Annotated in this window: 32 protein-coding genes, 2 tRNA genes and 1 other RNA gene; 16 read left to right on the top strand and 19 right to left on the bottom strand. The window is 63.1% G+C overall.

Annotated elements, in window-relative coordinates; genetic code table 11:
• Positions 1–99: 99 nt before the first annotated feature.
• From ACMZ6R_RS11730 to ACMZ6R_RS11695, 8 genes are all read right to left on the bottom strand, one after another.
• Positions 100–1,257, bottom strand: a complete 1,158-nt coding sequence (locus tag ACMZ6R_RS11730; protein WP_416111601.1) for a SufB/SufD family protein — start codon at positions 1,255–1,257, stop codon at positions 100–102.
• Between the two features lie 17 nt (positions 1,258–1,274).
• Positions 1,275–2,036, bottom strand: a complete 762-nt coding sequence (locus ACMZ6R_RS11725) for an ABC transporter ATP-binding protein (protein WP_416111599.1) — start codon at positions 2,034–2,036, stop codon at positions 1,275–1,277.
• A 180-nt stretch (positions 2,037–2,216) separates the two neighbouring features.
• Positions 2,217–2,621 (bottom strand): response regulator, encoded by a 405-nt coding sequence (locus ACMZ6R_RS11720; protein WP_416111597.1) that lies wholly within the window; start codon positions 2,619–2,621, stop codon positions 2,217–2,219.
• A 149-nt stretch (positions 2,622–2,770) separates the two neighbouring features.
• Positions 2,771–3,910 (bottom strand): acyltransferase family protein, encoded by a 1,140-nt coding sequence (locus ACMZ6R_RS11715; protein WP_416111595.1) that lies wholly within the window; start codon positions 3,908–3,910, stop codon positions 2,771–2,773.
• Between the two features lie 345 nt (positions 3,911–4,255).
• Positions 4,256–4,459, bottom strand: coding sequence for a hypothetical protein (locus ACMZ6R_RS11710; protein WP_416111593.1), 204 nt, complete (start codon positions 4,457–4,459; stop codon positions 4,256–4,258).
• Between the two features lie 58 nt (positions 4,460–4,517).
• Complete coding sequence (locus ACMZ6R_RS11705) at positions 4,518–4,811, bottom strand: hypothetical protein (protein ID WP_416111591.1); 294 nt, start codon at positions 4,809–4,811, stop codon at positions 4,518–4,520.
• A gap of 232 nt (positions 4,812–5,043) precedes the next feature.
• Positions 5,044–5,952 (bottom strand): ADP-ribosylglycohydrolase family protein, encoded by a 909-nt coding sequence (locus tag ACMZ6R_RS11700; protein ID WP_416111589.1) that lies wholly within the window; start codon positions 5,950–5,952, stop codon positions 5,044–5,046.
• Between the two features lie 150 nt (positions 5,953–6,102).
• Positions 6,103–6,453, bottom strand: a complete 351-nt coding sequence (locus tag ACMZ6R_RS11695; RefSeq protein WP_416111587.1) for a hypothetical protein — start codon at positions 6,451–6,453, stop codon at positions 6,103–6,105.
• A gap of 455 nt (positions 6,454–6,908) precedes the next feature.
• Here ACMZ6R_RS11695 and acs point away from each other — a divergent pair, with 455 nt between their 5' ends.
• The 5 genes from acs to ffs all read left to right on the top strand — a co-directional run bounded on the left by acs (position 6,909) and on the right by ffs (position 11,539).
• Positions 6,909–8,891 (top strand): acetate--CoA ligase, encoded by a 1,983-nt coding sequence (gene acs / locus ACMZ6R_RS11690; RefSeq protein WP_416111585.1) that lies wholly within the window; start codon positions 6,909–6,911, stop codon positions 8,889–8,891.
• 185 nt (positions 8,892–9,076) lie between these two features.
• Positions 9,077–10,387, top strand: a complete 1,311-nt coding sequence (gene hisD / locus ACMZ6R_RS11685; protein WP_416111583.1) for a histidinol dehydrogenase — start codon at positions 9,077–9,079, stop codon at positions 10,385–10,387.
• Between the two features lie 10 nt (positions 10,388–10,397).
• A complete protein-coding gene (locus ACMZ6R_RS11680; protein ID WP_416111581.1) occupies positions 10,398–11,291 on the top strand; it encodes a phosphoribosylaminoimidazolesuccinocarboxamide synthase in 894 nt (297 codons plus the stop codon).
• 56 nt (positions 11,292–11,347) lie between these two features.
• Positions 11,348–11,437 (top strand) — tRNA-Ser (locus ACMZ6R_RS11675).
• A 6-nt stretch (positions 11,438–11,443) separates the two neighbouring features.
• An RNA gene (gene ffs / locus ACMZ6R_RS11670) (signal recognition particle sRNA small type) lies at positions 11,444–11,539 on the top strand.
• 245 nt (positions 11,540–11,784) lie between these two features.
• Here the strand turns inward: ffs and ACMZ6R_RS11665 are convergent.
• From ACMZ6R_RS11665 to ACMZ6R_RS11615, 11 genes are all read right to left on the bottom strand, one after another.
• Positions 11,785–13,074, bottom strand: a complete 1,290-nt coding sequence (locus tag ACMZ6R_RS11665; RefSeq protein WP_416111579.1) for an MFS transporter — start codon at positions 13,072–13,074, stop codon at positions 11,785–11,787.
• A gap of 150 nt (positions 13,075–13,224) precedes the next feature.
• Positions 13,225–13,728, bottom strand: coding sequence for a MarR family winged helix-turn-helix transcriptional regulator (locus ACMZ6R_RS11660; protein ID WP_416111577.1), 504 nt, complete (start codon positions 13,726–13,728; stop codon positions 13,225–13,227).
• A 57-nt stretch (positions 13,729–13,785) separates the two neighbouring features.
• The gene (locus ACMZ6R_RS11655) at positions 13,786–15,639 is read right to left on the bottom strand and encodes an alkaline phosphatase family protein (protein WP_416111575.1); all 1,854 of its coding nucleotides are present in this window, start codon (positions 15,637–15,639) and stop codon (positions 13,786–13,788) included.
• Between the two features lie 355 nt (positions 15,640–15,994).
• Entirely contained in the window at positions 15,995–16,741 is a 747-nt protein-coding gene (locus tag ACMZ6R_RS11650; RefSeq protein ID WP_416111573.1) for an SAM-dependent methyltransferase, read from the bottom strand.
• Between the two features lie 249 nt (positions 16,742–16,990).
• Positions 16,991–18,133, bottom strand: a complete 1,143-nt coding sequence (locus tag ACMZ6R_RS11645) for an ABC transporter permease (RefSeq protein WP_416111571.1) — start codon at positions 18,131–18,133, stop codon at positions 16,991–16,993.
• Positions 18,130–19,335: an ABC transporter permease gene (locus ACMZ6R_RS11640; RefSeq protein WP_416111569.1), complete on the bottom strand. Its 1,206-nt coding sequence runs from the start codon at positions 19,333–19,335 to the stop codon at positions 18,130–18,132. The genes ACMZ6R_RS11645 and ACMZ6R_RS11640 overlap by 4 nt, the downstream gene beginning before the upstream one ends.
• Positions 19,332–20,324, bottom strand: coding sequence for an HlyD family secretion protein (locus tag ACMZ6R_RS11635; protein WP_416111567.1), 993 nt, complete (start codon positions 20,322–20,324; stop codon positions 19,332–19,334). The genes ACMZ6R_RS11640 and ACMZ6R_RS11635 overlap by 4 nt, the downstream gene beginning before the upstream one ends.
• Positions 20,325–20,343: 19 nt before the next feature.
• Entirely contained in the window at positions 20,344–21,015 is a 672-nt protein-coding gene (locus ACMZ6R_RS11630; protein ID WP_416111565.1) for a CerR family C-terminal domain-containing protein, read from the bottom strand.
• 400 nt (positions 21,016–21,415) lie between these two features.
• Positions 21,416–21,509, bottom strand: a tRNA-Sec gene (locus ACMZ6R_RS11625).
• 200 nt (positions 21,510–21,709) lie between these two features.
• On the bottom strand, positions 21,710–23,014 hold the full coding sequence (locus ACMZ6R_RS11620) for a methyl-accepting chemotaxis protein (RefSeq protein ID WP_416111563.1): 1,305 nt from the start codon (positions 23,012–23,014) through the stop codon (positions 21,710–21,712).
• Between the two features lie 235 nt (positions 23,015–23,249).
• Positions 23,250–23,657: a bacteriohemerythrin gene (locus tag ACMZ6R_RS11615; RefSeq protein ID WP_416111561.1), complete on the bottom strand. Its 408-nt coding sequence runs from the start codon at positions 23,655–23,657 to the stop codon at positions 23,250–23,252.
• A gap of 299 nt (positions 23,658–23,956) precedes the next feature.
• On the opposite strand from ACMZ6R_RS11615, the gene ACMZ6R_RS11610 reads away from it, so the two are divergent.
• The 11 genes from ACMZ6R_RS11610 to ACMZ6R_RS11560 all read left to right on the top strand — a co-directional run bounded on the left by ACMZ6R_RS11610 (position 23,957) and on the right by ACMZ6R_RS11560 (position 44,636).
• On the top strand, positions 23,957–27,370 hold the full coding sequence (locus ACMZ6R_RS11610; RefSeq protein WP_416111559.1) for a PAS domain S-box protein: 3,414 nt from the start codon (positions 23,957–23,959) through the stop codon (positions 27,368–27,370).
• The gene (locus ACMZ6R_RS11605; protein ID WP_416111557.1) at positions 27,367–28,782 is read left to right on the top strand and encodes a sigma-54-dependent transcriptional regulator; all 1,416 of its coding nucleotides are present in this window, start codon (positions 27,367–27,369) and stop codon (positions 28,780–28,782) included. The genes ACMZ6R_RS11610 and ACMZ6R_RS11605 overlap by 4 nt, the downstream gene beginning before the upstream one ends.
• 562 nt (positions 28,783–29,344) lie before the next feature.
• Positions 29,345–32,986: a pyruvate:ferredoxin (flavodoxin) oxidoreductase gene (nifJ, locus tag ACMZ6R_RS11600; RefSeq protein ID WP_416111555.1), complete on the top strand. Its 3,642-nt coding sequence runs from the start codon at positions 29,345–29,347 to the stop codon at positions 32,984–32,986.
• Positions 32,987–33,007: 21 nt separating this feature from the next.
• Entirely contained in the window at positions 33,008–34,387 is a 1,380-nt protein-coding gene (locus tag ACMZ6R_RS11595) for an FAD-binding oxidoreductase (RefSeq protein WP_416111553.1), read from the top strand.
• Between the two features lies 1 nt (position 34,388).
• The gene (locus ACMZ6R_RS11590; RefSeq protein ID WP_416111551.1) at positions 34,389–35,693 is read left to right on the top strand and encodes a (Fe-S)-binding protein; all 1,305 of its coding nucleotides are present in this window, start codon (positions 34,389–34,391) and stop codon (positions 35,691–35,693) included.
• A 37-nt stretch (positions 35,694–35,730) separates the two neighbouring features.
• A complete protein-coding gene (locus ACMZ6R_RS11585; RefSeq protein ID WP_416111549.1) occupies positions 35,731–37,842 on the top strand; it encodes an acetate--CoA ligase family protein in 2,112 nt (703 codons plus the stop codon).
• 24 nt (positions 37,843–37,866) lie between these two features.
• Positions 37,867–38,931, top strand: a complete 1,065-nt coding sequence (locus ACMZ6R_RS11580) for a phosphotransacetylase family protein (RefSeq protein ID WP_416111547.1) — start codon at positions 37,867–37,869, stop codon at positions 38,929–38,931.
• A 150-nt stretch (positions 38,932–39,081) separates the two neighbouring features.
• Positions 39,082–40,713, top strand: coding sequence for an L-lactate permease (locus ACMZ6R_RS11575; protein ID WP_416111545.1), 1,632 nt, complete (start codon positions 39,082–39,084; stop codon positions 40,711–40,713).
• 81 nt (positions 40,714–40,794) lie between these two features.
• Positions 40,795–41,421: a LutC/YkgG family protein gene (locus tag ACMZ6R_RS11570; protein ID WP_416111543.1), complete on the top strand. Its 627-nt coding sequence runs from the start codon at positions 40,795–40,797 to the stop codon at positions 41,419–41,421.
• On the top strand, positions 41,422–43,581 hold the full coding sequence (gene ldhH / locus ACMZ6R_RS11565) for an L-lactate dehydrogenase (quinone) large subunit LdhH (protein ID WP_416111541.1): 2,160 nt from the start codon (positions 41,422–41,424) through the stop codon (positions 43,579–43,581). It begins immediately after the preceding gene.
• Between the two features lie 143 nt (positions 43,582–43,724).
• Positions 43,725–44,636, top strand: coding sequence for a hypothetical protein (locus ACMZ6R_RS11560; RefSeq protein ID WP_416111539.1), 912 nt, complete (start codon positions 43,725–43,727; stop codon positions 44,634–44,636).
• Positions 44,637–44,727: the final 91 nt, after the last annotated feature.

The raw sequence follows: 44,727 nt of genomic DNA, 5'->3' as shown, positions 1-44,727 counted from the left end.
GTTCCCCTCTCGCGCTCTCCCCTCCCAAAAACTTTTACCTGTTATGGGGACAATGACGCATTCGTGTCATTGTCCAGTTTTTGGGGAAGAAGGGTGTGACTAGAACATGTCCTTTTGGGACTCCGCGATGGTCTTTTCGATAACGTCGTGGAGTTCCTTGGGCAGGCCCATGATGTCCACGTTGAGGAAGCCGCGCACGATGGTGGAGGTCGCCTCATCCTCGTCCAGGCCCCGGGCCATGAGGTATTCGATCTCTTCCTGGTCGATCTTGCCGACGGCCGCCTCATGGGACAGTTCCACGCCGTCCATGGTGCCGAGCAGCTCGGGCACGGCATGGATGACGCCGCCGCCGAGAATGAGCCCCTTGCATTCGAGATGGCCCTTGGCCGGCACGGAGTTGCCGCCAATAAAGCCCCGCGACACGATGGTGCCGCCCGAGGCGATGGTGCGGGCGATGATTTCGCCCCGGGTGTCCGGAGCATTGAGTTCGATGCGGCTGCCGGAGTCGACATAGGACCCCTTGGGCGCGACGATGACGGAATTGAACCGCGCCACCGCCCCCCGCCCGTTCAAGCGGATGGCCGGATAGGATTGCAGGTCCTTGACGGGCTTGAGCAGCACGTAGTTGTTTATAAACGCCCCGCCCTCCTCCACCACACCGCCGGTGCGCGGGCGCACCACCGTGGAGTCGGCCCAGTTGTGGATCATGGTGAAGGTCAGCTTGGCGTTCTTGCCCACGAAGAATTCCGAGATGCCAAAGTGGGCCGCGCCTTTGGAGCCGTGGGCCACCGAGCAGCCGGTGATGATGTGCAGCTCGGAATCGTCCGCCACGATGACCACGTTGTGGACGTTCTGGCCGACCATGTCGGACTTGAGGAACAGGCAGGACTGCACCGGTTCGGTGATCTTGGCGCCCTTCTCGGTGCGCACGAAATAGCCGCCGTGCAGATTCTCGGCCGCGGCCCGGGTGAACTCGTCCTTGTCCTTGTCCACCTGGGTCCAGAAATGGCCGGGCAGGCCATCGTATTTTTTCAGGGCGTCCTTGATGTCGAGGATTTCCACGCCTTTTTGCAGGCTCTTGCAGTGGACACTGCCGTGGTCCACCTGCAAATAGGTGCCGGCGCGCTGGTGTTCCTCAACATCCACGCCGGACATGAGCATCTCGGCCTTGTCCGCCGGGTCGAGATTGCGCAGATCGGGGATCTGGCCCAATGTGGAACCGCTGAAACGAAAGTCGTGCAGATCGATCTTTTCCATGACGCAGGCTCCTTGGGCTAATTGAGGCAGCGCACGCATTCCTGGTAGCCGTACTGGCTGATGTGGTCCAGGATGTCGCGCGGATTGGCCTCGCAGCACAGGTGGCCGTTATAGAGCACCTGCCCCCGGTCGGCGTTGACGTATTCGAGAATGTAGCCGGTGTGGGTGATGATGAGCCCGGATACGGGGCGCTTGGTCACCCGCTGCTGCTTCATGCTCCTCCCGGGCCGGGGCTCGATGCCCCCGGTGAGGACTTCACGCACGGTCGAGCCGATCAGCTTCATATTTTCCAGGTCCACGCCCGATTCCGGCTCGTCGAAAAGCAGCAGGTAAGGTTTTTGGGCCATGAGCTGAAGCAATTCCGACCGCTTGATCTCGCCGCCGGAGAAGCCGGCATTGATGTCGCGGTCGAGAAAATCGTCCATGTTGACCTTTTTGGCCAGCCCTTCCACGTCGATTTCCTCGCCCCGGGCGCACATGGTGACCAGATGGCGCGTCTTCAGGCCGTGGATGGTGGGCGGCCGCTGGAAGGACATGCCGATGCCCAGGCGCGCCCGCTCGTAGATGGTTGCGTTGGTGATATCGTGACCGCGAAAAAGGATGCGGCCCTTGGTGATTTCGTAGTTGCCGAAGCCCATGAGCGTCATGAGCAATGTGGTCTTGCCCGAGCCATTGGGGCCGAACAAGATGAATGTCTCGTTCTCGGCGATGTGCAGATTGATGCCCGAGAGGACTTTCCGGTCGCCGATTTTCACATGCAGGTCTTCGATGCGAAGCATGGTTTCCTCGCTTGTTGCCGCCAGATGGCGTGAGTGTCGCCCAAGCGGTCTACGGAAAAAGCCGGGGAAAGTCCACTGGCCCGGTAGGGAAGCCGGGAGCGCGCGGCGCGGGTGGCGAAGAGCCGCCCGTGTCGTGTCCTCGAGATTCGTACAGGCGAATTTCAAAGACGGCGTTTTTTTTCAGAGCACCGACGGCGTGTGGGGAGCGCCGCCTGGCGCGGGGTGGTCGTAGGCGCGGATGATGGTGGTGAGTTCGTCGCAGTCGTACGGCTTGGCCAGGTAGTCGCGCACGCCGAACCGGTTGAAAAAGTCCAGGTGCTGGCGCAGGCCGTAGCCGGTCAGGACCACGATGGGAATATCGGCCAGACGGGTTTTATCGGCCCGCACTTGGCCGATAAATTCGCGGCCGTCCACCTGCGGCAGGCGCATGTCGAGCAAAATGAGGTCGAAAGGCTCCTTGGCGATGGTTTCCAAGGCAACGCGGCCATCGGGGACGGTCGTGACGACATGTCCCTCTTCCTCCAGCGCCTGGCGGGCCAGGGTGGCATGGTTGGCATCATCCTCGGCAAGCAGGATACGCAACATAGAGCGTTGTTCCTCCCTTGGCGAGGCCAAGCATGTTCCGTGCCGTGCAAATTGGTTACATTCTATATTTTTTCTTCAATGATTCCAAGGTGAATACTGGCAATGCACCTGTCCGAATATCCTCTTTTCCCGTAAAACAGGAAAATCGATCAATGTCCTTGCGGCGCAAGGGCGGCTGGCAGCGATTTGCGCCTGGGCAGACGCGCCCCCGTGGCCACAGCGTACACGCGCGGCAGAAGCCGGGAAAAGACTTCGCCCATGCCCCATAAAAAGAAGGTCACGGTCACCCCCGTGATAAAGTAAAACATGGTTTGCTGCACATCGCTAGCAGGCATCCATACGGAAAGGAGCCTCGTCTGAAAAATGGAAACCGTGGGTTCATGGGCCAGATAAATGAAAAAGCTGAACCGGGCCATGCGGTGCAGCAGGGCGCTGTCCCGGATGCGGGAAAACGACGAGACATACCAGAAAAAGGCCACTCCGATTACGAGGTAGCACTTGAAAAGAAAGCGCTGCACCACTGGGTCGGTGATGCCAAAGGAAGTTTGGGCGATCAGTACGACGGTCAGCACGATGAAAACGAGTCCCCCCCAGCGCTGCCACCAGGATCGTCCGGACAAGGTCAGACGGGAGCGGGCCACAAAGCCGCCGAGATAGAACATGAAGAAGTAGCTGTGGTATGAGTAGGGATCGTGGTCAAGCCCTGTCCAAAGGACAAAGAGGGTGACGAGTCCCACACCCGGGGCTTCCTTGAGAAACAGGAGCAGGACGGGCGAGAGGACGAACACCAGCATCAGGTCGCGCAAAAACCACAAGGGATAGTTGACGGGCGTGGCATAGCCGCCGACGCCGAATATCTTGGCCCAAAGGCCGTGCTGCACAAAGTAGTTCCAGGAGCCCATCGTCTCGATGCTGCCGACGAAATAGAACCAGGCGACGATCCAGATATTGAACAGCACATAGGGAATGAACAGTGAGAAAAATTTCTTGCGCAGCATCTCGCCGTAGGCGGCCAGGGACAACTCGAACTTGCGCAGGAACAAGAATCCGGAAATGGCGAAAAAAAGCGGTACGGTCACCAGGATGATATGGTCGTTGAAAAGCGTCACCATCAGGGTCGTGAGCGGCCCGGGATCGCCAATACGCACGATCACACCCTTGGCGCCATGGTTGAGGACGATCAGAAACATGAGCAAAATGCGCAGGACATCCATGCGCTTGGAGACTTCCGGGGTGATGGGTTCCCGGACAGGCCCGAGCATCCAGGCGGGTTTGACGGCTGTACTCACGAAAAACTCCCGGTCGGTGGCGGATGCAAAGCGGCCTGTCGCCGCTGTGGCGGGCGGGCATGGTTCGGGACCGCCAGCCGGCGGCCGCTCGCTTATTTTACGGAAGATTCCCCAGGTGGATTGGACTTGGCATGGTGTTTCGCCGGGGCGTCCCCTGGGCAGACCACAAGCGACCGCGCCCACCTTCGTGTGGCGTCCAGGCAGGACCTCCGTGCTGTTGTAAAAAAAGGCCTATTAGCCGGCGTGCTTCATGTTGTCCAGCCTGCCCTTGGTGCAGGCCGCAATCAAGGGCAGGCTGTGCCGACCGGCGCATGGCAGCCTCTGGAATACACCCGACGCGAACAATCAATGCGCGTAGGCGAGCATCTTTTTAAGGCGGTTTTCCGTGAGGCTATAGCCCTCCTCGCGGAGAATGCGCACAAAGCTTTCGATAATGCACTGGGTGGCGAAAGCCTTGTTGGTGATATGCGGTGAATTCATGATTTCCCGCAATACCAGATCGATCATGTAGACGCAGTGGGCGATGTCCTGGATATCCTTGTGCGGCATAGAGGTGGTAGCATTTCGAGGTATTGACGGCGGGTGGGCCGGCAAAACGCTTTTGCAATCAGGCCTCCGGGGCATCGACGATCTGCTTGAAGCGCGCCCCATCGACGAATCCCTGGTGGTAGGCCATGGCCACGTAGTCCCGGCGGATGCGGTCGCACAGGCGCTGGATGTCCTCGCCGAGCTGGCGCACCTGATCATCCTCGCTGCCGCCGGCCAGGGCTTCCAGCTCGCGGATGCGGCAGGTAAGCTCCTTCATGTGGGCCGTCATTTCCTCGTCCGTGGTCTGGACGTTGACCAGGTCTTCGATCCGGTTTTGAAACATGTCGGGCAAACACGCCTTGGTGCTTTCCATGTTCCCCCCCTGGCCGCCCGTCGGGGCAGACGGCCTTTTGCTCCGGCCTGGGCCGGCGGACTTGGCGCAATCTTTTACTGCATACCCCAGAAGGGAACGGGTGTAAAATCCGACGAAGCGCCGGCGTCCTCTGGCGTCACTTCCAAAACACAACCGTATTTCGTAACAAATGCTTTGCTCTTTGCGTGCGTTGGCGTCGAAAGGAACACGCCCTCTTTTCCCGGTTGCGCCCCTACTCTCCGAGGGCCGCCAGATCCCGCTCGATGCTTTCGCGGACGGCGAGCCCCCCAACCCACTCCTCGGGCAGCGCGTCGCGTCCCAGGGATGCGCCAAGCAGCATGCCGACCAGCATGCCCCGGGCGGCGCTGTCCCCGCCGGCCATGACGTTTTGCGTGAGCCCCGTGCGCAGGTCGTCGCCGTAACGGGCAAGGAGATGGATCACGCCGGGCATGGCCTCGTCGATGTGGCAGGACCGGCCGAAACGGCCGATGGCCGCCACGGTCTCCTCACCGGCCGACTCGCGGCCAAGCGCCAGCCAACGTTCGACGGGGGCGCTGGCGTAGCCGGCTTCGGCGGCGCTGTCCAGAGCGGCGTCGAGGGATTTTCCGGACAAAAGCGCCCAGGCGGCGCGGGCGAAAAATTCGGCCGCCTCGATGACCTGGGCATGGTTGTGGGTCATCTTGGTCTGCGCGCGCGCCGCCTCGACCAGGGCGGGCAGGTCGTGGCGCAGGGCGAAGACAAGGGGGGCCACCCGGCTCGCGCCGGCCAGATCGTTGGAATTGGAGCCCGAATTTTCGGGGGATTCGCCGAAATCGAAAATCTTGAGCGTCATGCGGGTGGCGCCGTCGATGTACCCGTCATAGGAGGCCATCCGCTGCCGCCATTTGGCGGCGAAATCGTCGATGTCGAACCCCTTCCGGTCGGCCAGGGAACGCAGCAAGACAAGGGTCTGATCGCCGTAATGGGTCAGCTCACCGGCCTTCCTGCCGCCATGGTAGCCGTCGGGGTCCGGGGTCGTGTAGCCCGTCACCTGGCCGAATCGTCTGGCCAGCGCCTCGGGATCATACTCCCAGTGCGGGCCAAGGGCCAGGGCATCGCCGATAAAAGAGGCCAAAACCATGGCAGTCGCGTTGTCGGACATGCTTCCTCCTGCTTTATGCGCAACATCATACGAAATACATCGGAAATGTCCAAGATGTTTGCGACACAACGGGCAGATTGCAAGGGAGAAGCCCCAAAGGCTGTTTTTTTCCGACGGGAACGGCTGCGAGGCACTGCCCCCCATCGGCTTTCACCTGACACATACCACCCGGTGAACGAAGCAGAAGGGATCGGCGCGCATGGTGCGGCAAACGAGCCTGCCGCCTTTGGAGCAAAGCCGGTATGCTTCGCAGTCCTCCCGTCTGCGTCCCTGCGGGGAGCGTCGCCATTCCTCGCAGTCGCCGCAGGTGGCCGTTTCGTTTCCGGCGGGTCGGGAGGGGGTCCCGGCAAGGGGCTCAAAGCAGGCCGGATCGGCCAGCATGGTGCGGCAGACGCAGCGCCCCCCCCTGGCGCACACCCGCTCCATGGGCGCGTCGTCTTTGCGCCGTGCCGGCAAGGTGCACATCCACTGCGCGCATTCGCCACAGGTCTTCGGCTGCATGATAGGCCCTCCAGAAGCAAAGGTGGGTCGAAACAATATTTGCATCTACCGTGCCATAATTCCCTTGTCTTGTTGACACGGCGGCCATCTCTTGAGAACGCGGCCTGGCAGGGATTTTGTCTTCGTGGGCTTCACAGGGGTAACCAGCTTGTGTAATAGAGGAATAACTGAAAATGGCTTGTGCCAGGGCGCGATTGCCAGGCCTGCTTTTTTTCGAGTGGGGCCTTTGGCAATCCCGCGCAGCACATCAGGTCGGCCTTCAGGATGCGGCACCGTCCAAAATCCAGCCCTCTTTCGACGAACGGCGCGGAATTCTCGATAAACGGCCTTTGCGCCAGGGGCCGATCGGTTTATTGGTTGCAAGCCGCCTTTCATCGAAAAATTCTGGCCGGGCCGGCTGCTTTTCGGCAAGCTCGCCTTCGATTCGACCACATCACCCAACCCGGGGGGAAAACATGATCGCAGACAACATCGAAAGCCTCATGCACGAACAACGCCGCTACGAGCCGCCGAAAGAAGGCCGCGAGCGCGCCCACATCAAAAGCATCGAAGAATACAACGCCATCTACAAGCGTTCCATCGAAGACCCGGACGGCTATTGGGGCGAACGCGCCACCGAGCTGCTCACCTGGTTCAAGCCCTGGGACACGGTCCTGGAATACGATTTCGACAAGCCGGAGATCAAATGGTTCGCCGGGGGCAAGCTCAACGCCACCTACAACTGCCTGGACAGGCATTTGACCGACGGCCGGCGCAACAAAGCGGCGCTGATCTGGCAGGGTGAGGACGACAGGGATGTGCGCACCTACACCTACCAGATGCTCCACGACGATGTCTGCCGGTTCGCCAACGTGCTGCGAAAAATGGGCGTGAAAAAAGGCGACCGGGTAAGCCTCTATCTGCCCATGATTCCGGAACTGGCTATTGCCATGCTGGCCTGCGCCCGCATCGGCGCGCCGCACAGCATCATCTTTGCCGGATTTTCGTCCCACAGCCTGCGCGACCGCATCAACGACTGCGAGGCCAAGGTGTTGGTGGTCAGCGATGCCGTCATCCGCTCCGGCAAGACCATACCGCTTAAGCCCAACGCCGACGAAGCCGTCAAGGAATGCGCCAGCATCGAGAAGGTCGTGGTGGTGCGCCACGCCGGCAACGAGGTCGAGATGTTCCCCGGCCGCGACCTGTGGTGGCACGACGTCATGAGCGACCACGATGTCCAGGGCTGCTGCGAGCCCGAGCCCATGGACGCCGAGGACGTGTTGTTCATTCTTTACACCTCCGGTTCCACGGGCAAGCCCAAGGGCGTCTACCACACCACCGGCGGCTACCTGACCTATGCCGCCCACACGAGCCAGCTCGTCTTCGATCTGCACGACGACGACATCCACTGGTGCACGGCCGATATCGGCTGGATCACTGGACATTCCTACATCGTCTACGGGCCGCTGGCGCTCGGGGCCACCTCGCTCATGTTCGAGAGCGTGCCCACCTACCCGGCCCCGGACCGCTTCTGGCAGATCTGCGAGAAGTTCAAAGTCAACATTTTTTACACCGCGCCGACAGTCATCCGGTCGCTGATGCGTTCCGGCCCGGCCTGGACCCAGAAGCACGACCTGTCGTCGCTGCGCATCCTCGGTTCGGTGGGCGAGCCCATCAACCCCGAGGCCTGGATGTGGTACCACGAGCACATCGGCCACGGGAAACTGCCCATCGTCGACACCTGGTGGCAGACCGAGACCGGCGGGCTCATGATCTCTCCCCTGCCCTACGCCACGATGCTCAAACCGGGATCTGCCTCCCTGCCCCTGCCCGGCATCGACCCCATCATCGTGGACACCGACAACAAGGAAGTCGGCCCCAACCAGGGTGGGTTCCTGGTCATTCGCAAACCCTGGCCGGGCATGCTGCGCGGCATCTGGAACGCGCCGGAACGCTTCAAGCAGCAGTATTTCGCCGGGTTCAAGGGGAGCTACGAATCCGGAGACGGGGCGCGACGCGACACGGACGGCTATTTCTGGATCATGGGCCGGGTGGACGACGTCATTAACGTCTCCGGCCACCGCATGGGCACGGCCGAGATCGAATCGGCCCTGGTGTCCCATCCGACCGTGGCCGAGGCGGCCGTGGTCGGCATGCCACACGAGGTCAAGGGACAAAGCATCTACGCCTACGTGACGCTCAAAGCCGGCTACGAGGAGAACGAAGAGCTGCTCAAGGCGCTCAAGCTCCATGTGCGCAAGGAGATCGGGCCCATCGCCGCGCCGGAGGTGATCCAGTTCGCGCCGGGACTGCCCAAGACCCGAAGCGGCAAGATCATGCGGCGCATTCTGCGCAAGATCGCCTCCAATGAGGTGGAGAGCCTGGGCGATACCTCGACCCTGGCCGATCCGAGCGTGGTGACGGAGCTGATCGAAGGCAAGAAGAAGCTCTTCGGCTAGTGCGTCGCTAAAACGATGCCAGGGGGAAACTTTTCTAAAAATTCCCCCTGGCCCCCGAAAGACTCCCCTCCTCCATGTCTTCTCGACATTTGCCGGGTATGCGCTTACATGCCAGAGGGTTTGGCGCGACCCCACTATCGGGGTTGGCGCACGTCTCTGCAATGCCTTATCTCTAAGGATATCTTATGCCCTGCCCACGATTTACCATTTCCGGCCCCGACAACTTCGGGGCGCTGCGGCACATGCTCGCCGGACGCACGGCGGCCGCCTCGGACGCGGAGGACAAGGTCCGCCACATCCTGGGCGATGTGGCCATGCGCGGCGACGAAGCCTTGATCGAACTGACCAGCCGCTTTGACTGCAAAACCTTCGACGCCGCCTGCCTGCGCGTCTCCGCAGCCGACATCGCCGCCGGCGTTGCGGCCGTGCCGGCTTCCGACCGCGCCATCATCGAGGAGGCGGCGGACAATATCCGCACCTTCCACGCCGCCCAAAAAGAGCGCTCCTGGTGGATGCCCTCGGCCGACGGCACCATGCTCGGCCAGATCGTCACCCCGGTGGACGCGGCCGGCTGTTACGTGCCCGGCGGACGCGGCGGCGAGACCCCGCTTATTTCCAGCCTGCTTATGAACGCCATCCCGGCCCAGGTCGCCGGCGTGCCGCGCATCGTCATCGTCTCGCCCCCGCGCCAGGACGGATCGCTCAATCCCTATATCCTGACCGCCGCCAAGGTCCTCGGCCTCGACGAAATCTATCGTGTCGGCAGCGCCTGGGCCATTGCCGCCCTGGCCTACGGCACGGCCTCCATCGCCCCGGTGGACGTGGTGGCCGGGCCGGGCAACATCTACGTGACCACGGCCAAACGGATGCTGATCGGCACGATCGGCATCGACATGATCGCCGGCCCGAGCGAAATCGCCATCCTGGCCGATACCTCGGCCAATCCCGACTGGCTGGCCGCGGACATGCTGTCCCAGGCCGAACACGACCCCATGGCCGCGGCCGTATGCGTCTCCCCGGACGAAAAGCTCCTTGACGCCACCTGCGAGGCCCTGGTCAGGCGGCTGGCCGATCTGCCGCGAAACGACATCGCCGCCGCTTCCCTGGCCCACTACGGGGCGCTGGCCGTCGTGCCGGACCTTTCCGTCGGCATGGAGCTCATAAACGCTATTGCCCCGGAGCACTTCGAGCTGTGCGTGGCCGATCCCTGGGCGCTCGTCGGCCAGGTGCGCCATGCCGGCGCGGTTTTCATGGGCAACCACTGCCCCGAGCCGGTGGGCGATTATTTCGCCGGCCCCAACCACGTGCTGCCGACCATGGGCACGGCGCGGTTCTCCTCGGCCCTGTCGGTGGCCACCTTCACCAAAAAAACGAGCCTGATCGCCGCCGCTCCGGGCTATATCGCCGCCCATGGCGCGAAGATCGCCCGGCTGGCCCGGCTGGAAAATCTGGAAGCCCACGCCCGCAGCGTGGAATGCCGCTTCAACGACAAATAAGGAACCTGCCATGGACGCCGTCGCCCAGACCGCTATGCCGGCCCTGACCCTGCGCTCGCGGGGCAAAGTCCGCGATATTTACGACCTCTCCCCGGAGAGCCTTTTAATCGTCACCACGGACCGCATCTCGGCCTATGACGTGATCATGCCCGACCCCATCCCGCAAAAGGGCGTCATCCTCAACCAGATCACACTCTTTTGGATGGACATGTTCAAGGACATGGTCCCCAACCATCTGCTGGCCACGGAAGTGGCGGATTTTCCGGCCGCCTGCGCGCCCTACGCCGAGCAGCTCGCCGGCCGGTCAGTGGTAGCCAAGAAGGCCAAGCCGCTGCCCATCGAGTGCATCGTGCGCGGGTTCATCACCGGCTCGGGGCTCAAGGACTACCAAGCCACGGGCAAGGTCTGCGGCCATGCGCTCCCGGCCGGGCTGGTCGAATCGGACATGCTGCCCGAGCCGCTTTTCACGCCCTCGACCAAGGCCGACCTCGGTGCCCACGACGAGAACATTACGCTCGCCAAGGCCAAGGACATGATCGGCGTCGAGCTGTGCGCCAAGGTGGAGGAACTGAGCCTCGCCATGTACGCCAAGGCCCGGGACTACGCCCGGGGATGCGGCATCATCATCGCGGACACCAAGTTCGAGTTCGGGCAGACCGACGACGGGCTCATCCTCATCGACGAGGTGCTGACCCCGGATTCCTCGCGGTTCTGGCCGGCGGAGGGCTACAAGCCGGGCAACTCCCAGCCGAGCTACGACAAGCAGTATCTGCGCGACTGGCTGACCTCGATCGGCTTTGACAAGAAGCCGCCCGCGCCGCGCCTGCCTGAGGACGTGGTGGCCAGGACCCGGGAGAAATACCTGACGGCTTACGCGGTGCTGACCGGGAAAAAATTGGCCTAACCCGCTTTTTTTGCTTGCCAGAATCAGGAGGGACGGCTATACAACTTTGCTCTTGCGGAGAGGTGTCCGAGCGGCCGAAGGAGTACGATTGGAAATCGTATGTACCTTAACGGGTACCGAGGGTTCAAATCCCTCCCTCTCCGCCACGAATTTTGGGGAAGCCGGGCGGCGGTTACGCCGCCAACCCCGTCAGGTCCGAAAGGAAGCAGCGGTAACGGTTGTTGCCGGGTGTCCGGCTTCCCTTGAAAGCGCGAGGCAACTCGCGCTTTTTTTATGGGTCCGACCGCCAGCCGAAAAAGAGCGGGGCGGCGGCAAGCCCCCGGCGCGACAACGACGCCAGCATCTTATGATCTGAGCCCCATCCCTGTGGGGCTTTCTTGTTGCCTGCCCTTTCCCCGCTTCCGGCCAACGTTCTCCATTTGGGATGCGACCATGGCGTTGCTTCGGGATCGTTCGTCGCGGCAGTTCCGCAATAACCGCTCTCCGCGCACCCTTAGGAAGTCCGGGGGGTGTCGTCCGTGGCGGGATCGGCTCCAGGCTGCCTGAGGGCCAACCAACCGATGCCGACGGCACAGATGACGCCGGAAAGGAGCACCGTGGCCGGTGCACCGATCAGGCTGGCCATGGTCCCGGCGAAAAGCGAGCCAAAGGGGGCCATGCCGACGAGGGTGATGGAATAAAGCGCCATGACCCGGCCCCGCATGGCGTCGGGACTGCGCAGCTGGAGCAGGGTATTGGCGGCGGCGAAAAAGAGAATCAGGCAAAAGCCGAGCACCGAGGCCAGCGCCATGGACAACCCAAACGACCGGGACAGGGCAAAGGCGACCAGGGCCACGCCGAAGCCGAGGCCGGCGAACACCCGCACCCGGTCGAGCCCGGCGCTCTCCTTGCGCACGGCCAGGGTAAGCGCCGCGATCACGCTGCCGAACCCCGTTGCGGCCATGAGAAACCCGAGTCCCGAAGCACCATGGGCCAGGATCGTGTCCACGAAAATCGGCATGAGCACCATGTAGGACGCGCCGAAAAGGCTTGTCAGGCAAAGCCCGGTCAGAATGGCCCGCATGGGCCGGTCATTGACGGCATAGCGGATACCCGCGCGCATATAGTCCGCCATGGAGACCGTTTTCGGGCGCGGCGGGGACGGCGGCAGGCGCATCATGAGCAGCCCGGCAATAACGGCAATGTAGCTTATGCCGTTGATGAAAAAGCACCAGCCCTCCCCCACTGTCGCCACCAGTATTCCGGCCACGGCCGGACCAAGCACCCGGGCGCTGTTGAACATGGAGGAATTGAGCGCAATGGCATTGTGCAGGTCCTCCTTGCCCACCATATCCACCACGAAGGCCTGCCGCGTCGGCATATCCACGGCGTTTATGGTGCCAAGGACCATGGCCAGCGCGCCGACCAGCCACACGGTGGCCGTATTGGTCAGGGTGATCGCCGCCAGGGCCAGTGCCTGGAACATGGCCGCCGTCTGGGTAACGACCAGCAGGGAACGCTTGTTGCCGCGGTCGGCCAGATAGCCGCCCCACAGCCCGAGCACGAACACGGGCAGACAGCCCACGAATCCGACCAGGCCCAGGGCCAGGCTCGACCCAGTGAGCCGGTAGACCAGCCAGGAAACGGCCACGGACTGCATCCAGGTGCCGACAAGGGAGATGAATTGCCCGGCGAAAAAAAGCCGGAAATTGCGATGGCGAAACGACCGGGCCAAACGGTCCAGGGACTGCCGCGAACGCAGGCGCAGCCCCCCACCGTTCTTCCCGTTGACGACGTGTTCCATGAAGAACGATTCCTATTTTTCGAAGGGGCCGACGCCGGCCGCCAGCCTGTACCCGGACGAACAGTCCGGCCCGGTAGGGGCGCAACGCAGCCACTGCCCGGGCGATACCCAGGCGGGCTGGTTGGCGCTTCGCGACCGGGCGGACGCGCGTCAGGCCTGGATGGCTTCGGCGGTTTCGGGCTCGGGCTGCTTGATTCCGCCCGTACCCGGCGCGGCGCTCGCAGTGGTAAAGAGTTCCCGCAAAAACCCCATGCCCGTGGTCACCAGGGCGAGGTCTGCGGCGTTCAAGCGCGCAAGCCGCGTGGCGAACTTGGCCTTGACCGCCTCGCGGGCCTTGGACAGTACGCTTGTCCCCTCCTCGGTCAGGCTCAGGCGTACCCGCCGCCGATCCGAGGGATCGGGCTTGCGCTCGACAAGGCCGCGGTAGGTCAGGGCGTCCACGAGTTTGGACATGGACGGCAGGGAAACGCCGATATATTCGGCCAGATCGGTAAGATTGGCCCCGGGGCTGTGCCGCAAAAAGGCCAGGCTGCGCAGTTCCGGCACGCGCAGATCCGGCGCGCTGTGGCTGCGCATGGTCTGCCGCAGCTCCTGCATCACCAGTGGCATGACTTCCAAAAGCTCGCGGGCGCAGGCATTGAGATCTTCAGCCATTGTTGTGCCTTTCTAATAATTAATTTTGGAAATTAATAAGTCCGGTACGCCCGGCCGTCAAGGGCGCTCTCCCCCACCCACCAAATCGGGCTCCATGCCGTCCGCCGGCGCAAGCCCGAGGACGCGGCAGACCGTGGCCGCAAGACGCGTCTGGGAGACCGCGCCGCCGGCCGCGCCCGGCAGGGGCAGGTTGGAGAAAAGCGCGCCCGGAACGAACGAGGCGTCCACGCAATGGTCCCCGGACCACTTCTGCCTGTTGTCCGCGAAGACTTCCGCCGAGGCGCCGCCGATGGCCGCGGTCCAGGCCATGCGGTACGGCGGTCGCAGTCCGACCACCAGATCCGGGGCCGCAGCGGACTTTGCGCCGCTGTAGATCGCCTCCTTGCGGTGCACGGCGGCCACGGCCGGCCGGCCGGCGTCATCAAGCCGCGTGAGACGCGCCGCAATCTCGTCGGTCAACTCCCGGGCGGGCTTCCCCGGAGCCACGACGCCGCTTCGCTCCCGACCGGCCAGGTTGCAATAGATGGAACCGAAGCCCAGGGCGTAGGCCCGGGTGCCCGACCAGTCCACGTACTTGAAAAGTTCGCCGCTCTCGGCCGGATCATGCGGTTTGAGCTTCAGGTAGCCGGCCTGGGCCAGCCAGGCATTGGCATCGAAGGACCGGGCGTAGGAGCAAAAGCCGTGGTCCGAGCAGACGAAAAGGGCCGTGTCGTCGCCGGCGGCTTCCACCACCCGGCCGACCATGGCGTCCATACGGGCCAGGTGGGTTTCGATGACCGGCCCGAGCCGGGCCGCCGCCGCAGGATCGTAAAGCGGATGGGACGGATCGTGGTAGCGCCAGAAACAGTGCTGGATGCGGTCCGAAGTATCGAAGACGACGGACAGCAGGCCCTCGGTGAAGCGACCGAGCTCGTGCTCCAGCATGGCCTCTCGCTCGGCCGTCACGTCGTCGCAAAAGGCCAGAAAGGCCTCGTCGGTCACCACGCCGTCGGTGAGCCCCTTGGTCTCCTCGGGCATGCCCAGGGTGGAATACGGGCCGCCGAGGGCCGCCGCCAATTCGGCCGCATAGCCCTCGGGCGCGGCCACGGGCAGGTTCGGCGCGCGGGGGTCGACCTGCACCGGCCCGCAGTAGAGCTCCAAGGGTTCAAGGCGACCGCAGAAAAGCCGCGTCACCCCAGTCACGAGCCGGCCGTCGGCCATGGGAAAAGAAAGCGTCAGATAGGGCGACCACTCTCCGGGGGCAAGTTCCCCGTGCTGCCCGCCAACGGCGTAATGGAGTCTGCCGTCGTGCCGGGTAAGCTCCATCTCCGTGCGGACCGGGCTCCGTTTGCCGGCCACGATCGCCACCGGTCCCTCGATGGCGATGCGTGCCCGGCCGTCGGCAAAGCACACCTGTTCCACCCGGCCGCGTCCGGCCCCGCCGCCGGCGGGAAGGACCTCCACGTAGTGGACGTAGTTGCCGAGCCGTCCCTTGACGTCGGGCGCGCCAAGCCCGGAGAGCACCTTCGCCCCGGCAAAAGCCGGCGGATAGGTCACGGGCCAGCGCACGGCCGTGACCGGCAATCCGGCCCCGGCCGCGACGTCGAAAAAGGTCGGGGTGTCGTAGGCCGGAGCCGGCGTTCCGCCCGGTCCCGGCCTGGTCAGGGACAGGCGCGGCAGATAGGTGGCCGGGTCGCGCACGATGAAATCGTAGACGCCATGGGTGCCGGGATTGGTTCCCGTGGCCAGGCAGGTCCAGGCCACCGGGCTTTGGGCCGGGTTGACGGTCGCCAGGTCGGCGAAGGTCCCAGCTGCGGCCAGACGGGCCAGATGGGGCAGCTTCCCCTGCCCGGCCAGGGCGCGGCACAGGTTCGGATCAAGGCCGTCGATGCCGATGACAAGGGCCTTGCGGACGGTTTTGGCAAAGGACATGGTGTACCGTGCTGTTAAGCGTTCAGGCGGAGGGACGTTTTTTTCCCTTATCAGGTAAAAATGGTTTTGCCCAGAAACAGAATCGGCAAAGGCGCACATTCCGCGTTCCCCCCTCTCAGATCGGCATGGCACGCCGGTCGGAACCCGCAGTGCGCGGGCGCGCAAGGCTGTTTCCTTGCGGGGATGGTGGCATCTGGCCAGTGAACGTCGCGCGAAGGGAGAATGCTGAGGGCTGTGCCCATCGGTGGACCCGGGGGAGGGACAAGCAGCGTATCCCCTTGGGAACACGTGAAAGATGAAGAAGAAAAAAGCAGGAATGGCGCAAGCGTAGAGGAGGCGAACCTGCGCCAACGCATCAGCGCTGCATCAGCGCGAACACACCCCAGCCCAGGTATTCCCGTGTGTAAGTGGCGTAGCGCCCGGGTTCCGAGGTCAGCTTGGCGCGTACCTCTTTCACCAACGCGTCGTCGGGATTGGCTTCAAGCCATCGGCGCATGGTGAGCCATTTGGCCGCCTCGTATCTGTCCCAGCCGTCTTGGTCAGCCAGAACCATTTCAACGACGTCGTAGCCAAGATGGCCGAAAGACGCGAGAAGTTCCGGAAGCAGGAGAAAGTCGGAGATTGCGCCCGCAAGACACCCCTTGGCGACATCTTCCGTCGGCGGCAACCGCCGCCAAAAGGGTTCACCAACAAGGATGATCCCTCCGGTGCACAGGCTCCGCGCCAGAAGTTCGATGGTGCCGCCGACTCCCCCGCCGATCCAAGTGGCGCCGACACAGGCGGCCACACCGGCCTTCTCCTCAGAGACATAGCCGGCGGCATCGCCGTGGATGAACGTGACGGCATCGGCGACGCCGAGTTCTCCGGCACGGCGTTTCGCTTGCTCGGTGAACAACCGGCTCATGTCGATGCCGGTGCCGATGATGCCGTAATCGCGTGCCCATGTGCACAGCATCTCCCCCGAACCGCTGCCGAGGTCGAGCACCCGGGCCCCCGATTCCAGACGCAGCGCCGCGCCGAGAGTGGCGAGCTTTTCGGGTGTAATCGGGTTGTGGATGCGGTGGGCACTTTCAGTGATGGTGAATATCCGTGGGATGTCCACTGTGGAATATCTCCTTGTGGGCGTGAATGGATTCGGTCAGGGCCTAACCTTAAAATTAGCCGCAAGCAATATCTCCTATCGCCAACGCCTTTCAAACACGCTGGATTGGTGGCCGTGCGCCTCAAGGCTCCGATGATCTATGCCATCCGGCCCACTATGGCACACCGATACAAAAAAAATCAGCAGGAAGGACGGCCCTCATTTTCCCGAAGGATAAACGAAAACCTGCGTGCCGCCCTCTTCACGGCCCTACCGACGCGCGGTCGCCTCCCTGGTAAAGGAAAGCCAGGCACAACACCCGTAAGCGCCTGTCAGCAGCCACAGAGTGCTCCACTCGCGCATAACGTCCGCCAGCGTCGCCCCCATCTTGCTGATGCGTAAAAAACCGGCGATGGCCGGCGTCGTGGGTACGAACTGGGCCAGCCAGCGGACGGGCAGCGGCATGCATTCCGACGGCCAGGCAAAACCGGACAGAAAAAGAAAGGGGAGTGAAAGCGGCAACAGCAGTTCTACCGGCATTTCGCGGTACTGGTAGACCGGCACCAGGGCCAGACCGAGAAAGATGGTGGCCAGGAAAAACGGCAGGACAAAAAGCAGCATGTCCATGGGGTTCCCCCGCTGGGAGAGGGAATAGATCCGGGGAACAAGGAAAAAATAATAGACGGCATGGACCATGTAGACCGCGAGATAGGCCAGCGTCTTTCCGAGCATGCGTGAAAACAGGCGGCCTGCCGGTTCTCCCGTGGGATGGCGCGGCCGGTTGGCGACGCCCAGAAACCCCACGCCCATGAGCAACGTCTGTTCGAGCACCAACAAAAGAACAGGCGGCACGGTATAGTGGGCGTACCCGACCCAAGGGTTGAAAAGCGGCCGCAGCTCCAGCGTGGCCGGGTTTTGCCGAATGCCGGCCTGCTCCCGGGGGATGCCGGCCGCTCGGAAACGAGTTTCCTTGGCGGCTGCCGATAAGGCGGCCACGGCCTGCTTCACGCTCAGGAATGTCTGGCGGTAGATGAGGAAATAGCTGGCATCGGCATACAGGCCGAGGGTGATCTGGTCACCGCGCCGCAGTTTTTTTTCGAAATCGTAGGGGATGGTAAGAACGGCCCCGACCTTGCCCACGAGCAGGGCGCGTCTGGCTGCGGCCTCGGTCGACATATGCGCAACCACGGCGGCACCCTCGCCGGCGTCCACCAGTCGGACGAGCTTGCGGCTCGTATCGGAACCGTCCTTATCCACCACGACCAGCGGCACCTCGCGCGGCACCTCGTTGAGGTACGGTGTCGGGTAAAACAGCGAATACACCACCGCCGCGCCGACCAAAATGAGCCTGGCCCCGCGGTTGGTGAGGATGCCTTTCAACTCGTCGCGGCACGCTCTGAAAAATACGCTCATAATTCCCCCCATTGCGAAGGAGTGCCCAACCGGTGGGCCAGGATGGGCACGGCAATGGCCGGGCAGACGAGGAGAAACACCAGCATGGCGGCGAGATCCGGCATCGCCATGGCGAGCGACGCCCCGTGGAAACCGTAGCGCACCAAAAATTTCAAATACCAGGTCAGCGGCAACAATCCACCCCAGATTTTTGCGAAAAGCGGCATACCCAGTATCGGGAAGGTAATGCCGGTAAAGGCGAAGGCCGGGGCGGCATACACGGCCGCGAGGCTGATGGCGAGCCGAAAATTGCCCAGTACCGCGATGAAAAGCAGCCCAACCGCCTGATAGGCCAACACGAACAGGACCGTCGCCAGGCAAACCGTACCGAAACCACCACGCAAGGGCATGCCCAGATAGCGGAAAAGGAAGCTCACCATCCCCAGACCGAACAAGGCATAAAAAACCGAAAAAGGCAGCAACTTGCCAGCCACGGCCACGACGACGTTGTCCTTGGCCCCGGCCAAAAAAATGTCAGCGGTGCCGTTTTTGAGCTCCATGCCGAAGGTGTGGATCGTGGCCAACAGGATGCAGATCTGCAGGATGGACGGCAGCAGGGCCGTAGTCAGAAAATAGCGGTAATCCAGATAGGGATTGAAAAGCGCATGCCCGTCGATGGCCACGGGGTGGGCCAGGGCCACGACGGCCGCCCGGGGCTCCCCTGCGTGACGGCGCAGCTTGGCCTCGAAGGCGGTAGAAAGCGCGGACGAAATATTGCTCAGGTCCTTGTTGATCATGTTGCCGGGCAGCACCCATTGCGAGTTGTAATAGGCCACGGCTGCGGCCCTGTGCCCCCGCTTGGCGTCGGATTCGAAGTTTTTGGGGATAAACAGATACGCATAGATTTCCCCTCGGCGCATGAGCCGCATGCCTTCCTGCGGGGAGTCCACCTGCTGCACGATCCGCATGCTCGGCGCGGCCCCCATTTCCCGGATCACCAACCGGGAGGTGGCGGTGCCGTCCATGTCGCACACGGCCACTGGCAGCCCACGCACCAACTCCCGGTGGAAGATCAGCAACATCGCCGCGAAGCCGAGACATGGCAACAGGATCAGAAAGACCATGTGGAAGCGGCGCGACAGGATCCGCTTGAGTTCGCGGCGCACGGTGAAGGCGAATCCCCGCGGATGGACCGGCGGCCGCGGCTCCCTGCGCAGCTTCACGAGGCCCTCCCCACAGAGAAGATCACGCTCATGCCCGGCCGCAGCCCCGCAATCGGATGCTTCGGCACGGCCCGGACCTCGAAGGTTTTGAGATCGAAATCACCACTGTCGCTGGTGGCCCGCCAGGTCGCGAACTCCCCGAGCGGGGAGATGTAATTGACCACAAACAACATCGGCGCGCCGCCCAGGGCCGGCACCTTGCCGAGGATTTCCTGCCCCATGCGTACGGCCGCCAGGCGGTCTTCCCGCAAATTGACCGTGACCCAGACATCGGACAGATCGATGATGGTCATGACCGGATAGCCCGGTGAGACGAGTTCCCCTCGCTTGGCCACGGCTTCTTTGACCTCGCCGTGGATGGGAGAAGACAGCAGCAACTCATCGGTCTGGGAACGCGCCTCATCCACGGCCCGGGCTGCCTGCACCGCCAGCGCGGCGGAGTTTTCCCGGTCCTCGATCCGGTTGCCGGTAACGGCCATGTCGTAAGCGGCCTTGGCCGCCCGTTCCTTTTCCAGGGCCATCTTCCAGTTGGCCTCGGCCTCATCGAGCTGCTGGGTCGAAACGGCTCCGCGCTCCTCCAGGGTTTTGATGCGCCGATAGGTTTTTTCAAGGACGATGGTCTGGGCCTTCGCTTCGGCCAGCCGATCGCCGGCCGCCCGGATCTCCTCCTCCCGGCTGCCCACATCGGTTTTCTTCTTGACGGCCAGGGCCGCCTGCCGGGCCGCCTCCGCCTGATGCAATCTGGCGGTCGTCTCGGGGCTCTCCAGCGTCACCAACGGCTGGCCTTTTTTCACCGTGGCGCCGTCTGCGACCAAAATAGAGGTGATCCGGGCGGTAATTTTGGGGGAAATATCAATCTGCGTGGCCTCAATCTCCCCCTGGATAAAGCGCGGGGATGGCGGCACCAGCAAAAATCCGGCACCAATACCCGTGGCCAGGACCACTAAAAACACGGCCAAGACAACAAAAGTGGATCGCGTAGCACGCACAGCAATAGCCTCCGCAGATTCAAATTCCAAGAATACCGCATACGCCGTCGGTCACGACATCCACCAGGGACGCGGACAACGCCGGTTCATAAAGTTCGGAACCGAAGCGACGCTGTAGGATGGCCCGGTCCTGTCCGAGGTTGGTCAGTTGCAAAATGATGCAATAGACCCGGATACGATTGCGCTGTTGCGTCACGTCCAGGCCGGAAGCCGCCTGGACGAGTCGTTCGATGGCGCCAAGCACCGGCTCCACGACTTCTTTGTAAATCGTGTCAAAGGCGGGGGTCGGGTCCACATATTCCCGTTGCAGCAGGACTCCCAGCCAACGTGAGCGCTCCGTGCGGATGGAGGCCGTCAAAAATTGTCCCACGGCCTCCCGGACGAGCGCCCGCAGGCGAAGCCTGTCTCCGGCACAGCTTGCAACATTGCGGTCAATGGTGGCGACAAGCGGCACGCAGATTTCCTGGAGCTTCTCCACCATGACGCTGATAACGGCCCCGTAGAGGCCCTGCTTCCCCTTAAAATGGAAGCCGATGGCGGCATGGTTGACTTGCGCCATCCGGGCGATGTCGCGGGTGGACACGGCGTGATAGCCCAGTGTGGCGAAAAGCTGCAGGCCGGCCGCAATAAGGCGCTTACGGGTTGCATCGCCGCGTGCCGCCACCGCCCTGCTCTCGGGTTCCTGGATCATGGCTGCCCTCCTTCCTGTGATTTCCGCCCGATACCAATGCCGTATTTATATTCATCCATTTGGTTAAGTCAAGAGAATGATCCAAATGGATAACAAATGGTCGCAAGCCTCCCGGGCGGGGACGCGTGCCTCCGACCATCCGGGCTTCACGAACGCGCGGCGGCAAGATTTACGGGTGTTTTCCGGCCACGGTCCCAAGCGGCGGGAGCGGCAAATCGGCCCGGAAAAGGGCCGATGGCAAAACAGTTGTGACGGGGGGAGGCGAGAGAGGGCTCCGTGCTTTTTTCAAATGTATCCGTAGCGCGCAGTGGAGCAAGTGGCGTAAAATTGGAGCAAAAAATCAATATGGAGGGAAATGGAGGGGCTGGGAAGCACCGACGAATCGGAAATTATTCAATGATGGCGGAAGCGTATAGGAGTCGAACCTACCGGACGCCTCGCGACGTCCCACTGGATTTGAAGTCCAGGCGCCACACCGGTGACGAAACGCTTCCGTAGAGTCACCCAGGATAGCCGGTTCCAGGATTTCGATCAACCCGGCGGCATTGAAGCGGCCGGAGCCCAGGAACTGTTATCGGTCATTGCTGGTCTGCCTCAGGCCGAAGAAAGGGCCGCGGCAGCTCCCGGGCATCCGCCACGGCCCTTTCCTCTATAATCCCGGCCGGCAAGCTCCAAAGGCCGCCGGTCGGCGCCGTCATTTCGCCTCGGCCAGGGCGGCAGGCTCCGTCGGCCCGGAGGCCGCCGCGAGCAGGCGCGCCTTGCCGGCCTCGCCGACGAGCCGGTTCAGCTCCCGACTGGCGCCATGGACCTGTTCGCACATGTCCTCCGTGTTGTCCGTGACGTTGATGGCGCACATATTGAGTTCAAAACCGGTGGCGCAGTGTTTTTCGGCCCGCTGGGCAATGTCCTTGATGGCCCGCGACGCGGTCACCATGGCCCCGGCAATGGCCTTGAACTTGCTTTCCACCGATTGGACCAGATCGAATGACGAGTCCAGTTCCCGGCGGGTCGAGGCCATGGAGGCGACCGCCTGCTTGGAACAAGAGTCGATGGCCTGAATGGTCGCATGCACTTCCCGGGTGGCGGTCAGTGTTTTCTCGGCCAACTTTCTGACTTCATCGGCCACGACCGCGAAACCGCGCCCGGCCTCCCCGGCCCGGGCCGCCTCGATGGCGGCGTTTAAGGCCAGCAGATTGGTCTGGTCGGCGACATCCGAGATAAGGCCGGCCACGGTGCTGATGCTTTCGACCTGTCGCACGAGCTGGGACAGGATCTTTTGCAGCTGGTCATACGAGGTGACCAACGTGCGGGAAACCGCCGCGGTCCGATCGGCCGTCTCGAGACCTTCGCGGGCGCGGTCGCCGGCCGTTGTCGCGGCCTGGGCCGTTTCCGCCGCCTGGGTGGCCATCACGCGCACGTTGTCGGTCATTTCCTGGATGGTCTGGGCCACCTGGCCGGACTGTTCCTTGGACATGTCCATCGTCGCGACCAGCCCCTCCAGGGATTTCCCGATATCCCGGGCCAGCGCCTCCAAGGCGGCGGCCTGCGCGCCGACCCGGGCATTGGCGTCGCTTAGGGCGGTATGTCGGGTTTTCAAGCGCTCGGCCTCGCGCTGCCGTTTCGTCACGTCCTGAAAGACGCAGAGATAACAGCCGCCGTCCTTTTCCAACGGGACCACATCGGCCTGCAACAGGCGTTCCCCCTGGGGACCGTCCAGACGCAGGCCCTCCCCGGTCCACTCGCCGTTGCGAAGGTTTTCCCAGCTCCCGGCGTTGGTCCTGGCGCAAAAGGCCGCCACCGGATCGGCCGCGCCGGTCAGCCCCAGTCCCTGAAGGAAGCGTTCCATGGAATCGTTTTGCCAGCTCACTTCCCCCGAACAGATGACTGTCATGCAGGGAAAGGGCAGATGGGCGAGCAGGTCGAGAATCCTGCCCAGCTCCTCGCCGACGGCCAGCATGTGGCTGCGCAGCGCCTCGATCAGGTGGACGGGGTCGTCCATCCCATCCGTTTCCAGCCCCCGTGGGAGCAGCGAGCTGAGGTCGTTTACCAAGTTCCTTTTTTCCCGGCGCGCGGCGAAAAGGGCTGCCAATTGGACCATGGCGCATAGCCCCAGAAGGATAATCGCCCCTGGCCGCCACCGCGCATCCCAACACAAAGCGCCCCCTGCCGCCACGGCAAGGCCCAGGGCAAGGGGCGCATAGAAGGTTGCAGGTGATGGCAGATGCATCGGTGCCTCAGTGTATGCCGCAGTTGTTCAAAAACGGCGCATACTTCTTGTCCGTCCCCTTGATGTGGTTCACCAGCCAGTTGGACAGAAAATTGAGAATGTCCATGGACATGGCGCACTTTCCCGTCTGGCAATCATGCTCCACCTGGGCGACCTTGGCCACGAATTTGTCATGCTCTGTTTTATGCGGCTTGTAATCCGGATAATTGTTCGATTGCATGTACCGCTCCTCCAAGCCGAAGTGCGACGCCGCGTATTGCTTCATTTCCTTGACGATGTGCACCATCACGGTTTCGGCTTTCCCCGCCTTCATGGCGTCATGGAGCTCATTGACCATGTCCACCAGTTTTTTGTGTTGCGAATCGATTTCCGCGATATTCACTGAAAGGCGGTCATTCCATGCGAGCAACGTCATGACATACCTCCTGTGTCGCCGGTCGCTCGACCGGGCTCCGATATAAGATTAATAAAACCGAATTTATCCTATATCGGAAGCCCGTACAAGCCCGTACCAGCCCGAAATTGCCATGCTTTTGTCAACACACCGAAAAAGTTAACATTAAAAATACAAAAAAATGTGACAAAAATGCGAGGCTCGTGTCCCGCTCCAAGACCGATGCGAAGCCCGCTCCCTTGACTTCCCGGGCGGCCAAGGCAAGAGTATCAGGACGCATGGTCCAGCCTGCGCCAACGCCCCCCATCCCGCGAGCACCCATGGCCCGACGGCTTATTTTCTGCCTGCTCCTTGCGGCCTTCCTCTGGCCGGGCTCGGTCGCGGCCGAAAAAATCCGCAAGAACATCCTCTATTTCAATTCCTACCAGAACGGCTACCAGTGGTCCGACGAGATACTCTCCGGCATCCGGGCCGGACTTGCGCATTCCGCCTACAACGTGGATCTGCAAATCGAGTACATGGATTCGAAAAAGTACACCGATCCCGTGCTGCGCAACATGCTCCACGACTTTTACAAGCTCAAATACCGCAATACCCATTTCGAGGTCATCCTGGCCTCGGACAACTTCGCCTTCAACTTCCTGCGGCAATACCAAAACGAGCTTTTCCCCGGCACGCCGGTCGTTTTTTGCGGCGTCAACGATTTTCATCCCGACTGGCTCACCGGCCATCCCAATTTCACGGGCATTCTCGAAGAGCCCGACATCCGCGAAACCCTGGAATTGGCCCTGCGCTTTCATCCCGACCGCCGCCGGCTCATTATTTTCGGCGACACTTCCGTCACGGGCGTCGCCATCGGCAACCAGATCAAGGCCGTGGAGCCGAATTTCGCCGGCCGGCTGCGCTTCGAGTTCCAGGACAACCTGACCCTGCCGCAAATCCTCGACACCGTGCGCAACCTGCCCGGCGACGCCATGATCTTCCTCATCCCCTTTTATAAGGATACGCAAAAGGACGTCTATTCGGTCAACGAGGTCCTGGCAGCCATCCGGGCCAATTCCGACGTGCCCATTTACAGCGCCTGGCGGTTCATGCTCGGCCACGGCATTGTCGGCGGCCGACTGCACAGCGGCTTCGAGGAAGGCCGGCTGGTGGCGGACATGGCGGAAAAACTCCTCCACGGCGCGCCCGTCGCCTCCCTGCCCATCGTCACCAAGACCGCAGACAGCTACGTCTTCGACTACAAGGAGATGCTGCGGCTCGGCATCACCACGGACAAGCTGCCGCCGGGTTACACGCTTATTAACGAGCCCTACCCCTTCTACCACATCAACATCGCCGTCTTTTGGACCATCATCATAAGCTTTCTCATCCTGTGCTACGTCATGGTCCTGCTCGTGACCAACATCCTGCGGCGGCGCTCGGTGGAGGAAAAGATCAAGGACCAGCTTTCCTTCATGGAAACGCTCGTCAACACCATTCCCATTCCGCTCTATTTCAAGGATGCCGCCGGGGCCTACCGGGGTTGCAACCCGGCCTTTCGCCACTGGTGCGGCCTGTCCGGGGAGGCCGAGGCGACGCCGCGCGCCTTCTCCGAGGTGCCCGACGCCCCCCTTTCCCGCTTCCTGGACCGCGACGACGCGTCCCTTCTGCGCGAGCCCGGGGTGTGCGTGGGCGAAGCCGAGATCCTCGACGCCGAGGGCCGGCCCCATTCGGTCATCCTGCACCGGGCGGTCTACGCCAGCGCCAAAACCGAAATCGCCGGCCTGGTCGGCGTGCTCTACGACGTGTCGGAACTGAAGAAAGCCTCGGAAAAGCTGCGGCTGGCCGAGGAAAAGTACCGGGGCATCTTCGAGAACTCGGCCCTGGGCATCTTCCGCATGACCCCGGATGGCCAGGCCGTGGACGTCAACCCGGCCCTGCTCGCCATGCTCGGCGTAAAAAGCCTGGACGAACTGGCCAGACGCCGGGGCAATCTGGTCGAGGTCCTTTTTTCCGGCCGCCAACGCTTCGAGGAGCGCATCGGTTCGGCCGTCGACGAGCAGGCCACGGCCACCTTCGAAACATGGTTCGCCCGGCCCGACGCCGGCATCATCACGGCCAACGTCAACCTGCGCCTGATTGCCAACCGTGAAGGCTACCTGGCTTATGTCGAGGGTGTGGTCGAGGACGTGACCAAGCGCCACGAGGCCGAGCGGGCTCTGCGGGAATCCCAGGAAATGTTGCGCATTGTCCTCGACAACATTCCCCAGCTCGTTTCCTGGAAGGACAAGGCCCTGCGCTACATCGGGGCCAACCGGGCCTTTATCGAATTTTTCGGCTTCGCCGACCTGGACGATCTCAAGGGCCGCGACGACTATGCCCTGCCCCTGAGCCGGGAGGACATGGATGCCGTGCGGGCCACGGACATCGACGTCATGCGCAACAATCGCACCGTGGCCGGGGAGCTGGCCGCCCGCAACGTGCGTGGGGCCGACGTGTTGCTCGAAATCAAGAAGGTGCCGCTCCACGACGATCGGGGAGCGGTGGTGGGCGTGCTGTCCACGTCCGAGGACGTGACCCAGAAGGTGAGCCTGGAGCGCCAACTGCTCCAATCCCAGAAAATGGAGGCCATCGGCACCCTGGCCGGCGGCATCGCCCACGATTTCAACAACATCCTCACCTCCATCATCAACTCGGCCGAACTGGCCCTGCTCGACCTGCCCGAAGACGAGCCCATCGGGGACGACATGCGCCGGGTACTCAAGGCCGGCCATCGCGGCAGCCGGCTGGTCAAGCAGATCCTGTCCTTCACCCGGCCGTCCCAGGCGGGATTCGCGGCCATCAACGTGGCCGACGTCGTGAGCGAGGCGGCGGGACTCATCAAGGCCTCCGTGCCCCGTAACATCAAGATCGTGCTCGACGTGCCGGAGCGGGCCGTGACCTGCCGGGCCGACCCCACCCAGCTGCACCAGATCGTCATGAACCTGTGCACCAACGCCTTCCAGGCCATGCGCCAGACCGGCGGCACGCTGACCGTGTCCCTGGCCGAGGACGACCTCGACGAGGCCCAGGCCGGACAGGTCGGTGTGCGGACCGGCCGCTACGCAAGGCTCTCCATCGTGGATACCGGCCCGGGCATCCAGCCGGAAATCCTGGACAAGATTTTCGACCCCTTTTTCACCACCAAACAAAAGGGCGAAGGCACGGGACTCGGGCTGGCCGTGGTGCGCGGCATCGTCAAAAGCCATCGCGGCGCGGTGCGGGTGGTGAGCCAACCCGGCACGCGCACGGGCTTCGACGTCTATCTGCCGCTGCCGGCCGAAGCCGACGCCGTCCCGCCGCCCCCCGTCGCCCCCCCCAACAAGGGCCGCGACCGCATCCTTTTCGTCGAGGACGACGAGGACCAGCGCATCACCATCCCCCGCGTCCTGGCCCAACTCGGCCACGAGGTCTCGGCCCACGGCGGCGGGGCGTCGGCCCTGGCCAAGCTCGCCCTTGACCCGCAGGCCTTCGACGTGTGCATTACCGATTACGACATGCCGGACCTAAACGGCCTGGAACTGGCCGGGAAAATCGCCGCCATCCGGTCCGACCTGCCTGTGATCATCGTTTCCGGCCGCCTGGGCGACATCGAGCAGCGGGAAGTGGCCGGCAACATCAAAAAGATCGTACTCAAACCCTACAACCAGGCGATCATCTCCGCGGCCATCCGCGAGGTGCTCGATGCCAAGCCGCAAACCAAAGCCGCATGAAATCCGTCTGCATCATCGACGACGACCCCGAAGTCCGCGACACCATCGCCAGCCTCACCCGCAAGATGCGCCTGACCAGCGAATCCGCCGGCACCTTGGCCGCGGGCATGGACCTGCTCACCAGCGACAATTTCGACGTGCTGTTCCTGGACGTGCGCCTGCCCGACGGCAATGGGCTGGCCGCCCTGCCCGCGATCAAACGCCTGCCCGACGCCCCCGAGGTCATCATCCTCACCGGCATCGGCGACCCGGACGGGGCGGAACTGGCCATCCAGGAAGGGGTCTGGGACTATCTGGTCAAGCCCTCGCCCATAAAGCAGATCATGCTGACATTGCAGCGCGCGCTGCGCTACCGCGAGGAACGGCGCAGCGACCGCTCGCCCGTGTCGCTGTCCTTGGCGGGATGCGTCGCGGCAAGCCCCCGCATGCAGCCGTGCCTCGACCAGGTGGCCCACGCGGCCGGGTCGAACGCGGCCGTGCTCATTACCGGCGAGACCGGCACCGGCAAGGAGCTTTTCGCCCGGCTCATCCACGCCAACAGCGCCCGGACGGACGGGGCCTTCGTCACCGTGGACTGCGCGGCACTGACGGAAACCCTCGTCGAGAGCACGCTTTTCGGCCACAGGAAAGGGGCCTTCACCGGGGCCGACGCCGACCGGGTGGGACTTGTGCAGCTGGCCGACGCCGGCACGCTGTTTCTGGACGAGGTGGGCGAGATGCCGATGAGCCTGCAAAAGACCTTTTTGCGGGTGCTTCATGAAAAGACCTTTCGCGCCGTGGGGGCGGTCATCGAAAGCAAGAGCGATTTCCGCCTCATCGCCGCCACCAACCGCGACCTGGAAGCCATGGTCGACGCCGGCCAGTTTCGCCGCGACCTCTACTTTCGGCTGAAGACCATCGGGCTCGCCCTGCCGCCGCTACGCGTACGCCCGGAGGACATAAAACCCCTGACCCTGTCCTTCGTGGACGGACTTTGCGCCGAATACACCCTGCCGCCCAAGGGCTTTGACGCGGAATTCCTGGCCATGCTCGAGGCCTACGACTGGCCGGGTAACGTGCGCGAGCTGCGAAACGTCCTGGAGCGGGCCTTTCTGGCCTCGGGCCGGGAAAAAACGCTCTACAGCATGCACCTGCCCCGGGACCTGCGCATCAAGGTGACGAAGTCCAGCCTGGAAAAAGGCCGGCAGGCCCTGGAACGCCCGCTTCCCGAACCGGCCGCGCCGTCCGCCGCCGCAGCCCCGTCTTCCCGACAGTCGCTCAAGGACTTCAAGGAGGCCATGGAACGGCGTTATCTGGAAGGGTTACTGCGCGAAAACGGTCGGGACGTGGCCGCCATGATCGCTGTTTCCGGACTTTCCCGGTCCCACTTCTACGCCCTGCTCAAAAAAAACAACCTGGCCGTTCCGGACTGACGGCCCCCCCATGACGGCGCCAATCCGGTTGTGACGGGTTTGTGCCATGCTTTTTCCGAAAAGCCATGTCAAGGCGGCCCGGTTGTCTCCGGCGCGCTGTCTCTCCTTTGCAAAAAATGTCTCGCGCATAGAAAAGAGACGCAAAATACGTCCTCCCCGGACGTCAATTGCGATTTTTAGAACAAATCCGTTTTTCGGCTTTTTTCCGTGCCATCCGATGGTGTTTGTGGCATCAAACAGCGGGAATCCCCTTCCCTGCGGACAAGGAGGCTATTGGTGTCTGATTTTTCAGACGAACGCCGCCCGTCTGAAATTCCGGACAACGCCCATTCATGGGTCCCGCTTTACGAAACCATACATTTCGCGGTATTAGGCTGCGTAGCGGTATCCGAAAAATCGGATACCCCTCGCGCATCAGAGCCTGGAGTGGGTTCACCGGATCGACAACTCATCGAAGTCTAACTGTCTTTTAACAATTGGCACGGGGTTTGCCTGGAGGGAAGCGTCGACGCCGACCTCCTTTTGTTCGGTCCAACGACAACATTTTCAAGGAGACTTGAGCATGGCCAAGAAGATGAAAAGCATGGACGGCAATACCGCCACCACGCACGTCGCGTACGCGTTAAGCGACACGGCGGCCATTTATCCTATCACGCCTTCGTCCACCATGGGCGAAATCGCGGATGAATGGGCGGCCAAGGGACTCAAAAACATCTTCGGCCAGACTGTGACCATTCGGGAAATGCAGTCCGAGGCCGGCGCGGCCGGCGCGGTACACGGTTCGCTTGCGGCCGGAGCCCTGACCACCACCTTCACCGCCTCCCAGGGCCTGCTGCTCATGATCCCCAACATGTTCAAGATCGCCGGCGAACTCCTGCCGGCCGTCTTCCACGTGTCGGCCCGGGCCGTAGCCACCCATGCCCTGTCGATCTTCGGCGATCACTCCGACGTCATGGCCGCCCGCTCCACCGGCTTCGCCCAGCTCGCCTCGGCCTCGGTCCAGGAATGCATGGACATGGCCCTGGTCGCCCACCTGTCCGCCATCGAGGGCAGCGTGCCCTTCGTCCACCTCTTCGACGGCTTCCGGACCTCCCACGAGATCCAGAAAATCGAAGTCATCGACTACGAGGACATGAAGGGACTGGTCAACATGGAGAAGGTCGCCGCCTTCCGCGCCCGGGCCATGAATCCCGAGCATCCCGACCTGCGCGGCACCGCCCAGAACCCGGACATCTTCTTCCAGGGCCGCGAACGCTCCAATCCCTACTACCAGCTTCTGCCCGGCATCGTCTCGGCCATGATGGACAAGGTCGGGGCCCTGACCGGTCGCCCCTACAAGCTCTTCGACTACGTGGGCGCGCCCGACGCCGACCGCGTCGTGGTCTCCATGGGCTCCTCGTGCGAGACCATCGAGGAAGTGGTCAATTACTTAAACACCAAGGGCGAGAAAGTGGGCCTGGTCAAGGTCCGCCTGTTCCGTCCCTTCTCCCCGGATGCGCTCTTCAAGGTCCTGCCCACCTCGGCCGAGGTGGTCACCGTCCTTGACCGCACCAAGGAGCCGGGCAGCCTCGGCGATCCGCTTTACGAAGACGTCTGCGCGGCCTTCGTCGAGCGCGGCGGCTCCATTCCCAAGCTCATGAGCGGCCGCTACGGCCTGGGCTCCAAGGAGTTCCGCCCCGGCATGGCCAAGTCCATCTTCGACAACATGGCCGCCGCCGCGCCCAAGCGCCACTTCGTGGTCGGCATCGTGGACGACGTCTCCGGCAATTCCCTGCCCATGGGCGGCCCGCTGCCCACGGTCCCCGAAGGCACCGTGCAGTGCAAGTTCTGGGGCTTCGGTTCCGACGGCACCGTCGGCGCCAACAAGTCGGCCATCAAGATCATCGGCGACAACACCGATCTCTACGCCCAGGGCTACTTTGCCTACGACTCGAAAAAATCCGGCGGCATCACCGTCTCCCACCTGCGCTTCGGCAAAAAGCCCATCCAGTCCACCTACCTGGTCGACTCGGCGGACTACATCGCCTGCCACAAGCCGAGCTACGTGCATGTCTACGACATCCTCGAAGGCGTGAAGGAAGGCGGCACCTTCGTGCTCAACTCCCCCTGGAACACCCCGGCAGAGCTCGAAAAGAACCTGCCCGGGCACATGCTGCGCGTGATCGCCGACAAGAAGCTCAAGGTCTACAACATCGACGCCGTGGCCATCGGCGAAAAGACCGGCCTTGGCGCGCGCATCAACATGATCATGCAGACGGCCTTTTTCAAGCTGGCCGGCGTGCTGCCCATCGAAGAGGCCATCAGCCTGCTGAAGGACTCCATCAAGAAGACCTACGGCAAGAAGGGCGACAAGATCGTCAACATGAACATCGCCGCCGTGGACATGGCCCTGGACGGCGTGGTCGAGATCAAGGTCCCGGCCGCCTGGGCCTCCGCCCCGGACGCCAAGACCGCCGCCCCCGACGAACCCGAGTACTTCAACAAGGTCATCCGGCCCATCCTGGCCCAGAAGGGCGACGAAGTGCCGGTTTCCGCCTTTGCCGAAAACGGCTCCTTCCCCGCCGCCACCTCGCAGTACGAAAAGCGCGGCGTGGCCATAAACGTCCCCCACTGGATCAAGGAGAACTGCATCCAGTGCAACCAGTGCTCCATGGTCTGCCCTCACGCCACCATCCGGCCCTTCCTGGCCGACGAGGCCGAAATGGCCGGGGCGCCGGCCTCCTACGACACCCTGCCGGCCACCGGCAAGGAGCTCAAGGGCCTTTCCTACCGCATGCAGGTCTTCCCCATGGACTGCATGGGTTGCGGCTCCTGCGCCAACACCTGCCCGGCCAAGCAGAAAGCGCTGGTCATGAAGCCCCTCGAAGAGGAAATGGCGGTCCAGGTGGAAAACCACGCCTTCGCCATGTCGCTTAAAAACAAGGGCAATCTGGTCAAACGCGAGAACCTCAAGGGCAGCCAGTTCTACCAGCCGCTGCTCGAATTCTCGGGCGCTTGCGCCGGTTGCGGCGAGACCCCGTACGTCAAGCTTCTCACCCAGCTCTTCGGCGAACGCATGATGGTCGCCAACGCCACGGGTTGCTCCTCGATTTGGGGCGGCTCCGCGCCGACCTCGCCCTACGCCGTCAACGCCGAAGGCTTTGGTCCGGCCTGGAACAACTCGCTGTTTGAAGACGCGGCCGAATTCGGCTTCGGCTACAATATGGCCCTCAAGCAACGCCGGGCCAAACTGGCCGACAACGTCGCCGCCGCCCTGGAAGGCTCGCTTTCCGACGCGCTGCGCGCCGCCCTGGCCGGCTGGCAGGAGAAAAAGGACGATCCGGCCGCCTCGCGCCTCTACGGCGACCAGATGAAGTCCCTGCTCGACAAGAACGACCCGGCCCAGGCGGCCATCCTGGCCGACGCCGACATCTTCACCAAGAAGTCCGTGTGGATCTTCGGCGGCGACGGCTGGGCCTACGATATCGGTTACGGCGGCCTCGACCACGTCATCGCCTCGGGCGAGGACGTCAACATCCTGGTCATGGACACCGAAGTCTACTCCAACACCGGCGGCCAGGCCTCCAAGGCCACGCCGCTCGGCGCCATCGCCAAGTTCGCTTCCGCCGGCAAGGTCACGGGCAAAAAGGACCTGGGCCGCATGGCCATGACCTACGGCTACGTCTACGTGGCCTCCATCGCCATGGGCGCGGACAAGAACCAGGCCTTAAAGGCCTTGCTCGAGGCCGAAGCCCACAAGGGTCCCTCCATCGTCATCGCCTACGCCCCCTGCATCAACCAGGGCATCCGCAAAGGCATGGGCAAGTCCATGGAGGAGGCCAAGCTGGCCGTGGAAACCGGCTACTGGCCGCTGTACCGCTTCAATCCGGACCTCGCGGCCGAGGGCAAGAACCCGCTGACCATCGACTCCAAGGCCCCGGCCGGCGACTTCCAGGGCTTCCTCGGCGGCGAAGTCCGCTATGCGGCCCTGGAAAAGATGCACCCCGATATGTCCCTGCGCTACCGCACCACCATGGAGGCGGCCTACAAGAAGCGCTATAAGGAACTGGAATACCTGGCCTCCATGCCGGTCTTCGACGCCCCCGCCGCTCCCAACACGGGCTCCGGCGACGCCGATTCCGCGTTTTGCGAGACCGCTCCCGTGGCCGAACACGCCCGTCCGGCGGCCGACGAACCTTGCGACGAAGGCCGCTCCGGAAAATAAGTAACAAGCGAGAGCAACCACATGGACAACCACCTGTCCCAGAAGTTCGAGGAAATCGTCGGCAAGGAAAACGTCCTGGCCAGCGAAGCGGACCGCCATGCGTATTCCTACGATGCCGCGGTCCTTCCCCCCAAGCTCCCGGCCCTGGCCGTCCGGCCGGAGACGCCCGAAGCCCTGGGACGGGTGGTCGCCACCTGCAATGAACTCGGTTTGCCGCTGACCGTTCGCGGCTCGGGCACCAATCTCTCCGGCGGCACCATTCCCGCCGTCGGAGGGGTGGTGGCCCTGACCGGGGCGCTGAGCAAGATCATCGAGATCAACGAAGCCGACATGTACGCCGTGGTCCAGACCGGCGTCATCACGGCCAAGTTCGCGGCCGAGGTGGCCAAGCGGGGGCTTTTCTACCCGCCCGACCCGGGCAGCCAGGCCGTGTCCACCATCGGCGGCAACGTGGCCGAAAACGCCGGCGGGCTTCGCGGCCTGAAATATGGCGTCACCAAGGACTACGTCATGGGGCTTAGCCTCTATGACGTGGACGGCGAGCTGGTCAAAACCGGTTCGCGCACCGTCAAGTGCGTCACCGGCATGAACCTGCACGGCCTTATGGTCGGCTCCGAAGGCACGCTTGGGGTCTTTAACGAGATCATCCTGAAGCTCGTGCCGCCGCCCAAGGCCAGCAAGGCCATGATGGCCATCTTCGACGACCTGGGAAAGGCGTCGGAGGCCGTGGCCGCCATCATCGCGGCCAAGATCGTGCCGGCGACCCTGGAATACATGGATGACTTCACCATCAAAACCGTGGAGGACTTCGCACACGCCGGACTTCCGACCGACGCCAAGGCCTTGCTGCTGATCGAGGTCGACGGCCATCCGGCCCAGGTCGAGGACGAAGCGGCCGAAGTCGAGGCCATCTGCGGGCGCCACGGGGCCACCCGCATTCACGTGGCCAAGGACGCGGCCGAGCGCAACAAGGTCTGGGAGGCCCGCCGGGCGGCACTGTCCGCTTTGGCCCGGGTACGCCCGACCACCGTGCTCGAGGACGCCACCGTCCCCCGCTCGCAAATCCCGGCCATGGTCGGCGCGCTGGAGGCCATCGCTGCCAAGTACCGGCTTACCATCGGCACCTTCGGCCATGCCGGCGACGGCAACCTGCACCCCACCATCCTGACCGACAAGCGCGATCACGAGGAGTGGAAGCGGGTCGAGGCGGCCATCGACGAGATCTTCGACGTGGCCCTGTCCCTTGGCGGCACGCTTTCGGGCGAGCACGGCATCGGCACGGCCAAGTCGAAATACATGGTCAAGGAAGTCGGCAGGGGCTCCATCCTCTACGCCAAGAAACTCAAAGCGGCCCTGGATCCCAAAGGGATTCTCAATCCTGGCAAGATCACGGGGGAATGATATGAGCGAGATGCGCGAACTGGTCGGGCTGCTCAAGCAAATCGACGACCAACTGGTCGCCTGCATGCGTTGCGGCATGTGCCAGGCTGTGTGTCCGCTCTACGCGGAAACCGGTCTCGAGGCCCACGTGGCCCGGGGCAAGATCGCCCTGCTCGAATGCCTGGCCGACGAGGTCATCAAGGACCCGGCCGGGGTCAAGGAACGTCTGGACGCCTGTCTGCTGTGCGGCTCGTGCCAGGCCAATTGTCCAAGCGGCGTCAAGGCCCTGGACATCTTCCTCAAGGCCCGGGCCTTTCTGACGGGCTATTACGGCCTGCCGCCGGTCAAACGGGTCATCTTCCGGGGACTTTTAAAAAATCCCCGGCTGTTCGACTCGGTCATGGCCATCGCGGCCAAGTTCCAGGGCATCTTCACCCGTCCTGTCAACGACGCCATCGGCTCTTCGTGCGCGAGGGTCTTTTCCAAACTGCTCGAGGGACGTCATTTCGCCCCCCTGGCAGGCACCCCGCTGCACGCGAGCCAGATCGAACGCGACGCCCCCCGCGGCCCTTCCGGGCTCAAGGTGGCGTTCTTCTACGGCTGCGTGGTGGACAAGATGTTCCCGCGCATCGGCGAGGCGGTCCTTAAGGTCTGCGATCACCATGGAGTGGGGGTCTACATGCCCCACGGCCAGGCCTGCTGCGGCATCCCGGCCCTGTCCTCGGGTGACAGCAAGACCTTCGAGGCCCTTGTAGCCGACAATATGGCCCTGTTCGGGGATCATGACTTCGACGTGCTGGTGACGCCCTGCGCCACCTGCACTTCCACCATAAAGAAGATATGGCCGCTTATGGCCACCGGCCTGCCCGAATCCACAAGGATCAGGATTCGGGAGCTTTCGGCCAAGGTAAAGGACATAAGCGCCTTCCTGATCCAGGACGTGGGCGTGACACCCCCCGTCGGCGCAACCATCGGCAAGGAGGTGACGATCACCTATCACGATCCCTGCCATTTGAAAAAATCCCTGGGCATCTCCGCCGAACCCAGGGCTCTTATAGCGGCCAATCCCCACTATCGTCTTATCGAGATGGAGGGGGCGGATTCCTGCTGCGGATCCGGCGGCAGCTTCACGTTGCAGCACTACGACCTGTCCAAACGCATCGGCAAGCGCAAGCGGGACAACATCGTGGCCACCGGTGCATCCGTCGTCGCCACCAGTTGCCCGGCCTGCATGTTGCAAATAGGGGATATGCTGTCCCAGGCCGGCGACAGCTTGGCCATACGGCATCCGGTGGAAATCTACGCGGAGACCCTGGCCGGGCGGTAACGAGATCCGGTCGCAAACAGGCGAGCGAGGTAGCCGAATGAGTTTTAAAGAGAATATCCATGCGCTTTTTGCGCCCAAAACCGTAGCCGTCATCGGCGCGTCCGATAAGCCGGGAAAAGTCGGCCATACGGTGGTGCATAATATGCTGGATGCGGAATTCAAGGGAACATTGATTCCCGTCAATCCCAAATCCGATACAATCCTGGGCCTTCCCGTCACCAAAAGCATCGAGGACCTTCCCGAGGGCCTCGACCTGGCCGTCATCGTCGTCCCTGTGAAGGCAGTCGTGCCTTCCATGGAGGCGCTGGCCGCCCGCAAAGTCCGTTCCGTCATCATCATCACGGCGGGATTCAAGGAAGTGGGCCGGGAAGGCGCGGCCCTCGAACAGCAGCTCATCGAAATCTGTACGAAAAACGACATCGCCATGGTCGGCCCCAACTGCCTGGGCCTGCTCAGCACCCATGACGACAACAACGCCTCCTTTGCCGCCGGCTACCCGAAGAAGGGCTCCATCGCCTTCTTCTCCCAGTCCGGCGCGTTGTGCACCGCGATTCTCGACTGGGCGCTTGGCGAGGAAGTCGGGTTTTCCAAGTTCGTATCCATGGGCAACATGGCCGTGGTCAACGAAGCCAACATGCTGGAATACCTGCGCACCGACCCGAATACCAAGGTCATCCTGGGCTATATCGAAAACGTCTCCAACGGCGCGGACTTTATCGAGCAGGCGGCCAAGGTCTGCCGGGAAAAGCCCGTCATCATGATCAAGTCCGGCACCACCACCGCCGGCGCCAAGGCGGCCTCCTCCCATACCGGAGCCATCGCCGGCTCGGACGCGGCCTACACCGCCGCCTTCCGCAAAACCGGCGTCATTCGCGCGGGCGACATGGGCACGCTTTTTGACCTGGCCATGGCCTTCTCCACCCAGCCCCTGCCCGAAGGCCCCGGCGTGTGCGTGGTCACCAACGCCGGCGGTCCCGGCATTCTGGCCGCCGACGCCATCGAAAAGTCGCAGCTGCTCAACATGGCGCGCCTGTCGAGCAGCACCATCGAGCGGTTCAAGGAGTTCCTGCCGCCCTACGCGGCGCTCTACAACCCGGTCGACCTCGTGGGCGACGCCCCGGCCGAGCGCTACCGCAAGGCGCTCGAGGTGGTGGTCGAAGACCCGCAGGTGCACTCGATCCTGGTCCTTTTGACCCCGACCGCCTCGGCCCAGATCGTCGAGACGGCCCAGGCCATCATCGATGTCTCCAAGACCACGAAGAAACCCATCTTCGTCAACTACATGGGCGGCATGCGCACCAAACCCGGCGTGCGCATGTTAAACGACGCCAGCCTCCCCTGTTCGGTCTACCCCGAGCCCCTGATCGCCAGCATCGAGACCATGTACAAGTACTACCTCTGGCGGCAGACCCCGGCCCAGGAGTTCCCGGAGATCCGGCGCAACCGCCAGAAGGCGCGCCTTGTCATCAACGAGGCCCGGTCCAAGGGCGCGACCGAGGTGGTCGAGTTCCAGGCCCAGGAAGTGCTTCGCGCCTACAACCTGCCCACCCCCAACACGGTGCTGGCCCGCTCGTCGGACGAGGCCGTGGCCGGCGCGGAAAAGATCGGCTACCCGGTGGTTTTAAAGATCGCCTCGCCGCAGATCTCGCACAAGTCGGACGTGGGCGGCGTCAAGGTGAACCTCACCGACGCCGAGGCCGTGAAAAACGCTTTCTTCGACATCACGGCTCGAGCCCAGCGTATGCGCCCCGAGGCGTATATCGCCGGCTGTCTGGTCCAGGAAATGGCCCCCAAGGGCTGCAAGGAGATCATCATCGGGTTCAAGCGCGACGACCAGTTCGGTCCGCTTCTGATGTTCGGCCTCGGCGGCATCTACGTGGAAATCTTAAAGGACATCGCCTTCCGCCTGGCTCCGCTCGGGCGCGACGACGCCAAGGGGATCATCCGCGAGATCAAATCGTACATGCTCCTTAAGGGCGTGCGCGGCGAACCGCCGGTCAACTTCCAGGCCATCGAGGACATCCTTTTGACCATGTCGGAACTGGCCCTGGATTTCCCGGAGATCCAGGAAGCCGAGTTCAACCCGGTGCTGGTCAACGCGGAAAAGGCCGTGGTCGCCGACGTGCGGATCACCCTGAGCGCAAAGTAAGCAGAATCCAGGAGGAACAATCCTATGATCGGTCTCTATATCGGGTCCACGCAGGGATATTCGGGCAAGAACCTCGTCACGCTGGCCCTGGGGCAGCAGTTTCAACGCGAAGGCAAGACCATCGGCTATATGAAGCCTGTCGGCGCCGTGCCCCACAAGATCAACAACCAGATCGGCGACGAAGACGCCCATTTCATGCAGCAGGCCCTGGGCCTGTCGGAATCCCCTTCGCTGGTCAGTCCCGTGGTCATCACCCGGGATTTCCATATGCGCGCCTTCCTGGAGGATTGCGCCAACCTGATGCCGGGCATCGTCGACAGCTATAAGAAGCTCTCCGCCGGCAAGGACCTCATGCTGGTCGGCGGTTCGGGCAGCTTCCTGTATTCCGGCAAGTACTGCGGCGTGGACGGCGTATCCGTGGCCGGCGCCATCGGCGCCAAGGTGCTGCTCGTCGACCGCTATATCCAGGAGTACAACTACGACTACCTGGCCGCGGCCAAGGAAGCCCTGGGCGACGACCTGGTCGGCGTCATTTTAAACGACGTGCCCGACCACTTCCGCGAGGAAGCCGAGACGCTGATCGTGCCCTTCCTCAAGCGGCGCGGCGTGGACGTGCTCGGCATCGTGCCCCACGACCCCATCATGTTCGCCGTGCGCGCGGGCGACCTGGCCCACGGCCTCGGCGGCCGCATGATCACCACGGGCGGGCGCACCGACAATCTGGTGGTCAACTTCCTGATCGGCACCATGCAGGTGGAGAACTTCGTCACCTTCTTCAAGCGTCATAAGGACGTGGCTATCCTCTGCGGCGGCGACCGGGCCGACCTGCAACTCGTGGCCCTGGAAGGCGGCTGCGCGGCGCTGATTCTGACCGGCAACCTCTACCCCAACGACATCATCCTGGCCAAGGCCGAGGACAAAGGCGTGCCGGTCATCGTGGTGCGCGACGATACCTTCACCGTGGCCAAAAAAATGGAATTGATTCTGACGCGCGAAAAACTGCGCGACAACTCCCGCATCGAACACGGCTCCAAGCTCGTGTTGCAGGCGCTCAACTTGCCTGCTCTCAAAAAGAATCTGGGAATCTAGCGTCTTCCATGCCCGAAGCGCGTCCGTCGCCGGCGCGCTTCGGGCTGGAAACGCATGGCCTACCGTACTGGGCGGTTACGGCCCGCACCCGCCCTCGGCGACGGGAACGGGAGCGGCTGGTCTCATATCCAAACCAAAGGAGCGAAGAACATGACGTGGGTCCAACAGTACCAACCGCTTGGCAGTGTGGGCCTGTCCGCGCTGGTGGCAGGCATTCCCCTCTACATCCTTTTCTACATGCTGGCCGTCAAACGCATGGCCGGCCACAAGGCCGCCTTCGTGGCTACGGCCGTGGCCGTCATCCTGGCCATCGTGGCCTGGGGCATGCCGGTCGGCCTGGCCCTTGACGCCACCCTGTACGGCGCGGCCTTCGGTCTTTTCCCCATCGTGTGGATCGTGGTCACCGCCATCTGGGTCTACAACATGACGGTTGAATCGGGCGAGTTCAACATCATCAAGAACTCCCTGGCCCAGATCACCGACGACCGCCGGCTCCAGGCCATCTTCATCGCTTTCGCCTTCGGCTCGTTTATCGAGGGCACGGCCGGCTTCGGCACGCCCGTCGCCATCACCGCCGCCATGCTGGTGGGCCTCGGGTTCAACCCGCTCTACGCCGCCGGCATCTGCCTGATCGCCAACACCGCCCCGGTGGCTTTCGGCGCCATCGGCATCCCCGTCGTTGTCGCGGCCAAGGTCACCGACCTCGACATCATGAAGATCAGCCAGATCATCGGCCGCCAGCTGCCGTTTCTGTCCGTGATCATTCCGTTGTGGCTGTCGGTCACCATGTGCGGCTTCAAGCGCTCCATGGAAGTCCTGCCGGCCATCATCGTAGCCGGCGTGTGCTTCGCCGGTTCCCAGTTCCTGGTGTCCAACTTCGTCGGCCCGTACCTGCCTGACATCATTTCGGCCATCATCACCATCATCGGCCTGGGCCTGTTCCTCAAGGTCTGGAAGCCGAAAAACGTCTGGCATTTCCCGGACGAGCCGCCCGCGGCCGACCGCAAGGTCGCCTCGGAATACTCCGGCGGCGAGATCCTGCGCGCCTGGATGCCCTATATTATCCTGGCCATCATGGTTTTCCTGTGGGGCCTTAATCCGGTCAAGGTGCTGCTCAAGCCCTTCGGCTTCGCCTTCCAGTGGCCGGATCTGCACAACGTCGTCATCAAAACCGCGCCCATCGTGGCCGCCAACACCCCCTACGGCGCGGTGTTCAACGTCAACATCGGCTCCGCCGCCGGCACCGCTATCCTCCTCGCCGGCCTGATCGCCGTCATTTTCATGCCCAACTACGGTTACGGCAAGGCCATCGCCTGCTTTTTCCGTACCATCAAGCAGCTGCGCTATCCCATCCTGACCATCGCCCTGATCCTGGGCCTGGCCTACATCATGAACTACTCGGGCATGAGCTCGTCCATGGGTCTGGCCTTTACCGCCACCGGCGCGCTGTTCCCGTTCTTCTCCCCGATACTCGGCTGGTTGGGCGTCTTCCTGACCGGTTCCGACACCTCGTCCAACGCGCTTTTCGGCGCCCTGCAAAAGACCACCGCCCAGCAGATCGGCGTGGACCCGCACCTGTGCGTGGCCGCCAACTCCTCGGGTGGTGTCACCGGCAAGATGATCTCGCCCCAGTCCATTGCCGTGGCCACCGCCGCCACGAACATGGTCGGCCAGGAGGGCAACATCTTCCGCTTCACCCTGGGCCATTCCGTGGCCATGACCCTGTTCGTGTGCGTGCTGACCCTGCTGCAGGCCTATCCCCTGAAATGGATGCTGCCCTAGCCGTCGCGTAAGCTTCCCACGTCCCGGCCGCGATGCCCGCGCGTCCGGCCGGGACGTTTCCGCCAGCCAAGAGAGGTTCCCATGTCGACTTCCCTTTCCCTCGTCGACCGTATGCAGGAAAAGGCCGCCCTGGCGGCCGCCGTCGTTTCCAAGGTCGCCTCCATGGACGAGGCCATCGCCTACGTGGCCGACGTGTGCGCCAATAAGGAAGCCTGCCAGATTCTGGCTTCGGGCTGCGCCGAGCCGATTTCCGACACGGCCGAGGCACTTTGCCGCACCAAGCAGCAGAAAATCGTCTGTGCCCCGGACATGCCGGAAGACGTCGTGGCCAAGCTTACCGCCCTGTGCGAGGATCGCGGCATCGCCGTCATCACCACGGGCATGCGAAAGCGCCTTGGCGGCATCGACATCGCCCTGACCATGGCCGCCGCCGGCATCGCCGAAACCGGCACCATTGTCGTGCGTTCCACCGACGAAGAAGTCCGTCTGGCCACCATGGTGGCCGAAACCCATATCGCCGTGCTGCCGGCCGGGGCCGTCGTCGCCGATTCCTACGACCTCGAGGACCGGATGGCCGAGTGGATGGCCGGTCCGGACTACACGGCCTTTATCACCGGACCCAGCCGCACCGCCGATATCGAGCGGGTGCTGGCCCTTGGCGTGCACGGCCCCCTGAAGCTGCACCTTCTCATCCTGGAGGGCAACTAGATGCAAGACGCCGCCAACCTCAAGGACTACCGCAAGCAGTTGCGGGAAGCCCTGGACAACGAATTTCAGCGACAGGCCCTGGACAAGTTCGCCGTGGCCTACCGCACCTCGCGCTCCAACGCCTTCGCCGGCATCGACGCCCCGGAACTGATCGCGGAGATCGCCGCGGCCAAGGATGCCGCCGTGGACCATCTCCCCGAGCTTTTCGAAGAGTTCAAGCGTCACGCCGAAGCGGCCGGGACCAAGGTCCACTGGGCCGCCACGGCCCACGACGCCAACGAAATCATTGGTGCCATCGCCAAGGAAAACGGCGTGCGCACCGTGGTCAAGTCCAAGTCCATGACAGCCGAGGAAATCCACCTAAACGACCATCTCGAGGGGCAGGGCCTGGAGGTCACCGAAACGGACCTTGGCGAATGGATCATCCAGCTACGCCACGAAGGCCCCTCCCACATGGTCATGCCCGCCATCCATCTCTCCCGCTACCAGGTGGCCGACCTTTTCACCGAGGTCACCCACAAGCAGCAGGACGTGGATATTCAAAAGCTGGTCAAGGTGGCCCGGCGCGAGCTGCGGCCCAAATACTGCCAGGCCGACATGGGCATTTCCGGAGCCAACTTCGCCATCGCCGCCACGGGCTCCATCGGCATCATCACCAACGAGGGCAACGCCCGGCTGACCACCACCCTGCCCCGGGTCCACGTGGCCCTGGCCGGCATCGACAAGCTGGTGCCGACGCTGCACGAGGCGCTTCGCATCATCAAGTGCCTGCCAAAAAACGCCACCGGCCAGGCGATCACCTCCTACGTCACCTGGATCACGGGCGCGGTGCCGGCGGCGAGCGCCAAGGACGGCAAGAAGGTCCACCACGTCGTCTTCCTGGACAACGGCCGCATGGCCATGGCCCGGGACCCGGAATTCAAGCAGGTGCTGCGCTGCATCCGCTGCGGGGCCTGCGCCAACGTCTGCCCCATCTACCGCCTCGTCGGCGGCCACAAGTACGGCCACGTCTACATCGGGGCCATCGGGCTCGTGGCCACCTACTTCTTCCACGGCCGGGAGAAGGCCAAGAATCTGGTGCAAAACTGCCTCAACTGCGGCGCGTGCAAGGCCGTGTGCGCGGCGGGCATCGATCTGCCGACGCTTATCAAGGAGATCCACGCCCGCATCCAGGACGAGGAAGGTCATCCGCTCTATTCCAAGGCCGTGGGGCAGGTGCTCAAAAACCGCACGCTCTTCCACACCATGCTCAAATCGGCCCGCCTGGCCCAGAAGCCCGTGACCGGCGGCACGCCGTTCTTGCGCCATCTGCCCATGTTCCTCTTCAAGGACCACGACTTCAGGGCCCTGCCGGCCATCGCCGACACGGCCTTTCGGGAGCGCTGGGAAAAAATCCGGCCCCGGGTGGACAAGGCCGACGTCAAGGTGGCGCTTTTCTCGGGCTGCGTGCAGGACTTCGTCTATCCCGAGCAGATGGAAGCGGCCGTGGCCGTCATCGCCAGCCGTCCCGGCGTGGCCATGGATTACCCCATGGGCCAGTCCTGCTGCGGACTGCCGCTGATGATGCTCGGCGAAAAACAGGCGGCCAAGGAACTAGCCGCCCACAACATGAACGCCATCGACGCCCAGGGCTTCGACTACATCGTGACCCTTTGCGCCTCGTGCGCCTCCTACCTCAAGCACGGCTACAAGCGGCTGTTCAAGGACGATCCGGCCATGGCCTTCAAGGCCGCCCAGTTCACGGACCGGGTCATAGACTTCAGCTCCTTCGTCCACGACGTGCTCGGCATGGCGGACGAGTCCTTCGCCGGCCCGGCCAAGGACGTCACCTACCATGCGCCCTGCCACCTGTGCCGGGGGCTGGGCGTGACCGAGGCCCCGCGCAAGCTCCTGCGCGATGCCGGCCTCAACTACATCCCGGCGGCCGAAGAGGACGTGTGCTGCGGATTTGGCGGCAGCTTCTCGGTCAAGTTCCCGGAGCTGTCCAGGGAACTTCTGCGCAAGAAGATCGACAACCTCACGGCCACCGGCGCTACGGCCATGGCCACCGACTGCCCGGGCTGCATCATGCAGATTCGCGGCGGTTTCGAGCACGACGGAACGACCTTCGAGGTGCGCCACGTGGCCGAATACCTGGCCGAGCGCCTGAAGCATAAATAGGGTCACGACCCTGGCGTCATTACGGAAAGGCTGCGGCATGTGTCGCGGCCTTTCCGTTTTTTCATGTCCGGCAGGGAGCCTTCGCTTGTCGCCCCGTCGGGGCGGCGGTACAAAGCCGCAAAAGCCATCGCCAAGGAGGGCTCATGCCGACCACCCCTTGTCTGTCGCGCCTTCGCCACCTGCCCATCGCATCCTGTCTGGCTCTCATTGCCGCGCTGCTTGCGGCCGTGGCCCTTTCCGGCTGCTCCGGGGACGACCTGCACGACAGGCTGCGCATCCTGCACGAAAAACAGCAGCGGATCGAAGCGGTCCGCACCGATCTGCTCCTGGCCGTCAGCGCCGAAAAAAGCGCCCTGCTTTCTCCGACCCAGGCCGACGCCAAAGACAATCTGGCCGCGGCCCGCCAAGCCATGGAAAGCCTGACCAAGGGAATGGAAGCCTTGACGGAATTGATCGGCAAGGACGGCAGTGCCAAGGAAAAGACCACCCTGGCCGCCATTGCCGCCGATTTTACGGAAATGGCCCGCATCGACGAGATCTTGCGTGGCCTTGTCGGGCGCAACACCAATCTCCGGGCGGCCGTGGTCTCGCGCACCGAGGCGGCTCTGGCCGTCAGCCGCCTGCAACATGCCCTGACCCCGGTGATCGACTCGGCCTTCTGCCCGGCCAGCCGGGAAGCCCTGCGCATCGTGACCGCCGCCCTGTCCATCCTGTCGCTGCACGCCCAGCACATCGACGAACCGACCACCGCCGGCATGGATACCCTGGAAGCGGCCATAAACCGCCAGGACGCCAAGGCCCGGGCCGGCTTCGACCATCTCTCCGGCCTGCTGCCGCCGGACGCCCAACAGGAAACCCTGCCCCAGGCCAAGGCCACCTACGCCGATTTCTGGCACGCCACCCAGGAAGTGATCCGACTCTCGCGGCTCAATACCAATATCCAGGCGCAAGCGCTGACCGTGGGCCGCAAACGCCTGCTGACGGCCAAGGCCCTGTCCGATCTGGCCGTCCTGGAAAACCTGGTGGGACAAGGTGAATTCACCGCCACGCGTTAGCACGGTGGTGAAGAGTTTTTTTGGGGAATGAGGAAGAGGATGCGAGAGGGGAACCCTTTTTGAAAAAAGGGTTCCCCTCTCGCGCTCTCCC

This window comes from Solidesulfovibrio sp. C21 (assembly GCF_047785625.1).
GTDB lineage: Bacteria > Desulfobacterota > Desulfovibrionia > Desulfovibrionales > Desulfovibrionaceae > Solidesulfovibrio.
Note: the sequence above shows the minus strand (reverse complement) of the source record. Positions and strands in the feature narration are given on the sequence as shown.

Excerpts from the sequence above, each read along its gene's own strand:
- ACMZ6R_RS11720 (WP_416111597.1), bottom strand. The coding sequence starts at position 2,621 with ATGTTGCGTATCCTGCTTGCCGAGGATGATGCCAACCATGCCACCCTG.
- ACMZ6R_RS11655 (WP_416111575.1), bottom strand. The coding sequence starts at position 15,639 with ATGTCCTTTGCCAAAACCGTCCGCAAGGCCCTTGTCATCGGCATCGAC.
- ACMZ6R_RS11725 (WP_416111599.1), bottom strand. The coding sequence starts at position 2,036 with ATGCTTCGCATCGAAGACCTGCATGTGAAAATCGGCGACCGGAAAGTC.
- ACMZ6R_RS11585 (WP_416111549.1), top strand. The coding sequence starts at position 35,731 with ATGAGTTTTAAAGAGAATATCCATGCGCTTTTTGCGCCCAAAACCGTA.
- ACMZ6R_RS11730 (WP_416111601.1), bottom strand. The coding sequence starts at position 1,257 with ATGGAAAAGATCGATCTGCACGACTTTCGTTTCAGCGGTTCCACATTG.
- ACMZ6R_RS11695 (WP_416111587.1), bottom strand. The coding sequence starts at position 6,453 with ATGCAGCCGAAGACCTGTGGCGAATGCGCGCAGTGGATGTGCACCTTG.
- ACMZ6R_RS11645 (WP_416111571.1), bottom strand. The coding sequence starts at position 18,133 with ATGAGCGTATTTTTCAGAGCGTGCCGCGACGAGTTGAAAGGCATCCTC.
- hisD (WP_416111583.1), top strand. The coding sequence starts at position 9,077 with ATGCCCTGCCCACGATTTACCATTTCCGGCCCCGACAACTTCGGGGCG.
- ACMZ6R_RS11560 (WP_416111539.1), top strand. The coding sequence starts at position 43,725 with ATGCCGACCACCCCTTGTCTGTCGCGCCTTCGCCACCTGCCCATCGCA.
- ACMZ6R_RS11590 (WP_416111551.1), top strand. The coding sequence starts at position 34,389 with ATGAGCGAGATGCGCGAACTGGTCGGGCTGCTCAAGCAAATCGACGAC.
- ACMZ6R_RS11610 (WP_416111559.1), top strand. The coding sequence starts at position 23,957 with ATGGCCCGACGGCTTATTTTCTGCCTGCTCCTTGCGGCCTTCCTCTGG.
- ACMZ6R_RS11630 (WP_416111565.1), bottom strand. The coding sequence starts at position 21,015 with ATGATCCAGGAACCCGAGAGCAGGGCGGTGGCGGCACGCGGCGATGCA.
- ACMZ6R_RS11575 (WP_416111545.1), top strand. The coding sequence starts at position 39,082 with ATGACGTGGGTCCAACAGTACCAACCGCTTGGCAGTGTGGGCCTGTCC.
- nifJ (WP_416111555.1), top strand. The coding sequence starts at position 29,345 with ATGGCCAAGAAGATGAAAAGCATGGACGGCAATACCGCCACCACGCAC.
- ACMZ6R_RS11605 (WP_416111557.1), top strand. The coding sequence starts at position 27,367 with ATGAAATCCGTCTGCATCATCGACGACGACCCCGAAGTCCGCGACACC.
- ldhH (WP_416111541.1), top strand. The coding sequence starts at position 41,422 with ATGCAAGACGCCGCCAACCTCAAGGACTACCGCAAGCAGTTGCGGGAA.
- ACMZ6R_RS11680 (WP_416111581.1), top strand. The coding sequence starts at position 10,398 with ATGGACGCCGTCGCCCAGACCGCTATGCCGGCCCTGACCCTGCGCTCG.
- ACMZ6R_RS11705 (WP_416111591.1), bottom strand. The coding sequence starts at position 4,811 with ATGGAAAGCACCAAGGCGTGTTTGCCCGACATGTTTCAAAACCGGATC.
- ACMZ6R_RS11570 (WP_416111543.1), top strand. The coding sequence starts at position 40,795 with ATGTCGACTTCCCTTTCCCTCGTCGACCGTATGCAGGAAAAGGCCGCC.
- ACMZ6R_RS11665 (WP_416111579.1), bottom strand. The coding sequence starts at position 13,074 with ATGGAACACGTCGTCAACGGGAAGAACGGTGGGGGGCTGCGCCTGCGT.
- acs (WP_416111585.1), top strand. The coding sequence starts at position 6,909 with ATGATCGCAGACAACATCGAAAGCCTCATGCACGAACAACGCCGCTAC.
- ACMZ6R_RS11580 (WP_416111547.1), top strand. The coding sequence starts at position 37,867 with ATGATCGGTCTCTATATCGGGTCCACGCAGGGATATTCGGGCAAGAAC.
- ACMZ6R_RS11620 (WP_416111563.1), bottom strand. The coding sequence starts at position 23,014 with ATGGACGACCCCGTCCACCTGATCGAGGCGCTGCGCAGCCACATGCTG.
- ACMZ6R_RS11615 (WP_416111561.1), bottom strand. The coding sequence starts at position 23,657 with ATGACGTTGCTCGCATGGAATGACCGCCTTTCAGTGAATATCGCGGAA.
- ACMZ6R_RS11595 (WP_416111553.1), top strand. The coding sequence starts at position 33,008 with ATGGACAACCACCTGTCCCAGAAGTTCGAGGAAATCGTCGGCAAGGAA.
- ACMZ6R_RS11660 (WP_416111577.1), bottom strand. The coding sequence starts at position 13,728 with ATGGCTGAAGATCTCAATGCCTGCGCCCGCGAGCTTTTGGAAGTCATG.
- ACMZ6R_RS11700 (WP_416111589.1), bottom strand. The coding sequence starts at position 5,952 with ATGTCCGACAACGCGACTGCCATGGTTTTGGCCTCTTTTATCGGCGAT.
- ACMZ6R_RS11710 (WP_416111593.1), bottom strand. The coding sequence starts at position 4,459 with ATGCCGCACAAGGATATCCAGGACATCGCCCACTGCGTCTACATGATC.